This is a genomic window from Streptomyces sp. NPDC017448 (assembly GCF_044330565.1).
Lineage (GTDB): Bacteria > Actinomycetota > Actinomycetes > Streptomycetales > Streptomycetaceae > Streptomyces.
This window is the reverse complement of sequence record NZ_JBIRLM010000011.1, coordinates 167,251-222,999: the sequence shown is the minus strand read 5'-3', so window position 1 is coordinate 222,999 and position 55,749 is coordinate 167,251. Positions and strand designations below refer to the sequence as shown.

Sequence of the window (55,749 nt, the reverse complement as noted above, 5' to 3'; positions counted from 1 at the left end):
GTCGCGAGGTGCCGGAGCGCCCTCGCCGCGGAGCGGTTCGGGCGTTCCGGCCACGCCGCGGGACGCCGTGCCCGATGTCGCGGACCCGGTGGAGATCGGTCGGGCGCCCCCGGGCCCCGGGCCCCCGGGGCGGAGCCGTCAGTCGCAGCGCGGTGCGATGTAGCCGTCGCGCCCGGTGTAGACGTAGGCGTCCGCGACGAACTGGCCGTTGGCGATGTTGTCCCAGAGGTTCGACGTGCCGTACGGGCCGGTGACCCACTCCCCCGGCTTCTGGCAGTAGATCGGGATCTTCTGGTCGTACGGCAGGGTCCTGACGATGCGGTAGCCGGTGCCCGGACCGGTGCGGACGTTGACCCGGTAGCCCGGGGCGATCGGATAGCGGGTGCCGGTCGCGGCCTCCGCCGCGACCGCGGCCGTCCCGGCGGGCCCGTCCACGGCCTCGGCCGCCGCCGGTTCCCGCGTGCTCTCTTCAACGCTCATGTGGTTCTCCCCCGTTGAGAATCGTGTACGCCGACGCGTACGACGCGCAGGCTAGCAAGCCCCGTGCTTCTCGAACGCACCATCCATTAGGCTCCGTGCGTCGCATGCGCACGAACACACGGGGGTGGGCGGATGCCGCCGCTGCGCGAGCCCGGAACGCATCCGGAAGCGGAGTTTCCGCAGTACGCCGGCGCCTACCGTCTCGAAGCCCGTCTCGGCTCGGGCGGCATGGGGGTCGTGCATCTGGCGCGCTCGGCCTCGGGGATGCAGCTCGCGGTGAAGGTGGTGCACGCGCCGTACGCGGCGGACCCCGAGTTCAGGGCGCGGTTCCGGCAGGAGGTCGCGGCGGCGCGGCGGGTCAGCGGGGCGTTCACCGCGCCCGTCGTGGACGCCGATCCGGAGGCCGGCCGGCCCTGGATGGCCACCCTCTACGTCCCCGGCCCCACGCTCGCCGAGCAGGTGAAGCGGAACGGCCCGATGTCCCCCGCCGCGCTGCGCAGGCTGACCGCCGGGCTGGCCGAGGCGCTGCGGGACATCCACCGGGCGGGGGTGATCCACCGGGACCTGAAACCGAGCAACGTGCTGCTGACCGACGGGGGCCCGAAGGTCATCGACTTCGGGATCTCTCGGCCGTACGACAGTGATCTGCGCACCGAGACCGGCAAGCTGATCGGCTCGCCGCCCTACATGGCCCCCGAGCAGTTCCAGCGACCGCGCGAGGTCGGACCGCCGGTCGACGTGTTCGCGCTGGGGGCCGTGATCGTCCACGCGGCGACGGGCCGGGGTCCGTTCGACTCGGACAGCCCGTACATCGTGGCGTACCAGGTGGTGCACGACCAGCCCGATCTGAGCGGGGTGCCCGAGGAGCTGGCGCCGCTGGTAGCCCGCTGCCTGGCGAAGGACCCGGCGGACCGGCCGACGCCGGACGAGGTGATGGAGGCGCTGCTGCCCCCGTCGTACGCGGCCGAGGCGTTCGTACCGGCGCAGCGGCGGCGGCCGGCGGTCGTGGCGGCGGTGACGGTGGCGGACGGGGAGCGGGACGGTGCGGAGGAGGACACGCATGTGCGCGGCGCGGCTCCGGCCCGCCGCCGGTTGCCGCGTGTCCGGCTGATCGTGGCGGCGGCGCTCCTGCTGCTGGTGGCGAGTGCGGGCGCGGGGGCGTACGCGGTGTGGGGCGGCGGTACGGGCCCGGGCCGGGCCGGTGCGGAGGGCCGGGCGGGGGCGGCGGGCGAGGGCGCGGCCACCCCGTGGCGTACCGCGCTGCGGGCCGGGGGCGGTACGCCTGTCTGCTCGGCCGGCGGTTCGCCGGAGGCGCTGTACTGCTCGGCGGCCGGAGCCGGCACGGTCAGGATCGACCCGGCGGACGGGCGCGTGCTGTGGTCGGCCCCCTCCTCCCCCTCGGCCCCGGAGGTCCGGGCCCCGATCGTGGCGGGCGCGGTCGTGCTGTCCGCCGGGCCGGAGGGAAGGCTGCGCGCCCTCGACCCGGTGGCGGGGGCCGCCGTACGGGGCGCCGCGCTGCCCGCGCGGCTCGGGGAGGTGTTCCCGGCGGGCGGCGCCCTGCTGACCGTCGCGGACGACGGCACGGTGACCGCGCTGGACGGGGCGAGCGGGGCGACCCGCTGGGAGAAGCCGCTGGTGGGGCACGTGCGGCCCGATTTCTCGCTCTACGACGGGGGCTCCGGGCTCGCCTACGCCTTCGAGCACACGCCGTCCGGCGCCTCGACCCTGGTCACGGCGGTGGACGCCGCGAGCGGCCGGGCCGCGTGGCAGCGGCGCCTGGACGGGGTGCTGACCCCGGTCTCCACGGCCGGGTCCGGGGACCTGGTGCTGACGGCGATGGACGAGAACTCCGACACCGCGGAGCTGGTCCGGTACGCCCCCGCGACCGGCGCGTCCACCCGTGTCGCGCTGCCCTTCGCCCTGGACGGGCCGCAGGTGGCGATGGCCGGGGACGCGGCGTACCTGCTGGGGCGGGGCGGTTCGCTGCTCGCCGTCGACACCGGGGCCGGAGGGGCGGGCGGTGGGAAGGCCGAGCTGTGGCGGCTGGAGACGGGGGTGGGGCGGGCGTCCGCCCCGGTGCTCGGGGAGGGCGGCCTGCTGTACTTCTCCGCCGCCGACGGGCGGCTGCTGGCGGTCGATACGGAACGGGGCGCGCTGGTGGGGCAGAGCCGGGCCCGGCTGAGCGGCGGGAGGCTCGCCCACGCCTCGGACCTGCCCGCGCCGGTGACGGTGGGGCGGCTGGTCGTGGGCAGCGCTCCCGACGGTTCGGTCTTCGCCCTGGACGGGGCGGACCCGGGGGCCTGGTGAGGAGGCCGTCCGGGTCCGCGTGCCGTCGCCCCGGGGGTCCGGTGAGCGCTCCGGGGCCGCGCATGCCGTTCGGAGGGGCGGGCCCGGCGGCTCCGGGAGAGCTCCGGGGCCGGGTCCGTCCTCCGGGAGGGAGCGCCGGGCTCAGCCCAGCTTGGTGACGTCGCGGACCGCGCCCCGGTCGGCGCTCGTCGCCATCGCCGCGTAGGCGCGCAGCGCGGCCGAGACCTTGCGGTCGCGGTTCTTCGGCGCGTACACGCCGTTCAACGCCTCGCGGCGGGCGGCCAGTTCGGCGTCGTCGACGAGCAGCTCGATGGAGCGGTTCGGGATGTCGATGCGGATCCGGTCGCCGTCCTCGACGAGCGCGATGGTGCCGCCGGACGCCGCCTCGGGCGAGGCGTGGCCGATGGAGAGGCCCGACGTGCCGCCGGAGAAGCGGCCGTCGGTGACCAGCGCGCAGACCTTGCCCAGCCCCCGGCCCTTGAGGAAGGAGGTGGGGTAGAGCATCTCCTGCATGCCGGGGCCGCCGCGCGGGCCCTCGTAGCGGATGACGACGACGTCGCCCGGCTGGATCTCCTTGCGGAGGATCTTGTCGACGGCCTCGTCCTGCGATTCGCAGACGACGGCCGGCCCCTCGAAGGTCCAGATCGACTCGTCGACGCCGGCCGTCTTCACGACGCAGCCGTCCTCGGCCAGGTTGCCCTTGAGGACGGCGAGGCCGCCGTCCTTCGAGTAGGCGTGCTCGACGTCGCGGATGCAGCCGCCCGCCGCGTCCAGGTCGAGGGTGTCCCACCGCTCGGACTGGGAGAAGGCGGTCGCGGAGCGGACGCAGCCGGGGGCGGCGTGCCACAGCTCGACGGCCTCGGGGGACGGGGAGCCGCCGCGGACGTCCCAGTTCTTCAGCCACTCGGCGAGGGTGTCGGAGTGGACGGAGTGGACGTCCTCGTTGAGCAGGCCGCCGCGGTGCAGTTCGCCGAGGAGGGCGGGGATGCCGCCGGCGCGGTGGACGTCCTCCATGTAGTACGTGCCGCCGGGGGCCACGTTGGGGGCGACCTTGGAGAGGCAGGGGACGCGGCGCGAGACCTCGTTGATGTCGTCCAGGTCGTACGCCAGCTCCGCCTCCTGGGCGGCGGCCAGCAGGTGCAGGATCGTGTTGGTCGAGCCGCCCATGGCGATGTCCAGCGCCATCGCGTTGTCGAACGCGGCGCGGGTGCCGATGGAGCGCGGCAGGACCGTCGCGTCGTCCTGCTCGTAGTAGCGCTTGGTGATCTCGACGACCGTGCGGCCGGCGTCCTCGTACAGCGCCTTGCGGGCGGTGTGGGTGGCGAGGACCGAGCCGTTGCCGGGGAGGGAGAGGCCGAGGACCTCGGTCAGGCAGTTCATCGAGTTGGCGGTGAACATGCCGGAACAGCTGCCGCAGGTGGGACAGGCGTTCTCCTCGATGCGGAGGATGTCCTCGTCGGAGACGCTCTCGTCGACCGCGTCGCTGATCGCGTTGACCAGGTCGAGCTTGCGGACCGTGCCGTCGACGAGCGTGGCCTTGCCGGCCTCCATCGGGCCGCCCGAGACGAAGACGGTCGGGATGTTGAGGCGCATGGCGGCCATCAGCATGCCCGGGGTGATCTTGTCGCAGTTGGAGATGCAGACCAGGGCGTCCGCGCAGTGCGCCTCGACCATGTACTCCACGGAGTCGGCGATCAGGTCGCGGGAGGGCAGGCTGTAGAGCATGCCGCCGTGGCCCATGGCGATGCCGTCGTCCACGGCGATCGTGTTGAACTCGCGCGGGACCGCGCCCGCCGCCGAGATCGCCTCGGAGACGATCCGGCCGACCGGGGCGAGGTGGGTGTGGCCGGGGACGAACTCGGTGAACGAGTTGGCGACGGCGATGATCGGCTTGCCGATGTCCGCGCTCGCTACGCCCGACGCGCGCATAAGGGCGCGCGCGCCCGCCATGTTGCGTCCGTGGGTGACCGTGCGGGACCTCAGCTGCGGCATCGTCGCTCGCTCCTTCGGCAGGGGGCCTGCCTACGACAGGGAAGAAAAGGCTGCCTTCGACCCTACGCCCCGAATCCAAGATCTGGACAGACTGTCCGGAATGCGGGACGTGGTGGCCGAGGGGCGGGCGCCGGGCCGAGCCGGGACGGCCCGTTCGGGTCGCTGGGCGGCCCGCTCGGTCACTGGGCGGCCGGGCGCCCGGGCGGCGCCTTCCGGCCTCCCGGCCCTTCCCTCAGCGCTCCCCCAAGTATCGCTGGAGCGTGGGCGCCACCATCGCGACGATCTCCGCCGGGTCCGCCGAGGCGAGCGGTTCGGCCCGGAGCACGTACCGCAGCATCACGATGCCGAGCATGTGCGAGGCGGCCAGTTCGGCGCGGAGGGTCGGGTCCGGTACGTCCAGTTCGGCCGCGATCCGCTCCAGCAGCCGCCGCAGCACGAAGTCGCGCAGGACGTCCGCCGCCGCCTCGTGGGTGACCGCGGACCGCAGGACCGCGAGCAGGGGCGTACGGGTCGCGGGGTCCTCCCACACGGAGAGGAAGAAGGCCGCCAGCCGCTCCCCCATGCCTTCCGGCGGCCCGCCCAGCACGGCCGGAAGGACCAGGGCGGGTTCGAAGGTGACCTCGACGGCGGCGGCGAAGACCCCGTCCTTCGTACCGAAGTAGTGGTGGACGAGGGCCGCGTCGACCCCGGCGGCCTTGGCGATGCCCCGGACCGACGTCTTGTCGTAGCCGCGCTCGGCGAACTCCGTGCGGGCCGCCTCCAGGATGCGCGTACGGGCGCCGGGGCCCTCGGTGGCGGCCTTGCGGGAGGGGCGGCCCCGGCGGCGCGGGGCGGCCTCCCCGGTCCCGGCCTTCCCCGTCCCGGCCTTCCCCGTCCCGGCCTCCCCGGTCCCGGCCTTCCCCGTCCCGTTCGGCGGTCCGGTCTCCCCGTCCGCGTCGGCGGGCCGCGCGCCGGCGTCCCCGGTCACGGGCGGTGGATCCCGGAGGCCGGGTCGGCGGAGGCGGAGGCGGCCAGGTGGAGGCGGGTGAAGGCCAGCGCCTCGGCGAGGTCGGCCTCGCGTTCGGCGGAGGACATCGCGCGGCGGGTGTTGACCTCGATGACGACGTGCCCGTCGAAGCCCGTACGGGCCAGCCGCTCCAGCAGCTCCGCGCACGGCTGGTCGCCCCGGCCGGGCACCAGGTGCTCGTCCTTGGCGGAGCCCTTGCCGTCGGCGAGGTGGACGTGGGCGAGCCGGTCGCCCATCCGGTCCACCATGGCGAGCGCCTCGGTGCGGGCGGTCGCGGTGTGCGAGAGGTCGACCGTGAAGTGCCGGTAGTCGTCCTGGGTGACGTCCCAGGCGGGGGCGTACGCGAGCATCTCGCGGTCCCGGTAGCGCCAGGGGTACATGTTCTCGACGGCGAACCGGACGTCGGTCTCGTCGGCCATCCGCCAGATCCCGTTCACGAAGTCGCGGGCGTAGGAGCGCTGCCACCGGAACGGCGGGTGCACCACGACGGTGGAGGCGCCGAGCCTCTCGGCCGCCGCCTTCGCCCGCTGGAGCTTGACCCAGGGGTCGGTGGACCAGACGCGCTGGGTGATCAGGAGGCAGGGGGCGTGCACCGCGAGGATCGGCACCCGGTGGTAGTCGGAGAGCCTGCGCAGGGCCTCGACGTCCTGGCTGACGGGGTCGGTCCAGACCATGACCTCGACGCCGTCGTAGCCGAGGCGCGCGGCGATCTCGAAGGCCGTCGCGGTGGACTCGGGGTAGACCGAGGCCGTAGACAGGGCGACCTTCGCATCGGGGACGCGCACCACTGGTTCTGCCACCTGGACAGGGTACGGGCAGCGGTGCGCCGGGCCGAGGGCTCCCGGCGGAAAGTGATCAGGGCCATGGGGCGTTCCCCTACGTCACGCGGGCGGCACGTTCCGGCGGTACGTCGTCCGGACCGGGGCGGCACGGCTCGTTCCGGCGGTGCGCCCTCCGCCGCGGGCCGTCACCCCGGCAGCGCGGCCCGTTCGGCGGGGAGGTGGTCCAGGCGGCGCAGGATGACGCCCTCGCGCAGGGCCCAGGGGCAGATCTCCAGCTCCTCGACGCCGAAGAGGTCCATCGCCCCCTCGGCCACCAGGGCCCCGGCGAGCAGCTGGGCGGCCCGGCCCTCGGAGACGCCGGGGAGCCGGCCGCGCTCCTCGACGGTCATCGCCGCGAGCTTCGGCACCCACTCCTCCAGCGCCTTGCGGCTCAGCAAGCGCTGGACGTACAGGCCCTCGGCGGAGCGGGCGGCCCCGGCTATGCGGGCCAGCTGCTTGAAGGTCTTGGAGGTGGCGACGACGTGGTCGGGGCGGCCGGAGCGGCTGAACTCCCCCACCGTCCGCGCGATGCCGGCCCGCACGTGCCGGCGCAACGCCCGCACCTGCTCGGGCTGCGCCGGGTCGTCCGGCAGCCAGGCCCCGGTGAGGCGGCCGGCGCCCAGCGGCAGGGAGACGGCGGTGTCGGGCTCCTCGTCGATGCCGACGGCGATCTCCAGGGAGCCGCCGCCGATGTCCAGGACCAGCAGCTTCCCCGCCGACCAGCCGAACCAGCGGCGGGCGGCGAGGAAGGTCAGCCGGGCCTCCTCCTCGCCGCTGAGGACGGCGAGGTCGACGCCGGTCTCGATCCGTACGCGCTCCAGCACCCGGTCCGCGTTGGTCGCCTCGCGCACGGCGGAGGTGGCGAAGGGCAGGACGTCCTCGCACCCCTTGTCCTCGGCCGCCTGGACCGCTTCGGTGACCGTCGCCACCAGCCGGTCCACGCCGAGCGGGCCTATCGCGCCGTCCCCGTCGAGGAGTTCGGCGAGCCGGAGCTCGGCCTTGTGCGAGTGCGCGGGCAGCGGGCGGGCGCCGGGGTGGGCGTCGACCACCAGCAGGTGGACCGTGTTCGATCCGACGTCGAGGACTCCGAGTCTCATACGGGAACGCTACTGCGCCGCCGGGCACCGTCCGTGCGCCGGTCGGACTTACGCTGGGCGCGTGCCAAAGACGAAAAAGGCTAAGCCGGACAAAGCCACGAAGAAGCAGAAGGCGCCCCAGCCGGCGTCACGGGCGGAGGCGGGCGGACCGGACCCGGCCGACGAGAAGGGCGTCGACTTCGCGCGCGCCTGGGTGGAGTTCCCCGACCCCGCCGACGACGAACAGGTCTTCCGCTGCGACCTGACCTGGCTGACCTCGCGATGGACCTGCGTTTTCGGCAGCGGCTGCCAGGGCATCCAGGCGGGCCGCGCGGACGACGGCTGCTGCACGCTGGGGGCGCACTTCTCCGACGAGGACGACGAGAAGCGGGTCGCGGGGCACGTGGCCCGGCTCACCCCCGAGCTGTGGCAGTTCCACGACGTCGGCACGGAGACGGGCTGGGTCGGCGTCGACGACGACGGCGAACGCCAGACACGCCGCTGGGAGGGCTCCTGCATCTTCCAGAACCGGCCGGGGTTCCCCGCCGGGGCGGGCTGCTCGCTGCACATCCTGGCGCTGCGGGAGGGCAAGGAGCCGCTGGAGACCAAGCCGGACGTGTGCTGGCAGCTGCCGGTGCGGCGGACCTACGACTGGATCGACCGGCCCGACGACACCCGGGTCCTCCAGGTGACGATCGGGGAGTACGACCGCCGGGGCTGGGGCCCGGGCGGCCACGACCTGCACTGGTGGTGCACCTCCGCCACCTCGGCGCACGGGGCGGGCGAGCCGGTGTACGTCTCCTACCGCCCGGAGCTGATCGAGCTGATGGGCAAGGAGGGGTACGACCGGCTGGTCGGGCTGTGCGAGGAGCGGCTGTCCGCGCTGCTGCCGATGGCCCCGCACCCGGCGGACCCGCCGCTCCCGGCCCCGGTGAAGAAGAAGCGCTGAGAGGTCCCGGGGCGTGCGCCCGGGGCGCCCGGCGGGCGTGCGCCGAGGCGTGCGCCCGGCGTGGGGCCCCGGCGGGGGCCGCCGGGGCGCGCCCGCCGGGCTCGCGCAGTTCCCGCGTCGAGGGCGTCGCCCGGGCCGCCCGCCCGCGGGCCTCGCGCCGGCCTCACTCCGTCGCCGGGTCCGGGGCGGTCGGCGCCGGGTCCGTGGGGGCCGGGTCCGTCGGGCCGGTCGGGCCCGGGGTCGGTTCCGGGGGGTCTGTGGGGCCCGGCGGATCGGTCGGTTCGGGCGGGCCCGTGGGATCGGTCGGGCCGGGGCCCGGGTCCGTGGGCCCGGGGTCGGTCGGGCCGGGACCGGTGGGGCCCGGATCGGTCGGGCCGGGGGCCGTGGGGTCCGGGTCCGCGGGGCGCGGCGGGCGGGTGGCGGGGCGGGTGGGGGGTGGTGCGCCCGTCGTCGGGGCGACGCCCCCGTAACCGTCGATGAGCACGGCGGAGTCCGAGGGCGTCAGCGAGATCCGGGCCCGCCACGGCCCGACCGGCTGGGCGTGCCGGACCACCGAGACCGCGACCGTCGTGGACCGCCCCGCCGCCAGCGTGCCCGACGTACGGCTCAGCCGCAGCCAGTGCGCGTCCGCCGCCGCCGACCAGGTCACCGGCTGCCCGCCCGCGGCGGTCAGCGTGAGCGTCGTGACGGTCCCCGACGTACGGGCCGTCACCGTCAGCCGGGCACCGCCGTGGCGTGCGCCGCCGACGCTGACGACCTCGGCGGAGACGTCCGGGGTCCGGGCGCCGAAGCGGTCGCCGGGAGGGCTGCCGCCGGTCTCGGAGGGGTCGCCGTCCATCCCGCCCGCGCCGTCCACCTCGGTGGCGGTGACGGTCCTGCCGTCGTGGCCCTCGCCGGTCAGCGGCGCTCCCCGGTACGCGGCCCACAGGGCGATCACGGGGGCGGCGACCACCGTCGCGACGACCGTCGTCGTCACGACCCGGGCCCGCAGCCGGTCGCGGCGGGCGGCCTGGTCCTTGGGGTCGAGCGGGAACCCGGCCCGGTCGAAGCGCGGCCCGGCGGCCCGGGCGCGCTGGGCCTGCGCCATCGCGACGTACACGGACGGGCGGGGGGCCTCGACCAGGGGCAGGGCGGCGGCCGGGGCCGGGACCGCCCCGGGCCAGGGTCCGGCGGCGTCCGCCCGTTCGGCGGCGCGGCGGCAGCGGGGGCAGTCGTCGACGTGCCGGACCAGTTCGCGGCGCAGGGCGGCGGAGAGCAGCACCCGGCGGTCGCCGGTGAGCCGGGCGACGGTGGGGCAGCCGCCGGTCCCGACGACGGCGAGGGCCGCGCGGGTGCGCTCCACCTCGCAGGCCGCCCCGGCCAGCAGCTCCCGGGCGGCGGCCGGCTCCAGCCCGAGGACGGCGGCGACGGCGCGCGGGGCGAGCCGGTGGCGGACGGCCAGTTCGAGGGCTTCGCGCTGTTCCGGGGTGGTGCCCGCGGCTTCGGGCCAGGCGAGGGTGGCCAGCTCCCGTCGGCGGGCCTCGGCGGCGGGCGTCTCCGCGGGGGCGGGGACGGCGGCGTCCTCGGGGGTGGCGGGCGCCGGGTGCTCGGGCGACCCGGGCCCGGGCCCCGTGGCGGGCGGGGTGTGCTCCGGCGTGCGCCGCGCGGTGCGCGCCCCGTGGGGGGTGGGATCGGGCGCCTGGGCCGGGCGGGGCGGCCCGGCCGGACCGGAGGGGCGGCGGTGGGCCCGGCGGCCCCGCGCGCGCTCGGCGAGGGTGCGCAGACAGGCCCAGCGGGCCAGGGCGTACAGCCAGGACCGGCGCTCCTCCTCGGGGGTGGGCCCCCGGGCGTCCTGCCGGTCCGCGATCGCCAGGGCGGCGCCGAGCGCGTCGGTGGCCGCGTCGTGGTGGCAGAGCACGGAGAGGCAGTAGGTGAAGAGGCCGTCGAGATACGGCTCGTAGCGTGCGGGCGGGCGCTGGGCCGTGGTGCGGGCTGCTCGGCGATGCGCCCGGTGTGCGCCGGCGGTGTGCGTCGGGGTCTCCAGCCTGCTGCTCATCACCCGGCGACCGTAGGCAGAGGAGCGCACACCCCAAGCGCCCCTTGAGCACATTTAATCCTTACGGGTGAACGTATCCCTCGAAAGAGGACAGAGGCCGGGGAAACGGGCGTGCGCGCCCGGCGTGCCTCCGTGCGCCCTGCGTGCGAGGGGACGGCGCGCGCAGGGCGGGGGCGGAGGGGGGCCGGGCCGACCGCGCGGGCGGCGTTGTCATACCCCACCGATACGGTGACGCCATGGCTGCCCGTACGAAATCCGCGAAGGACCGCCCGTCCTACCGCTGCACCGAATGCGGCTGGACCACCGCCAAGTGGCTCGGCCGGTGCCCCGAGTGCCAGGCGTGGGGGACGGTCGAGGAGTTCGGCGGCGCACCCGCCGTGCGCACCACCGCCGCCGGCCGGGTCTCCACGGCCGCGCTGCCGATCGGCCAGGTCGACAGCCGGACGGCCACCGCCCGCTCGACCGGCGTCGGCGAGCTGGACCGGGTGCTCGGCGGGGGGCTCGTGCCCGGCGCGGTCGTGCTGCTGGCGGGCGAGCCGGGCGTCGGCAAGTCGACGCTGCTGCTGGACGTGGCGGCGAAGGCGGCGAGCGAGGACCACCGCACGCTGTACGTGACCGCCGAGGAGTCCGCGAGCCAGGTCCGGCTGCGGGCCGACCGGATCAAGGCGATCAACGACCACCTCTACCTCGCGGCGGAGACCGACCTGTCGACGGTGCTCGCCCATCTGGACGAGGTCAAGCCGTCGCTGCTGGTCCTGGACTCGGTGCAGACGGTCGCCTCGCCCGAGATCGACGGCGCGCCCGGGGGGATGGCCCAGGTCCGGGAGGTCGCGGGGGCGCTGATCCGGGCGTCCAAGGAGCGCGGGATGGCCACACTGCTGGTCGGCCACGTCACCAAGGACGGGGCGATCGCCGGTCCCCGGCTGCTGGAGCACCTGGTGGACGTGGTGCTCTCCTTCGAGGGCGACCGGCACGCCCGGCTGCGGCTGGTGCGCGGCGTCAAGAACCGTTACGGGGCGACCGACGAGGTCGGCTGCTTCGAGCTGCACGACGAGGGCATCACCGGTCTCACCGACCCCTCGGGCCTCTTCCTGACCCGCCGCGACGTGGCGGTGCCCGGCACCTGCCTGACGGTGACGCTGGAGGGCAAGCGGCCCCTGGTCGCCGAGGTGCAGGCGCTGACCGTCGATTCGCAGATCCCCTCGCCCCGGCGCACCACCTCCGGTCTGGAGACCTCCCGGGTCTCGATGATGCTCGCCGTGCTGGAGCAGCGCGGCCGGATCAGCGCGCTCGGCAAGCGGGACATCTACAGCGCGACGGTGGGCGGCGTGAAGCTCACCGAGCCCGCCGCCGACCTGGCCATCGCGCTCGCGCTGGCCAGCGCGGCCAGCGACACCCCCCTCCCCAAGAACCTGGTCGCGATCGGCGAAGTGGGGCTGGCGGGCGAGGTCAGGCGGGTCACCGGGGTGCAGCGGAGGCTGGCCGAGGCGCACCGTCTGGGCTTCACCCACGCCCTCGTTCCGACGGATCCGGGGAGGGTCCCGGCCGGTATGAAGGTCACGGAAGTCGCCGACATGGGCGACGCTCTGCGGGTCCTGCCGCGCAGGGCTCGCCAGGAGGCACCACAGGAGGACGGCGCGCGCCGGTAGACTTTGCCCTGGTCTCGCCCGCCCGTGGACAGGGCACGGTGGACGCGAGAGCACCGCAGACCTGTGACCGGAGGAGTGCAGTGGCAGCCAACGACCGGGCGACGACGCCCGGAAAGTCCGGCCAAGGCACCGGCAACGAGGCGTTGATGCGCGCCTCGTTGAGCGCGGTCGCGCCCGGTATGGCCCTGCGGGACGGCCTGGAGCGCATTCTCCGCGGCAATACCGGCGGCCTGATCGTGCTGGGCATGGACAAGACCGTCGAGTCGATGTGCACCGGCGGATTCGTGCTGGACGTCGAGTTCACGGCGACGCGCCTGCGTGAGCTGTGCAAGCTCGACGGCGCGCTGATCCTCGACAAGGACATGACGAAGATCCTGCGGGCGGGCGTGCAGCTGGTCCCGGACGCCTCGATCCCCACGGAGGAGACGGGAACCCGGCACCGCACGGCGGACCGGGTCTCCAAGGCGTGCGGCTTCCCCGTCGTCTCGGTCTCGCAGTCGATGCGGCTGATCGCGCTGTACGTGGACGGGGAGCGGCGGGTCCTGGAGGAGTCCTCCGCGATCCTGTCCCGGGCCAACCAGGCGCTCGCCACGCTGGAGCGGTACAAGCTGCGCCTCGACGAGGTGGCGGGCACGCTGTCCGCCCTGGAGATCGAGGACCTGGTCACCGTCCGGGACGTGACGGCGGTGGCGCAGCGGCTGGAGATGGTGCGGCGGATCGCGACGGAGATCGCGGAGTACGTGGTCGAGCTGGGCACCGACGGGCGCCTCCTCTCGCTCCAGCTGGACGAGCTGATCGCGGGCGTGGAGCCGGAGCGGGAGCTGGTCGTCCGCGACTACGTCCCCGAGCCGACGGCGAAGCGGTCGCGCACGGTGGCCGAGGCGCTGACGGAGCTGGACGCCCTGAGCCACACCGAGCTGCTGGAGCTGCCGGTGGTGGCGCGGGCGCTGGGCTACAGCGGCTCGCCCGAGACGCTGGACTCGGCGGTGTCCCCGCGGGGCTTCCGGCTGCTGGCGAAGGTGCCGCGGCTGCCGGGGGCGATCATCGAGCGGCTGGTGGAGCACTTCGGCGGCCTGCAGAAGCTGCTGGCGGCGAGCGTGGACGACCTCCAGGCGGTGGACGGCGTCGGCGAGGCGCGGGCGCGCAGCGTGCGGGAGGGGCTGTCGCGGCTGGCGGAGTCGTCGATCCTGGAGCGGTACGTCTGAGCTCACGCGGCGCGTACGGCGCCGCGCCGAGCCTCCCGGTGCTCCCGGGGCTTCCGGTGGGGCCCGCGCGCTCACCGGCCTGTCCGGGTGCCCCGGATCTCCGGGCCCGCCCGTGCCCGGAGATCCCCGAGCCCGCCCGCACCGCGAGTCCCCCGCCCGTCCGCGTGAACGGTTCCCGTCCTCGAACGCCGGACGGGCTGAAGAGAGTCGCCGGACGGGCCGGAGAGGGCGGACCGGGCGGCGGGGTTCAGTCCTTCGCGAGAACGAAGGACGCCCGCTGGACCGGGATGCCCGGGGCCTTCGCCTCCAGGAGGTACGTGCCCGGCCCCGCCTTCCCGGCCGGCGGCGTCGCACAGCGCGGGGCGGACGGCGTCCGGTTCCAGTCCACCGTGTGCACGACCGTCGCACCCGCCGGGACCTTCAGGAACAGCGGGCCCGCCGCCGCGGGGCAGTCCTTGGAGGACCAGATCGGGTCGTCGTCCTCGCCCCCGGCCTCGACCACCGTGAGCACCGCGTTCTTCGGCCCGAAGTCGGCCTTGCACGTGGTCGACGAGGTGTTCTTCGCGATCAGTTCGAACTTCGGCTTGTCGTCGGGGCCGTAGCTGACCTTCGTGCGCAGGCTCAACCGGAGCTGGGCGGGCTTGCATTCGGGGAGCGGGGAGCCGGCCGGCACCTGTCGGCCCGCGCCGCCGTCGCCGCCCGCGCCCGCCGTGCCCGCGCCGGACGCGTCCGCACCGCCCGTGCCCGTACCGCCTGTTGACGCGCCGTCGGACGCGCCGCCCCCGCTCGCGCCGCCGGAGGAACCGCCCGCGCCCCCCGAGCCGCCGGAACCGCCCTCGTCGTCCGACTCGTCGCGCCCGCCCGGCTGTTGGCTGATCGCGGGGCCGGAGCCGCCCGGGCCGGGGGTGATCGACTCGACCGGGTCGGAGCCGCCCGACTTGCCGTCGTCCCGGCTGCCCCCGCCTCCCGCGGACGTCACGGCCCAGGCGATCAACGCGGCGAGGAGCGCAACCAGAAGCCCCGCTACCGCCCTTCGTCGCCAGTAGATGCTGGAGGGAAGCGGACCGACCGGATTGCGCATAGATCCCACGCTCCGAACTCTACGAGAGATCCGGGCCTTCTCCGGCCCCACCCGCCGCTCCGCTCACAAGTTTTGCCGATCATCATCATGGAAACGGTGGAGCGAGCCGGTCACAGGGGACAGAACGGGTGGCGTTGTCACCCCGTGGGCCGCCGCGCGGGCCGACACCCCCGCGTCCGTGACACCCGCACCGCCTTCCGTGCCAGGATCGTCAGTGCCATGACTGCCATGACTTCGCCCTCAGCCCAGACGCCCCCCGTCGCCGCCCACTCCCTCCACACCCCCGTCATCGGGTGGTTCGAACAGCACGCCCGCGATCTGCCCTGGCGCCGCCCCGAAGCGGGTGCCTGGGGTGTGATGGTCAGCGAGTTCATGCTGCAGCAGACCCCGGTGAACCGGGTCCTGCCGGTGTACGAGCAGTGGCTCGCCCGCTGGCCCCGCCCCGCCGACCTGGCCGCCGAGGCGCCCGGCGAGGCGGTCCGCGCCTGGGGCCGGCTCGGCTACCCGCGCCGCGCGCTGCGCCTGCACGGGGCCGCGCAGGCGATAACGGAACGGCACGGCGGCGATGTGCCGAGCGAGCACGCCCAGCTGCTGGCGCTGCCCGGGATCGGCGAGTACACGGCGGCGGCCGTGGCCTCGTTCGCGTACGGGCAGCGGCACGCGGTGCTCGACACGAACGTCCGCCGGGTGTTCGCCCGCGCCGCGACCGGCGTCCAGTACCCGCCGAACGCGACCACGGCCGCCGAGCGCAAGCTCGCGCGGGCGCTGCTGCCCGAGGAGGACGAGCGGGCGGCGAAGTGGGCGGCGGCCACGATGGAGCTGGGGGCCCTCGTGTGCACCGCGCGCAACGAGGACTGCGACCGGTGCCCCATCGCCTCGCGGTGTTCCTGGCGGCTGGCGGGGAAGCCCGCGCACCAGGGGCCGCCGCGCAAGGGCCAGACGTACGCCGGGACCGACCGCCAGGTGCGCGGGCGGCTGCTGGCGGTGTTGCGGGAGGCGGTGGCCCCGGTCCCGCAGGCCGCGCTGGACGCGGTGTGGGAGGAGCCGGTGCAGCGGGCCAGGGCGCTGGACGGGCTGGTCTCCGACGGGCTCGTCGAACCGCTGGCGGACGGCCGGTACCGCCTGCCGATGTCCTGACCCCCGCGCCGCCGCCGGGGCCCGCCCCGCCCTCGCTGTTACACAACCGATGGACAGCCGTGCACCGGCCTACGGCTGCTCCGCACATCGTCGTGACAACGCCTCCGTAGCGTCTGCGACAGCAGAACGGCAGGACGGCCGGGCCGCGGAGACCACCGCGGCCCGGGAGTACACGGGGATGTCCGGGGACGGAGGCGGTTGTGATGGCGCAGGGCGAGGTGCTCGCGTTCGAGGAGTACGTACGCACACGGCAGGACGCGCTGCTGCGCAGCGCACGCCGTCTGGTCCCCGACCCCGTGGACGCCCAGGACCTGCTCCAGACCGCCCTGGTGCGCACGTACGGCCGCTGGGACGGCATCGCCGACAAGTCGCTGGCCGACGCCTATCTGCGCCGCGTCATGATCAACACCCGTACGGAGTGGTGGCGGGCGCGCAAGCTCGAAGAGGTCCCGACCGAGCAGCTGCCCGACGCGAGCGTCGACGACGGCAGCGAGCAGCGCGCCGACCGCGCCCTGCTGATGGACATCCTGGGCATTCTGGCTCCCAAGCAGCGCAGCGTCGTCGTGCTGCGACACTGGGAGCAGATGAGCACGGAGGAGACGGCCGCGGCGCTCGGCATGTCGGCCGGTACGGTCAAGAGCACGCTGCACCGGGCCCTGGCGCGACTGCGCCAGGAGCTGGAGAGCCGCGAGCTGGACAGCCGCGAGGCGGTGGCCCGGGAACACGCCGGCCGCCGGAGCGCGGCGCCGGCCGCCCCCTCCCGTGTCCCCTCCCAGCGGTCGCCGCTCACGACGGTGCCGGGGGCGGGGGCGCGTACACCGGCGCAGCGGAACAGGCGTCACGACGAGCGGGGGATGGAGCGGTGCGCGGCCTGAGCGGCAGCAGCGTCGGCGGAGGCGGTCGCCGGGACGGTTTCCCGGACGTCCCCCCCGGGAACGGCGCGTCCCCCACCCCGTCCTCCCCGGGCGGCCCCGGGCGACCGGACGGCGGCTCCGCCCGGAGCGGGCCGGGGCGGGGACGGGCCCGCCGCCGGGGCTTCCGGGCGGGTACGGCGGCGAGCGGCACGGCCCTGGCCGGGCTCGCCGCCTTCGGGCTGTTCACCGTCGGCTGCTCCACCGGAGGCGCCGGAACCCGGGACGAGGGCCCCGCGGGCAGTCAGCCGGTCGCCCAGGTCACCCCGCGCACCGGCCCCTCCGGGACGGCCACGCCCGTCCGGCGGGTCGACGCCGTGGAGCTGCTCAAGAACGACCCCGAGGTGGGCGAGCGGGTCAGGGAGGGGCTCAAGCCCTGTGCGGGCCGGGGCTACCCGGTCGACACCTCCTACGGGTCGATGACCGGCGGCCGCTCCGCCGACGTGGTGGTCAACGTGATGAGCTGCGCCGACTCGGTGAGCGTCGGGACGTATGTGTACCGGGCGGACGAGAAGGGCTCCTACGAGAACGTCTTCGCGGTCGAGGTCCCCGCCGTCTACGGCACGATCGACCGCGGCGACCTGGTGGTGACGACCCAGGTCTACGGATCGAAGGACCCGCTGGCCTACCCGTCCGGCTCCGAGGTGGTCACCTACCGTTGGACGGACGACCGCTTCACCGAGCACGACCGGGTGCACAACGAGTTCAGCCGTGCTGTCGAGGGCACGGACGGCGACCTGCCCGTGCAGTCGGAGCCGGTGGAACCGGTTCCGACGGAGGACCCGGCGGAGCCGGACGCGAACTGAGAACGCGCCCGGGCCGGGCGGGGGCGGCGTACGCGTACCGGGGCCCGGCGGGAACGAAGTGACCACGCGCCGGTGCGACCGGGCGGGAACGGAAAGCGAGAAGCAGCCCCATGGCCGAGACCCACGTCCTCTTCGTCGAGGACGACGACGTCATCCGGGAGGCCACCCAGCTCGCCCTGGAGCGGGTGGGCTTCACGGTCACCGCGATGCCCGACGGGCTCTTGGGCCTGGAGGCGTTCCGCGCCGACCGGCCGGACATCGCGCTGCTCGACGTGATGGTGCCCGGGCTGGACGGGGTCAGCCTCTGCCGCCGCATCCGGGACGAGTCGACCGTGCCGGTGATCATGCTCTCCGCGCGGGCCGACGCCATCGACGTGGTGCTGGGCCTGGAGGCCGGGGCCGACGACTACGTCACCAAGCCCTTCGACGGCGCGGTCCTGGTCGCCCGCATCCGGGCGGTGCTGCGCCGCTTCGGCCACGCGGCCGGGCCGGACGGGCCGGGCCAGGGCGGCGGGGAGGAGGACTCCGAGGCGCTGGGCGGGGTGCTGGTCTTCGGCGACCTGGAGGTCGACACGGACGGCATGGAGGTGCGTCGCGCCGGTGAGCAGGTGGCGCTGACGCCCACCGAGATGCGGCTGCTGCTGGAGTTCTCCTCCGCGCCGGGGACCGTCCTGTCCCGCGACCGACTCCTGGAGCGGGTCTGGGACTACGGGTGGGGCGGCGACACCCGGGTCGTGGACGTCCACGTCCAGCGGCTGCGCACCAAGATCGGCCAGGACCGGATCGACACGGTCCGCGGCTTCGGCTACAAGCTGCGCGGCTGACGCGCCGTGGAGCAGTTGGTGAGGCGCGGATGAGGCGGCCGGCCCTGCGGACGGGCGTCCGGTGGAAGATCAGCATCGCCATCGCGGCGGTCGGCGCGCTCATCGCGGTGGCGCTGAGCCTCGTGGTGCACAACGCGGCCCGCGTCTCGATGATCGAGAACGCCCGCGAGGTGCAGCTGGAGCGGTTGCTCGGCGCCCAGCGCTTCTACGAGGCGACGAGCATGCAGAAGGGCGGCCCGAAGTTCGGGGCCCAGCTCAACGACCCCACGCTCCCGCCGTCCCTGCGCGAGGAGGTCCGCAAGAACCGCCGGGCCACCCACGTCGAGGAGGGCGCGGACGGGGTTCCCGAGGTCTGGGCGGCCCTCCCGCTGGCCGACGGGGACGTGCTCTCGCTCCACACCCGGTTCGCCGACCGCTCCGCCGCGATCATGGACGATCTCGACCGGGCCCTGATCATCGGATCGGTTTCGGTGGTCTTCGGCGGCTGTGCGCTCGGGGTGCTCATCGGCGGCCGGCTCTCGCGCCGGCTGCGCAAGGCGGCGGCCGCGGCGGGTCTGGTCGCCCAGGGGCAGACGGACGTACGGGTCGGGGAGGCCGTCGGCGGGGTCGTCCGCGACGAGACGGACGAGCTGGCGCGGGCGGTCGACGCGCTGACCGACGCGCTGAACGAGCGGATCGAGGCGGAGCGCCGGGTCACCGCGGACATCGCCCATGAGCTGCGCACCCCGGTGACCGGGCTGCTCACGGCGGCCGAGCTGCTGCCGCCGGGACGCCCCACCGAGCTGGTGCGGGACCGGGCGCAGGCGATGCGGACGCTGGTCGAGGACGTGCTGGAGGTGGCCCGGCTGGACAGCGCTTCGGAGCGGGCTGAGCTCCAGATGCTGCAGCTCGGGGAGTTCGTCGGTCGGCGGATCGGGCGGTTGGACCCCGATGTGACCGTGCGGGTGGTGCACGAGTCGTGGGTCTCCACCGATCCGCGCCGGCTGGAGCGCATCCTCGGCAACCTGCTCGGGAACGCCGCCAAACACGGTTCGACCCCGGTGGAGGTCACGGTCGAGGGCCGGGTGGTACGGGTCCGCGACCACGGGCCGGGCTTCCCGGAGGAGCTGCTGCGGGACGGGCCGAGCCGGTTCCGTACGGGGAGCGTGGACCGGGCCGGCCACGGGCACGGGCTCGGCCTGACGATCGCGGCGGGCCAGGCGCGGGTGCTGGGGGCCCGGCTGACCTTCCGCAACGCGGCGCCCTCGGGCGCCGCGAAGGGGGCGGGCGGGGCGATCGCCGTGCTGTGGCTGCCGGAGCACGCGCCGACGGTGACCGGGAGCTTCCCGGTGCTGCGGACGGCGGACCGGCCGCGGTCCGCGGACTGAGCGGTCCGCGGACCGAGCGGCTCGCTCCGGCCGGGCTCCGGGGTACGGAAACGCCGACGGCGACCCCGAGGAGTGAGCCGTGAGGCTGTCCTCGACGTCGCCGTCGGTCGGGTGACCCGGGCGCACGCCCCGGGTACCGGGGTGTAACGGGTCCACTGAACGCTTCTTCGGTTGTGCTGCGCGGCCGGCCGGGCGCCGGGCGTGGATCGCCGGCGGGCGCCGTGGGGCCGCGCGGTCAGGCCGGTCGGATCAGATGGAGACGTGCACCGAGCGGAGGAACGCGGCCGGGTTCAGCGCCGAGCCGTAGTTCGGGGTGGTGCGGATCTCGAAGTGCAGGTGCGGGCCGCTGGAGTTGCCGGTGTTGCCGGACAGGGCGATCTTCTGGCCCGTCTTCACGTGCTGGCCGATCTTCACGTTGACCTGCGACAGGTGCGCGTACTGCGAGTACTTGCCGTTGGAGTGCTTGATCACGACGGCGTTGCCGTACGCGGGGCCGTCGCCGGCGCCGTTCGGGCCGGCCTTCACGACGGTGCCGGTGTGGGCGGCCGTGACGTCGGTGCCGACCGGCACCGCGAAGTCCTGGCCGGAGTGCTTGGCGGCCCAGCGGGCGCCACCGGTGCCGTAGCTGGCGGTCAGCGTGTACTTCTTGACCGGGGTCTTCCAGGAGGCGGCGTTCTTCTTCGCCGCCTTCTTCTTGTCCTCGGCCTTCTTCTTCGCGTCGGACGCCTTCTTCGCGGCCGCGTCGGCGGCCTTGCCCTGCGCGGCGGCCTGGGCGGCGACCCCGTCGGCGACGGTGCTCGCGGTGAGGGGGGCGGCGGCGGCCTCGGCGCCACCGGAGGCGAACGCCGTACCGGCACCCAGCGCCACGGACGCCCCCAGGCCGGCGGCCAGGACGGCGCCACGGACGCGGAAGGCGGACGGGCGGACGGTGTGCTGGTTCGTTGCGCGCTTCATACGGGGAAGTCCTCCGAAGGTGAGTGGACCCGGCGTGCTGTCCGGGCTTGCTCCACCTTGGTAACCCGCACCCCCGCCGGTGCTCAAACACCCCTTCTACGAAGAAAAGCCGTAGAAAGGGCCCCGGGAATGAGGTGGGGTTGTCCCGTTATGGGGTGTCCTGACGGACCACGGAATCCTTGGCGCGGAAGAGGTTTAACGCCTGTTCCGTGGCGCCTTTTCCAGACAAGGCACCGAGAAGCGTCCGTATCGGACGGAACCTCGGAAGGGCCCGCCGCCACCGGGCCGAAGGTCCCGCGCCCCCTCCCGGCCGCTCCTCCTAGCCCGGCTAGTAGGCGCGTTTCGCCCTGTGCGCCTTGTCACCGCCGGTGGGACCTTGGTCCTTCCGTTTCGGGACCTTCGGCGCGCTCCTTCACTACGCTGACGGGAAAGCGGCACCGCACCCCCGGGGGATCCCATGACAGCCGAGAACACCCATGCGCTGGACGGCATCGAGCTCGCCGACGCCGTCGCGTCCATCCGCAACCAGCTGGTCGACGCGGCGGCCCGGGCCACGGACCACCCGGTCTCCTTCGCGGTCGGCGACATTCAGATGGAGTTCACCCTCGAACTGCGGCGGGAGGCGAAGGCGGGCGGCAAGGTGAGGGCCTGGGTGGTCGAGGCGGGCGCGGACGCCGCCCTCGCCTCGGGCCGCACGCACAAGGTGGCCTTCACCCTGACCCCGCGCCACGCCACGACGGGTGAGGCGTGGGAGGTGGGGACCGACGACGACGGGTCCACGGCGGGGTTCGGCCGAAGCGCGGGGGAAGGCCACGGCACCACGGCGGGGTTCGGTGACGGGCCCGGCCGGCCGTGAAGGAGTCCACCGCGATCCCGCCCCACGCCGTCCCGACCCGCACCGTCCCGACCCACCCCGCCGACCGCACGGTGGTCGTCACCGGGGCCCGCCAGGGCAGCGGCGTCCTCCTCACCGACCTGCTGATCCTGACCTGCGCCCACGTGGTCAAGACCGGGACCGTCCACGTGGCCCACCCGGACAGCCCGGACCGCGTCCGCGCCACGGTCGCCTGGATCGACTACCGCTTGGACGTGGCGCTCCTCCAGGCCGTCGAACCGGTGCGGCCCGTCCCTCCCGTACGCCTCGGCGTGGTCGACACCCGCCAGGCGATACCCGGCTGCGAGATCACCGGCTTCCCGCGCGTCCAGCGCTACGGCCCCGACCGGCGGCTGGAGGCGGACCAGTACACGGCGACGGTCCTGCCCCTGGCGGGCCGGGTCCGCGAGCTGCTGGTCTGCGACCTGGACGGTTCGCCCGCCGCCCACCCGGACGACGAGTCGGCGGCCCTGGCCGGGATCTCCGGCGGCCCGGTCTTCATGGGGGACGTGCTGCTGGGCGTCGCCCGGCAGCTCCCGAGGCAGCGCGAGGGGCGCCGGGTCGAATGCGTCCCGCTCGGACCGGTCCTGGCCGCGAAGCCCTTCCGCCTGGTCTACCGGCGGACCGGGGTCGACCTGCGCGAGGAACGCGTGCACGGCAGCTTCCCGAGGGACCTGCGGTACGAGACGGAGTACGCGCAGGCGCTCGGCGTCGCGTACCGCCGCACCAAGGTCTTCGGCCTCGACGAGCTGAGCCGGCACGACTCCGAGTGGGACCTGGACACGGCCTACCTGAGCCTGGAGGCGCAGGCGTCGGAGCAGGCCCCCGGGCCCGCCCCGGCCCTCCCCCGGCGCATCGACGACCTCCTGGCCGACCGTCCCCGCGTGCTGCTGCGCGGCGAGGCGGGGGCGGGCAAGACGACGCTGCTGTGGTGGCTGGCCGCCCACGCCTCGGCCCGCACCCTGGGCGACGCGCTGGCCCCGCTGAACGGCCTGATCCCCTTCATGGTGCCGCTGCGCACCCTGCGGGCCCGCGGGGCGGCGTTCCCGGTCCCGGCCGAGCTGGCGGGGGCGGCGGGGCTGGTGGTCGACGCGGCCCCGGAGGGCTGGGCGGGCCGGGTTCTGGAGGCCGGGCGGGCGCTGTTGCTGGTGGACGGCTTGGACGAGGTGCCGCCGGAGGAGCGCGAGCAGGCGCACGTCTGGCTCTCGCAGCTCCTGGCCCGCTACCCGGACACCCGGTGCGTCGTGACCGTACGGCCGCTCGCCGTCGAGGCGGACTGGCTGCGCTCCGAGGACTTCGCGGAGTTGCGCCTCCTGCCGATGCGGAACGAGGACATCCAGGCGTTCGTCTCCTGCTGGCACCGGGCCGCCCGGTCCACCGAGCAGGACGACGCCGAACGGCTGGACGAACTGGAGCGGGACCTCTCGCGCCAGTTCGAGCAGAACCCCGCGCTCCGCGACCTGGCCCGTACGCCGCTGCTCTGCGCGGTGATCTGCGCCCTGCACCGCCGGCGCGACGGCTTCCTCCCCGAGACCCGCTGGAAGCTGTACCGCTCGGCGCTGGAGATGCTGCTCGGCCACCGTGACCGCCGGCGCGGGATCGGGGGCCCGGAAGGCATCGTCCTGGACGTCGAGGAGCACACCCAGCTCCTCCAGCGGATCGCCGTGTGGCTGGTCCGCGAGGGCCAGTCGGAGTTCACCCGGGACCAGGCGCTGCGCCAACTCGGCCGCGCGCTCGCGGGGATGGACCGGGCGAGCGCCCAGGGCCCGCCCGAACAGATCCTCACCCACCTGCTCAACCGCAGCGGCCTGCTCCAGGAACACGGCGACGACACCTACCAGTTCATCCACCGCACCTTCCAGGACTACCTGGCCGCCAAGGAGCTCGTCGAGGACGACCACCTGGGCGAACTGCTCCGGCACGCTGAGGAGGAGACCTGGCAGGACGTGATCCTGCTGGCGGCGGGGCACTGCGGACGCCGCCAACTGGCGCAGCTCGTCGAGGGTTTGCTGGACGCGGGAGAGAAGCACGGGGAGAAGTCACCCCTCCGCACCGACCTGCACGTCCTGGCCGCCCTGTGCGCCCAGTACGCCTCCTGGCTGGACGGCACGGTGCGGGAGCGGGTTCGCACGTCCCTCGCCGGTCTGCTTCCTCCCACGGGCAGCGTCCAGATGGGCTCACTGGCCCGACTGGGTGCGGCAGTGCTCGGCCTCCTGCCCGGACCGGACACCATGGCGACGGAGCACCCGTCCGCCGAACACATGGCAGACCTGATCACCGCGATCGGAGGGAGGGAGGCCATTCCTCACGCCCGAGCCTGGTTCCTCGCCCATCCCGGCCTGGCCAGTTCGTTCGTCTACAGCTGGCGGAATTTCCCCGCGGAGGAGTACGCCACCCAGGTCCTCGCCCACGGCGACCGCTCCTCGGTTCTGTGGGTAATCAGCGACCGCGACCGGCTCAGGGCACTGCGCCACATCCCCCTGGTCGAAGGCATCTCCCTGAGTACGGACCTGCCCGAGCGGGAGATCAGCGAGGCCCTGGAGAAGACGCCGCGACTCCAGAACCTCTTCCTCGGGGGCAACCGGCTCCTCACCGACCTCTCCTGCCTGCGCCCCGTGCGCGCCTCGCTGGAGTTGCTGTCCCTGGACGAGTGCCCGGGGGTGCGGGACCTGGGGCCGCTGAAGGAGTTCAGCGCCCTGGGGGCTCTGTTCCTGGACGCCGCGGGGATGTCTTCCACCCTGGGGACCGTCGCCGGACTGCCCGACGGGCTGGACGCCCTGTGGCTGGAGAATCTGACGCTGGAGCGGCTCGGTGACATCGCCCCTCATACCGGCCTCACCCAGCTGCGGCTGGGCGCCCGGTGCCCCCTCGCACTGGACGGGCTGGGCGCCTGGCGGTCCCTGAAGAGGCTGGAGGTCTTCGAGCTCGGCGACTTCGACGCCGCGCTCGGTGAGGTGCGCGCCCACGCGGGGATCACCGCTCTCGCGGTCACCGTGTTTCCCTGGCACGCCGACTTCAGCGGCACACCGGCGGTCCCGTCCGTCGAGGACCTGACGGTGCCCTCGCCCGGGAACGGCCGGAGTCCGGCCCTGCTGCGCGACCTCTTTCCGCGGCTGGAACGCCTGGTCATCAGGGTCGCCGCGGACCAGGGGGCGCTGGACCTCTCACCGCTCCACGACTGGTCCGGGATCACGGTGACCGTCCACACGGACGAGCGGTTCCTGCTCACCGGGGCGGAGGAACTGGGCGACCGGCTCACGGTCCTGCCCCTGACGTGAGCAGAGGAAAAGGGGCTGCCCCGGACCGGTACGGATACCGGTTCCGGGGCAGCCCCTTCACAGCGCTCGGGCTCACGCCCTACGGGCGCGTCACACGTCCTTCGTGAGGTTCGGGCCGGCGCCGCCTGCCGCCTGCTCGATCGGGGGGACGTCGGGCAGAGCCGACTTCTCCTCGCCGCGGAAGGTGAACGCCTTCTCGTCGCCCTCGCCCTCGGTGCCCACGACCACGATGTGACCGGGACGCAGCTCGCCGAAGAGGATCTTCTCGGAGAGGATGTCCTCGATCTGCCGCTGGATCGTCCGGCGCAGCGGCCGGGCGCCCATCACGGGGTCGTAGCCCTTCTTGGCGAGCAGCGTCTTGGCCTCGCCGCTGAGCTCGATGCCCATGTCGCGGTCCTTGAGACGCTCGTCGACCTTGGCGATCATGAGGTCGACGATCTGGATGATGTCTTCCTCGGTCAGCTGGTGGAAGACCACCGTGTCGTCGACACGGTTGAGGAATTCCGGCCGGAAGTGCTGCTTGAGCTCTTCGTTGACCTTGATCTTCATCCGCTCGTAGTTCGTCTTGACGTCGCCCTGGGCGGCGAAGCCCAGGTTGAAGCCCTTCGAGATGTCCCGGGTCCCGAGGTTGGTCGTCATGATGATGACCGTGTTCTTGAAGTCCACGACCCGGCCCTGGGAGTCGGTCAGGCGACCGTCCTCCAGGATCTGAAGCAGGGAATTGAAGATATCGGGGTGGGCCTTCTCGACCTCGTCGAAGAGGACGACGGAGAACGGCTTGCGGCGCACCTTCTCGGTGAGCTGGCCGCCCTCCTCGTAGCCCACGTAGCCGGGGGGCGAACCGAAGAGGCGGGAAACCGTGTGCTTCTCGCTGAACTCCGACATGTCGAGGGAGATCAGCGCGTCCTCGTCGCCGAAGAGGAATTCGGCGAGCGTCTTGGAGAGCTCGGTCTTACCGACACCGGACGGGCCGGCGAAGATGAACGAGCCGCCGGGGCGCTTCGGGTCCTTCAGGCCGGCCCGCGTACGGCGGATCGCCTGCGAAAGGGCCTTGATGGCGTCCTTCTGCCCGATGACGCGCTTGTGGAGCTCGTCCTCCATGCGCAGCAGACGGGAGGACTCCTCCTCCGTCAGCTTGAAGACCGGAATGCCGGTGGCCGTGGCCAGGACTTCGGCGATCAGCTCGCCGTCGACCTCGGCGACGACGTCCATGTCGCCGGCCTTCCACTCCTTCTCGCGCTTGGCCTTCGCCGCCAGCAGCTGCTTCTCCTTGTCGCGGAGGGAAGCCGCCTTCTCGAAGTCCTGGGAGTCGATGGCCGACTCCTTGTCGCGGCGGACGCCCGCGATCTTCTCGTCGAACTCGCGGAGGTCCGGCGGCGCGGTCATCCGGCGGATGCGCATCCTGGATCCGGCCTCGTCGATCAGGTCGATCGCCTTGTCCGGCAGGAAGCGGTCCGAGATGTACCGGTCGGCCAGGGTCGCGGCCTGGACGAGGGCCTCGTCCGTGATGGAGACCCGGTGGTGGGCCTCGTAACGGTCGCGCAGACCCTTGAGGATCTCGATGGTGTGCGGCAGCGACGGCTCCGCGACCTGGATGGGCTGGAAACGGCGCTCCAGGGCCGCGTCCTTCTCCAGGTGCTTGCGGTACTCGTCGAGCGTGGTGGCGCCGATGGTCTGGAGCTCGCCTCGCGCCAGCATGGGCTTGAGGATGCTCGCCGCGTCGATCGCGCCCTCGGCGGCGCCCGCACCGACCAGCGTGTGGAGCTCGTCGATGAACAGGATGATGTCGCCGCGGGTGCGGATCTCCTTGAGGACCTTCTTCAGGCGCTCCTCGAAGTCACCGCGGTACCGCGAACCGGCGACCAGGGCGCCGAGGTCCAGGGTGTAGAGGTGCTTGTCCTTGAGGGTCTCGGGCACCTCGCCCTTGACGATCGCCTGGGCCAGGCCCTCGACGACCGCCGTCTTGCCGACGCCGGGCTCGCCGATGAGCACCGGGTTGTTCTTGGTCCGGCGGGACAGCACCTGCATGACCCGCTCGATCTCCTTCTCGCGCCCGATGACCGGGTCGAGCTTGGACTCACGAGCGGCCTGGGTGAGGTTCCGGCCGAACTGGTCGAGCACCAGGGACGTGGAGGGCGTGCCTTCGGCGGGACCGCCGGCGGTGGCCGCCTCCTTGCTGCCCGAGTACCCGGAAAGAAGCTGGATGACCTGCTGCCGGACCCGGTTCAGGTCGGCGCCCAGCTTCACGAGGACCTGGGCGGCGACGCCCTCGCCCTCGCGGATCAGGCCGAGCAGGATGTGCTCGGTGCCGATGTAGTTGTGGCCCAGCTGAAGGGCCTCGCGGAGCGACAGCTCCAGGACCTTCTTGGCTCGCGGGGTGAAGGGGATGTGCCCGGAAGGAGCCTGCTGCCCCTGCCCGATGATCTCCTCCACCTGCTGGCGGACCGCCTCGAGCGAAATCCCGAGGCTCTCCAGGGCCTTAGCGGCGACACCCTCACCCTCGTGGATCAGGCCCAGGAGGATGTGCTCGGTGCCGATGTAGTTGTGGTTGAGCATCCGGGCTTCTTCCTGAGCCAGGACGACAACCCGCCGCGCGCGGTCGGTGAACCTCTCGAACATCGTTAATCGCTCCTCAGAGCGGTCGGTCAGTGAGGGGTCGGTCCCCTCCCAGTCCTTCCGCATGCTAGTCCCGCAGGACGGGACAGCTCATTCCAACTGCCGACATCCGTCCGGATCACCCCGCACCGGCGGGGATTCTTACTGCCGAACAGCTGACAACTGCTCCAACCCGATGGTGCGAGACGATGTTCCCGCAGGCCAGGCAGATACCCCTTTCGCCAGTACGCCGATGGCGAACGTGGGGCGTCCCGGCCGGCGTGTCGCCCCTTCCCACTAGGAAAGTCTTACCCGCAACCACCGACAGTCCATGCGGCGCGCCCCGGTTCCCTCCGCTACGGGCGAACACCCTTGCGCTGCCGGACGCTCCCGAGCGCTCCCGCGAACAGCACGGAAAGCGACGGAGCGAAAACGCTCCGCGACAGCCGGGACGGGGCGCGTAACTCCGCGAGCGGTTCGGCGGTTCATCGGACATGAGTCCCGCCGTCCCGTCCCCCCGCTCGTCGCCCGACGCCGCTCCGGCCTCCGCGGACGCCGCCCTCGCCCTGCGGTACGCGAGGGAGCTGGGCTGGACCGCCGCCGGGCGCGCTCCGCTGTGTCTGCTCGCCGGAGTGGACTTCGACGTGCTGGAGCTGCCCGCCGAAGCGGGTCGCGCCGTACTGCGGCGCGGGGTGCGCACCGGACCCGTCCTGCTGTCCGGGGCGCGAATGGGGCTGCTGGTCGCCGCGGGCGGCGCCGATGAGCTGCCGGGGCTGCTCGACTGGCTGGAGTGGGGCCCTCTCGTACCGGACCTGACCGCCGTGGGGGTGGGCGGCCGGGTCGCGGCCCCGCCTCTGCCGGGCGCTCCCGGGGACTCGCCGGGGGCCGCCGCGTGGCTGCGGCCCCCAGAGCCGAGGCGTGCGCCCGGGCCGGCGCTGCCGGCCCTCGCGGGCTTCGGGAGCGGTGGGGGCGAGGCCCCCGATCTCGTGCGCCTGGTGGACGCGGCGGCCACCGAATGCCATCGGGCCCGGCTGTCACGCGCCCGTTCCGGGGCGCCGACAAGGGATTCGGCGGATCAGCCGTTGGCCTTCTCGTAAGCCTCGCGGATCTCGGCGGGGACGCGGCCCCGGTCATTCACGTTGTGGCCGTTCTCGCGGGCCCACCGGCGGATTTCCGCGGTGTCCTTGTTACCGCCGGACACGGCACGGCCCTTGCCGCGACCCGTGGCCGCGCGGCCGCCGGTGCGACGCCCGCCCTTGGTGTAGGGCTCGAGAAGGCTGCGCAGCTTGTCCGCGTTGGCCGTGGTGAGGTCGATCTCGTACGTCTTGCCGTCAAGGGCGAACGTGACCGTCTCATCGGCCTCGACACCGTCGAGGTCATCGACAAGAAGGACCTGAACCTTCTGTGCCACGGGATTTCCTTTCATCGGAAATGGAGTACGCGGAAAGGAAACCGCTTTTCTCTCGAAAACACAAACCCTCGGGAGAGGTTCCGCAGCCCGGGAAGACGGGAAACGTGCGCGATTCGGACATAGGGTTGCAGGTCCTTCCGCATCACAGGTGCAGAAGCATCCGGCTGTTGCCCAAGGTGTTCGGCTTCACTCGTTCGAGACCGAGGAACTCCGCGACGCCCTCGTCGTAGGAACGCAGCAGCTCGCTGTGGACATCGGTGTCGACGGGCGTCTCTCCGATCTCCACGAAGCCGTGCTTCGCGAAGAAGTCGACTTCGAAGGTGAGGCAGAAGACCTTGCGGACACCGAGCCAACGGGCGGTCTGCAAGAGCTTGTCCAGTACCCGGTGCCCGACTCCGGCGCCCTTGATCCGGGGGTCCACGGCGAGGGTCCGGACTTCCGCCAGGTCTTCCCACATGACGTGGAGCGCGCCGCAGCCGACGACCCGCGCGTCCTCGTCGCGTTCCGCGACCCAGAACTCCTGGATGTCCTCGTAAAGGGTGACGGTCGCTTTGTCGAGCAGGATGCCTCCGGACACGTACCCGTCGAGGAGCGCGCGCACGGACGCGACATCACTCGTCCTGGCCCGCCTCACGGTGATGGCGGGCTTATTTACCGACGGGTCGGTATGGAGTTCGGTATCCGGGTCGCTTTGCGGCTGCTCTGAGGACATGCCCCGACGCTATCGCCCGCTCTCCCGGGTCGTCCCATCGGCCGGGGCGCCGCTCCCGGCGGACCCGGCGGTCGGTTCCGCGGGGTCGCCGGGGGCGATTTCGGCGAGGTCGGGGGAAACCATGCGAACGGCGTCGCGGAGCGCTTCGCGCTGCTCCGGCGACATCATGCCGAAGAACGCGACAAGCGCTGCGGCGGGGTTGTCACTGCGTGACCAGGCTTCGTTCATCAGTGCGGCCGAGTAGGCGGCCCTGGTGGAGACGGCCGTATATCGATAGGCGCGGCCGTCGACTTCCCTGCGTACCCAGCCCTTCTGATGGAGATTGTCCATTACCGTCATCACGGTCGTGTAGGCGATGGAGCGTTCCTGCTGAAGGTCCTCAAGGACTTCCCGCACCGTGACCGGCCGGTTCCATTGCCAGACGCGTGTCATCACGGCGTCTTCGAGGTCTCCCAATTGACGGGGCACGGGATCACTTTAGTGCCTTATGTCCCGGATGTTCCGTTATTCGCGCAGCAAAAGAGCGCACGGCTCGGATGAGTCGTGCGCTCGGGGGGCGTTCCGGGGAGACGCCGGGAGGGGCTCCGGAGAGGCACCGGGAGGGGCGGGCCGCTCCCGCGATTCAGACGTTCTCCGGACGAGCGGTCTGCTTCGCGGATTCCGCGCGGGCCAGCGCCGCGTCGACGAAACCGTCCTCCTTGGTCTTGTTCGGACCGCCCTGGCTCTTGACGATGATCACGATCAGGGCGATGAAGAAGACGGCCATCACCACGGGGGGCACGAGCGCGGATACATAGTCCATGCCGTCCAGAGTAGCGAGCCCCGGGCGGCCGGACGCGGCGACCTCCCGGTGGAGGCCGCCGCGTCGGACGCCGGCGGGAGGGGCGGAGGTCAGCCGGCCGCCCGCTCCTCGGAGGGCGGCGGGGCGGGCCGGCGGCGCGGCGGGAAGACCTCCGACGGCTTGGGCGCCGGGCGGGCGCCGGGCTTCTGCGGGCGGCCCGGGGCGGCCGGGGTCGCGGGCCGGTCCGCCTCCTGTCCGGCGGCGGCACGGCCGCCGGGCAGGGCGAGCAGCCTGCCGCGGGGACCGGGGGCCGCCGCTCCGGCGGTACGGCCGGCGAGCCGGGCCCGTACCGAGCGCTCGGCGAGCAGTTGGCACCGCTCCAGGAGGACCGCGGCGAGCGGTCCACCGCGCAGGGCCCGCAGGGCGGCCAGGTCGTCCGGCCGGGGGTCGTACCCGGCGGCCAGGGCGTCCTGGAGCAGTTCCAGGTAGCCGACGGCGGAGCCGGGGAGGGCGTGGCGGTAGCGGGCGAGGTCGGCGAGGAGGAACGCTCGCAGCCGACCCGCCTCGCCGACCGCCTCGTCCACGGAGCCCGCGAGCCGCAGGCAGTCCTGGACGTCCTCGTCGGACAGGGACATGGGGTGGAGGGCGTTGGCGAGGGCACGTCGGAGCACCCGCAGCTCGTCCGCGCTGAACGCCATGCCGCCTCGTGAACCGTAGGGCGTGGGCATAACGCGACAATACGTGCTAAATGGACAAAATCCGTTTAGCTGGCCACCGGTGTCGCGGTGTCCCGGGCGGAGCCCGGGGGTCGGAGCCCGGCCGTTCCCGCAGGTACGCCGGGCCCCGGGGGCGCTCCCGCTAGGGCCGGGACCTGTTCCGCTCGTACACCAGGCGCAGCCCGATGAGGGTCAGCCAGGGCTCGTGCTCGTCGATGACGGAGGACTCCCCCAACACCATCGGAGCAAGGCCGCCCGTCGCGATCACGGTGACGTCGTCCGGGTCGGCGGCCAGCTCCCTCTTCATCCGGGCCACCACCCCGTCGACCTGGCCCGCGAAGCCGTAGATGATGCCGGACTGCATCGCCTCGACGGTGTTCTTGCCGATCACGCTGCGCGGCCGGGCCAGCTCGATCTTGCGGAGCTGGGCGCCCCGGACGCCGAGCGCCTCGACGGAGATCTCGATGCCGGGGGCGATCACCCCGCCCGTGTACTCCCCGCGCGGGGAGACCGCGTCGAAGGTGGTGGCGGTGCCGAAGTCGACGACGATCGCCGGACCCCCGTACAGCTCGACGGCGGCGACCGCGTTGATGATGCGGTCGGCGCCGACCTCCTTGGGGTTGTCCATCAGGATCGGCACGCCCGTCTTCACGCCGGGCTCCACCAGGACGGCGGGGACGTCGCCGTAGTAGCGGCGGGTGACCTCGCGCAGCTCGTGCAGGACCGAGGGGACCGTGGCGCAGATCGCGATGCCCTCGATGCCGTCGCCCAGCTCCATGCCGAGCAGCGGGTGCATGCCCATCAGCCCCTGGAGCAGGACGGCCAGCTCGTCGGCGGTGCGGCGGGGGTCGGTGGAGATCCGCCAGTGCTCGACGATCTCCTCGCCGTCGAAGAGGCCGAGGACCGTGTGCGTGTTGCCGACGTCGATGGTGAGCAGCATCAGGCGTCGGCCCCGTCCCCGGCCGAGGGGGACGCGTCCGCGTCGCGGAAGTCCAGGCCGATGTCGAGGATCGGCGCGGAGTGGGTGAGCGCCCCGACCGCGAGGTAGTCGACGCCCGCGTCGGCGTAGGCGCGGGCCGAGTCGAGGGTGAGGCGGCCGGAGGACTCCAGGATCGCCCGGCCGTCGACCAGGGCGACCGCCTCGGCGGTCTCGGCCGGGGTGAAGTTGTCCAGCAGGATCAGGTCGACGCCCGCGTCCAGCACCTCCCGGACCTGCTCCACCGTGTCGACCTCGACCTCGATGGGCAGGTCCGGGAAGGTGGCGCGGACCCGCTTGAACGCCTCCGCGACGCCGCCCGCGGCGATCACGTGGTTGTCCTTGACCAGGGCCGCGTCGGAGAGCGACATCCGGTGGTTGACGCCGCCGCCGCAGCGCACCGCGTACTTCTCCAGCGCGCGCAGGCCCGCCGTCGTCTTGCGGGTGTCGCGGACCTTCGCCTTCGAGCCCTCCAGCACGTCCGCCCAGGCGCGGGTGGCCGTGGCGATGCCGGAGAGGCGGCAGAGCAGGTTGAGCGCGCTGCGCTCGCCGGTCAGCAGGTCGCGCGTGCGGGTGGTGACGGTCAGCAGCTTCTGGCCGGGGGCGACCCGGTCGCCGTCCTCGACGTGCCGCTCGACCTCGAACTCCTCGGTGCAGACGATCGACAGGACCGCCTCCGCGACCCGGAGCCCGGCGACCACGCCCGCCTCGCGAGCGGTGAAGTCACCGGTGGTCACGGCATCCTCGGGAACGGTCGCCACGGTCGTGACGTCCACCCCGCCGTCGAGGTCCTCCTCGATCGCCACATGCGCGACGTCCTCGACCTGGACCGGGTCGAGCCCCGCCTCGGCCAGCAGCAGGGCGAGCGCGGGGTCGAGCCCGCACTCCAGGGCCTCGGGGCCGGCCCCGTCTTCGCCGCCGCAGCCGCAGCCGTCGCCGCAGCCGCCTCCCGCCGGTGCGGACGCTGCGGGCGCGCCGACCCGGATCAGCGGTACGTCCACGGGTGTGGGGCGCGGATTCTCTTCGGGCGTGCTCACGGTGACGGCTCCTCGGGGGTGTGACGGGTGGTGCGGGTGGAACGTGCGGTGCGCGGGCCGCCCCGCACGGTGCGGCGGAGCGGGTGCTGCCGGCAGTCTGCTCAACCGGACGGGCGTACGGGCGGGAACGCGGCGGTCTCCGTGCGGTGGACCACCGGGGTGCGGTCCGGCGCGAGGCGGACGACCAGGTGGCGGCGGCCGTGGGCGTCGTCGCGGTCGGGCCGGTCCTCGCGCCAGTGGCAGCCCCGGGTCTCCTCGCGGTCCCGGGCGGCGGCGACCAGGACCCGCGAGACCAGGAGGAGGTTGGCGACCTCCCACGCCTCCACCCCGGGGACGACCGCCTTGGGGCCGCCCGTCCCGTCCGCGCCGGCGGCGGCCTCGCGGTGCAGGGCCTCCAGCTCCTCGGCGGCGGCGGCCAGGCTGGCGGCGGAGCGCAGCACCCCGGCGCCCCGGCTCATGGTGCGCTGGATCGCCGTACGGGCCTCGGGGGCCGGCAGCGCTACCGGGCCGCCACCCTCCGGGGCCGCGCCCTCCGGGGCCGCGACCGGTTCGGTGCGGGACGGGCGGGTCTCCGCGATGTCGGCGGCGATGCGCTCGGCAAAGACCAGGCCCTCCAGGAGGGAGTTGGACGCGAGGCGGTTGGCGCCGTGCACCCCGGTGCAGGCGACCTCGCCGCAGGCGTACAGGCCGGGGACGGTGGTGCGGCCCCGCAGGTCGGTGCGGACGCCGCCGGAGGCGTAGTGCGCGGCCGGGGCGACCGGGACCGGCTCGGTCACCGGGTCGATGCCGTGGGCCCGGCAGGCGGCCAGGATCGTCGGGAAGCGCTGCTCCCACATGGCCGCCCCGAAGTGCCGGGCGTCCAGGTACATGTGCTCGGCGCCCTTCTCGTGCATCCGGCGCGTGATGCCCTTGGCGACGATGTCGCGGGGGGCCAGCTCGGCCAGCTCGTGCTGCCCGGCCATGAAGCGCACGCCGTCGCCGTCGACGAGGTGGGCGCCCTCGCCCCGTACGGCTTCGGAGACCAGCGGCTGCTGGCCCTCGGAGTCCGCGCCGAGGAACAGGACGGTGGGGTGGAACTGGACGAACTCCAGGTCGGAGACCTCCGCCCCGGCCCGCAGCGCGAGCGCCACCCCGTCGCCGGTGGAGACGGAGGGGTTGGTGGTGGCGGAGAAGACCTGGCCCATGCCGCCGGTGGCGAGGACCACCGAGGGGGCCCGGACCGCGCCCACGCCGTCGTGCTGGCCCTCGCCCATGACGTGCAGCGAGACGCCCGCCGTACGGCCTTCGGCGTCGGTGAGCAGGTCCAGGACGAGGGCGTTCTCGATGGTGTGCAGGGCGGCGGCGCGGACCGCTTCGACCAGGGCGCGGGAGATCTCCGCGCCGGTCGCGTCGCCGCCGGCGTGGGCGATGCGGCGGCGGTGGTGGCCGCCCTCGCGGGTCAGCGCGATGGCGCCGCCGTCGGTGGTGTCGAAGTGCGCGCCGGTCTCGATCAGCCGGCGTACGGCGTCGGGGCCCTCGGTGACCAGGGTGCGCACGGCCTCCTCGTCGCAGAGGCCCGCACCCGCGACGAGGGTGTCGTCGAGGTGCTGCTCGGGGGTGTCGCCCTCGCCGAGCGCGGCGGCGATGCCGCCCTGGGCCCAACGGGTCGAGCCGTCGTCCAGGCGGGCCTTGGTGACGACGACGGTGTCCAGGCCGGCGGCGGCGCAGCGCAGCGCGGCGGTGAGCCCGGCCACGCCAGAGCCGACCACCACGACGTCCGCGTCGATGGCCCAGCCGGGGGCGGGGGCGGTCAGCCGTATACCGGTCACGTCAGGGCTCCGAAGGTGAGGGGGATGTTGTCGATGAGGCGGGTGTCCCCGACCCGCGCCGCGACGGCGAGGATCGCCTCCCCGCTCTCCCGGTCGTCCGGGATCTCGGTGAAGTCCGCCGGATCGACCAGGGCCAGGTAGTCCACGCGCAGCGGCGGCCGCCCCCGGTCGGCGGCCTCGTCCAGGACCAGCCGGGCGGCGGCGCGGACGGCGGCGGGCGCCCCGTTGGGCCTGGCCAGCGCCACGGCCTGGGCGTCGGCGGCGGCGCGGACCTCGCCGAGCCGGTTGAGCCCGGCGGCCCGGTCGCCGCCGGGTGCGGTGGCGCGGGCCCGCTCGTGCAGGGCCTGCTGGGCGGCGAGCCGGTCGCGGGCCGCGAACAGGGCGCGGGGCAGGGCGAGCGCGGTGCGCCGCTCCTGGGCGGAGAGGAAGCGGTTGCGGCTGGAGAGGGCGAGGCCGTCCGGGTCTCGGACGGTGGGCACGCCGGTGATCCGGACGCCGAAGTTCAGGTCGCGGACCATGCGGCGGATCAGGGCGAGCTGCTGGGCGTCCTTCTGGCCGTAGAACGCCTCGTCGGGGCGGGTGAGGTGGAGGAGCTTGGCGACGACGGTGAGCATCCCGTCGAAGTGCCCGGGGCGGGCCGCGCCTTCGAGCCGCTCGCCCATGGGGCCCGCGGCGATCCGGACCTGGGGCTCGCCGCCGGGGTACACCTCGTCGACGCCGGGGGCGAAGACCGCGTCGGCCCCGGCCGCGGCGGCGATCTCCAGGTCGGCGTCCAGGGTGCGCGGGTAGCGGTCCAGATCGGCGGCCTCGCCGAACTGCAACGGGTTCACGAAGACGGTGACCACGACCTGGCCGTCCGCGCCGGCCGCCGCGCGGGCGGCCCGGATCAGGGAGGCGTGCCCCTCGTGGAGCGCGCCCATCGTCATGACGACGGCCCGTTCGGCCCCGGTCGGCCGCTCCAGCGCGTCCAACTCGGCGGCGGTGTGCAGGAGGGCGGGGGGAACCGTGCGGGTCATGGCGTCTCTCCCGGTCCCGTGAGGCAGGCGGTCATCGGGGCTCCCCCGCTCCGGGGCCGCCGGGGCGGCCTTCCTGGTCGGCCAGGACCACGAGCAGGTCCTCGGCCAGCTCCGCCTTGAGCAGGCCGTGGGCGAGCGCCCGGTCGGCCGTGGTGCGGGCCATCGCGACGTAACCGGCCACCGCCTGCGGGGCGTGGGCGCGCAGTTCGTCGATGTGGGCGGCGACCGTGCCCGCGTCCCCCCGTGCGACCGGGCCCGTCAGCGCGGCGTCGCCGGAGCGCAGGGCGTTGTCCAGGGCCGCGCCGAGGAGCGGGCCGAGCATCCGGTCGGGCGCCGAGACTCCGGCCCCGGCCAGCAGCTCCATCGACTGGGCGACCAGGGTGACCAGGTGGTTCGCCCCGAGGGCGAGGGCCGCGTGGTAGAGCGGGCGGGACTCCTCGGCGATCCACTCGGGCTCGCCGCCCATCTCGATGACCAGGGCCTCGGCGGCGAGCCGCAGCTCCTCGGGGGCGGTGACCCCGAAGGAGCAGCCCGCCAGCCGCTGGACGTCCACGGCGGTCCCGGTGAACGTCATCGCGGGGTGCAGCGCGAGCGGCAGCGCCCCGGCCCGCCGCGCGGGGTCCAGCACCCGTGTCCCGTACCGCCCGGAGGTGTGGACGAGCAGGTGGCCCGGGCGTACGGCCCCGGTCCCGGCGAGGCCCTCGACCAGCGTGGGCAGGACGTCGTCGGGGACGGTCAGCAGCACCAGGTCGGCGCGGGCCAGCACCTCGGCGGGCTCCACCAGGGGCACCCCGGGGAGCAGGGCCGCGGCACGGCGGCGGGAGGCGTCGGAGACCCCGGACACGGCGACCGGGCGGTGCCCGGCGAGCTGGAGGGAGGCGGCGAGGGCGGGCCCGACCCGGCCCGCGCCGACGACGCCGACCGTGAGCCGGGCGGGGCGGTCCCTCGCGTCGAGGGGTTCCTTCGAGACTGATGCGTTCACGCGGCGATGGCCTTCCGTTCCAGTCCGCAGGGGGTACCGGACGATTTCTCTGCATGCTACGCCAGCGTTTCGGCGGAGCTCATCCGCTGCCCACAGCCTGTGGATAACTTTCGGAACCCGCCGCCGGGCGTCCGGATACCGGTGGGCGCGCCGCCCCGGCCCCGGGCGATGATCGTCCCATGGCGACGACGGACGAGCAGGAACGGCGGCGGCGCGCGCTGACCGCGTGGCGGGGGTCGAAGGTGCTGGCCCGGACGGGTGCGGACGGCACGGTGGGCGAGCGGCTGGCGGCGCTGGCGGCCGACGCCTCCTCCGTACACGATCCGGACGACTGGACCGATGTGTACGGGGGCGGGGTCGTCGCCGGTCTGGAGCGGCGGGTGGCGGGGCTGCTGGGCATGGAGGCGGCGGCGTTCTTCCCGACCGGGACGATGGCCCAGCAGGTCGCGCTGCGGTGCTGGGCGGGGCGGACGGGGAACGCGACCGTGGCGCTCCACCCCCTCTCCCATCCGGAGCTGCACGAGGGCGGTGCGCTGGGAGCGGTGAGCGGGTTGCGGACGGTGCGTCCGACGTCGGAGCCGAGGCTGCCGGACGCGGACGAGGTACGGGAGTTCCCCGAGCCGTTCGGGACGCTGATGCTGGAGCTGCCGTTGCGGGACGCCGGGTTCGTGCTGCCGTCCTGGGAGGAGCTGACGGCGGTGGTGGAGGCGGCCCGGGAGCGGGACGCGGTGGTCCATCTCGACGGGGCGCGGCTGTGGGAGTGCGGGCCGCACTTCGGGCGGGAGCTCTCGGAGATCGCCGCGCTGGCGGACAGCGTGTACGTGTCGTTCTACAAGTCCCTGGGCGGGCTGTCGGGGGCGGTGCTGGCGGGTCCGGAGACGCTGGTGGAGGAGGCCCGGGTGTGGCGCCACCGCTACGGGGGCCAGGTGTTCCAGCAGTTCCCGGCCGCGCTCTCCGCCCTGCTCGGCCTGGAGCGGGAGCTGCCGAGGCTGCCGTCGTACGTGGCGCACGCCAAGGTGGTGGCCGGGGCGCTGGCGGAGGGGTTCGCGGCGTCGGCGGCGCCGTGGTTCCGGGTGTGGCCGGAGCCGCCGCACACGCACCAGTTCCAGGTCTGGCTGCCGTACGCGCCCGAGGTGCTGGACGAGGCGTCGGTGCGGCAGGCCGAGGAGACGGGCGTGGCGCTCTTCCGGCGCTGGTCCGCGGGGGCGGCCGGAACGGGGCTGCCGCCCGGGGTCTCGTTCACCGAGGTGACGGTGGCGGCGGACGGGCTGGAGTGGACGGCGCGGGACGTGCGGGAGGCGGTGGCGGGGTTCGTGCGGTACGCGGGGTAGACCCGGGGCGCCCCGGGGTCCGGGGCGCCCCCCTCACCCGCCGGGCGGGGCGGACGGGTCGGAGGCGTCGGGCGGGGCGGTCCGCCCGGCGGGGCGGACGCGGCGGTACAGCGCGCGCAGGACCGGGCCGTCGTGGCGGCCCGGGGGCGGAGGCGCGGGCCGGGACAGCCGGGCCGCGCGGTGGACGTCGAGCAGATGCTGCTGGAGGGCGGTCATACGGCACAGCCTGCGAAGGCCGCGCCGCCCGCCGCCCGTCGGTTGACGGGCCCCGTCAATCCGTCGGCCGCTGATTGACGGGGGCCGTCAAACGGGGCGACGGCCCGGGCGCGTTCCCCCACCATGGAGGCGTGAGCGTGCACATAGACATCGCGGGACTCCCCGCCGACCAGGTCGTTTTCGCGACCTCTCCGCTGGCCGAGCTGGGCCTGGCCCTGCACGCGCTCTCCGAGCCCGGCCACCACCCGGGGCTGCACGGCTGGGCCACCGCGACCGCGGCGGCGCTGGAGCCCGACCTCGCGGACCGGATGCTGGAGGCGGAGTTCCTGTGGCGGAACACCTTCTCCGACGTGTTCATGCCGTTCTCCGGCATCCGGGGCGGCGACGGCAGGACCGGGGCCACGCTCGCGGAGGACCTGGACCTGCTGGACAAGCTGGACGACGAACGGTTCGTCGCCGCCGCGCTGGAGTTCACCTGCGCCAGCCATTACGGGGCCGGGTCGCCGTCACCGCTGCACGACGAGGCGATGCGGGTGCGCGCCCTGGACCTGGCGGCGGCGCGCGGCCCGCAGCAGGTGGACTTCACCCGGCGGCTGCTGGCCGACCCCGCCTCCGTACGCGGCTGGGTGCGGCGGCTGTTCGAGGACTGCGACCAGGCGTTCTTCGCGGACACCTGGCGGCGGGTCTCCGTCCAGCTGGTCGCGGACGCCCGGCACAAGACGGAGCTGCTGCGGCGCAAGGGGCTGGCCGACGCGGTCGGGGCGGTCTCCGCCGCCGTGACGCTGGACGAGGGGGCGGGCCGGATCACCGTCGACAAGCTGTCCGAGGGCCGGACCACCGCCCTGGACCCGGCCGTGGGGCGGGGCCTCACACTCATCCCGACCAGCTTCGGCCGGCCGCACCTGATGGTGCTGCACGCCCCGGGCTGGCGGCCGGTCATCCACTACCCCGTCCACCTGCCCGACCTGCCGGCGCCCGCCTCCGTGGAGCTGCTCCGGCTCCGCCTGGAGGCGCTGGCCCACCCGATGCGGATGCGCCTCTGCCGCAACCTGGCCCGCTCCCCGTACACCACGGGCGAGCTGGCCGACTCCCACGGCATCACCTCCCCCGAGGTCTCCCGGCACCTCTCCGTGCTCAAGAGGGCGGGGCTGGTCACGACGCGCCGCCGCGGCCGCTACGTCCTGCACCAACTGGACCTGACGGTCGTCGCCCGGCTCGGCAGCGACTTCCTGGAGGGCGTCCTGCGCTGAGCGGCGGCGCCTCCTCAGCCCGCGCCGCCTCCGGCCCTGACCAGGCCGGTCTCGTAGGCGAGGACGACGACCTGGACCCGGTCGCGGAGGTTCAGCTTGGTGAGGATGCGGCCGACGTGCGTCTTGACCGTGGCCTCGGAGAGGACGAGGCGGGAGGCGATCTCCCCGTTGGAGAGGCCCTGGGCGACCAGGAGCATGACTTCCCGTTCGCGTTCGGTGAGCTTGCCGACGTGCTTGTTCCTGGGCTCCTTCTCACCGCTGGGCAGCATCGGCGAGAAGCGGTCGAGCAGCCGGCGGGTGGTGGACGGGGCGACGACCGCGTCCCCGCTGTGCACGGAGCGGATCGCGGCGAGCAGCTCCGCGGGCGGCACGTCCTTGAGCATGAAGCCGCTGGCCCCCGCCTTCAGCCCGGAGAAGGCGTACTCGTCGAGGTCGAAGGTGGTCAGGATGAGCACCTTCGGCGGGTCCTGCTGCGCGCAGATGCGGCGGGTCGCCTCGACGCCGTCCAGCCGGGGCATGCGGACGTCCATCAGCACCACGTCGACGGCGGTGGACCGCAGCAGCTCGATCGCCTCCGCCCCGTCCCCGGCCTCGGCCACCACCTCCATGTCGGGCTGGGCCGCGAGCACCATCCGGAACCCGGTCCGCAGCAGCACCTGGTCGTCGACGAGCATCACGCGGATGGCGGGGGTCATGGGGATCGTGTCCTGTCCTGGGTCGTGGCGGGGTCGGGGTCGGGGTCGAGGGGGCGGGGCCGGGGGCCGGGGGCGAGGGGGCGGGGCGGTCAGCTCGGAGGCTTGAGCGGCAGCAGGGCGCTGATCCGGAAGCCTCCGCCGGGCCGGGGCCCCGCGTCCAGCGTGCCGCCGACCATGCCGACCCGCTCCCGCATCCCGATCATCCCGTGCCCGGCGCCGTCCGCGCCGCCGTCCTCGTACAGCTCGTGCGCGGCCCCCCGGCCGTCGTCCTCGATCAGCAGGCCGAGGCCGTCGTCGAAGTAGACCAGCCGGACGCTCGCCCCGGCGTCGGGGCCGCCGTGCTTGCGGGTGTTCGTCAGGGCCTCCTGGACGACCCGGTACGCGGTCAGCTCCACACCGCTGGGCAGCGGGCGGGGCGTGCCCTCGACCTTGAAGTCGACCTCCAGGCCGGTCTGCCGGACCTGGGCGACCAGATCCTCGATCTGCTCCACATCGGGCTGGGGGACGTACTCCCCGCTCTCCGGGCCGTCGCCGGTCCGCAGCACCCCGAGCAGCCGCCGCATCTCGGCGAGCGCCTGGCGGCCGGTGGTGGAGATGGTCTCCAGGGCCTGGCGGGCCTGGTCGGGGGCGGCGTCCATGACGTAGGCGGCGCCGTCGGCCTGGACCACCATCACGGACACGTTGTGCGCGACGACGTCGTGCAGCTCGCGGGCGATCCGGGCCCGCTCGGCGGCGACCGCGACCTTGGACTGCGCCTCGCGTTCCCGCTCCAGCCGGGCCGCACGCTCCTCCAGCTGGTCGAAGTAGGCGCGCCGGGTCCGCAGCGAGTCCCCCAGCACCCAGGCCAGCACGAACGGCACCGTCATGATGATCGTCACGAAGACCACCTGCGGCCAGGACCCGCCGGGCTCGGGCTCCCACCGCAGCTGGGACAGGGCCGCCGCGCTCAGGCTGCAGGCCAGGGCGAGCCGGGACGCCCACCGCTCCCCGATCGTGGCCACGGTGTACGTGATCACCAGCATCGCGAAGTCCCCGATGCCGGGCCGGACGTCGAACACCAGCTGCACGAGGCCCACCAGGATGGCGAGCAGCAGCATCTTCTCCGGGGCCCTGCGGCGCAGCGCCACGACCGTGGAGAGACCGAGCGCGACCGGGACGGCGACGATCTCCTCGCGCCCCGCGTCGTACATGCCCGACACCATCGACATCCCGGAGAGCCCGAGGAGGAAGACGGCCCAGAAGACGTCGACGCCCGTCGGGTGTCTGCGGATGAAGTCGTAGAGGCGCTGCACGTGACCAAGCGTAAGGACCGCCGATCGGTGCCCGGGTCAACCGGAGGGTCGATCCGGGTGCGGGGCCGTACTCCCCAAGGTGGAGGCCCGCCCGGCTCCCCGAGGGGAGGCCCGCCCGGCCCGGAGGGGACCGGCGGTGGAGACCCGCCCGCCCCGGAGGCTGGAGACTTGGCCGGGTGACGGACGTGACGGACGAGTGGCGCGGTTGGCGGGAGGCGGCTCGGGCCGCCCTGTACGGGGACGAGGGCTTCTACCGCAACCCCCTGCGCACCCCGGAGGGGCCCGCGGGCCATTTCCGTACGTCGGTGCACGCCTCGCCCCTCTTCGCGGCGGCGGTGGCCCGGCTGCTGACCGGAATCGCCCACGAGCTGGACACCGGCACGGTCGCGCTGGTCGACGTGGGCGCGGGGCGGGGCGAGCTGCTCACCGGCGTGCTGGCCGCGCTGGCCGCGCTGCCGGAGGGACCGGAGGTGATCCCGTACGCCGTCGAGGTCGCCGCCCGGCCCGCGGGCCTGGACCCCCGGATCGAGTGGTGCGCGGAACCGCCCGCCGGGATCACCGGGCTGCTGTTCGCCAACGAGTGGCTGGACAACGTTCCGGCGGAGGTGGCGGAGGCGGACGCGGACGGCGTCCCCCGGTACGTCCAGGTGCGGACCTCGGACGGTGCGGAGCGGCTGGGCCCCCCGGTGACCGGGGCGGACGCGGCGTGGCTGGAGCGCTGGTGGCCCCTGTCCGCGCCGGGCGAGCGGGCGGAGATCGGCCGCCCCCGGGACGCGGCCTGGGCGCGGGCGGTGGGATGCGTGGCCGCCGGCCTCGCGGTGGCGGTGGACTACGCCCATGTACGGGGCGCCCGGCCGCCCTTCGGAACGCTGACCGGATTCCGGGGCGGCCGCGAGGTGCGCCCGGTGCCGGACGGCTCCCGCGACCTGACCGCGCACGTGGCGCTGGACGCCTGCGCGGCGGCGGTCCCGTACGCGAGCGCCGAACTGACCGACCAGCGGACGGTGCTGCGCCGGCTGGGCGTCGACGGCGGCCGGCCGCCGCTGACCCTGGCCGCCACCGACCCGGCGGGGTACGTCTCCGCGCTGGCGGCGGCGGGCGAGGCGGCGGAGCTGACCGCGCGCGGCGGCCTCGGCGACTTCGGCTGGCTGCTGCACCGGGTGGGCCTGCCGGAACGCGGGTGACCACCGGGGCCCCGGCCCGGCGGGATCGGGGGGCCGGGGGCCCCGGGGCGACGGAATCGGGGGAGTCAGGGGGAATACTGTCCCGCATGACGGAGACGACCACGATCGGCATCGGCGGAGCGGCGGAGAGCACCGACATGGTGCTGAACATCGGTCCCCAGCACCCCTCGACGCACGGCGTCCTCCGGTTGCGGATCGTGCTGGACGGCGAGCGCGTCCAGCACGCGGAGCCGGTCGTCGGCTACATGCACCGGGGTGCGGAGAAGCTGTTCGAGGCGCGGGACTACCGGCAGATCGTCATGCTCGCCAACCGCCACGACTGGCTCTCGGCGTTCTCGAACGAGCTGGGCGTCGTGATGGCCGTCGAGCGGATGCTCGGCATGGAGGTCCCCGAGCGCGCGGTGTGGACGCGGACGCTGCTCGCCGAGCTGAACCGGGTCCTCAACCACCTGATGTTCCTCGGCTCCTACCCCCTCGAACTCGGCGGCATCACCCCGGTCTTCCACGCCTTCCGGGAGCGCGAGGAGCTCCAGGCGGTGATGGAGGAGGTGTCGGGCGGCCGGATGCACTACATGTTCAACCGGGTCGGCGGCCTCAAGGAGGACGTCCCGGCGGGCTGGGCCGGCCGGGTCCGCGACGCGGTCGCCTCGGTCCGCTCCCGGATGGACGTGTACGAGGACCTCGTCCTCGGCAACGAGATCTTCCGGGGCCGTACGCGCGACGTCGGCGTCCTGTCCGCCGAAGCGGTGCACGGGTACGGGGTGTCGGGGCCGATCGCCCGCGCCTCGGGCGTCGACTTCGACCTGCGGCGCGACGAGCCCTACCTCGCGTACGGGGAGCTGCTGGACACCCTGAAGGTCGTCACCCGGACCGAGGGCGACTGCCTGGCCCGCTTCGAGTGCCTGCTGGAGCAGACCCTCAACTCACTGGACCTGGCCGACGCCTGCCTGGACCGGATGGCCGGCCTGGCGCCCGGTCCCATCAACCAGCGGCTGCCCAAGGTGCTCAAGGCCCCGGAGGGCCACACCTACGCCTGGACGGAGAACCCGCTCGGCGTCAACGGCTACTACCTGGTCTCCAAGGGAGAGAAGACGCCCTACCGGCTGAAGCTGCGCTCGGCCTCGTTCAACAACATCCAGGCGCTCACCGAGCTGCTGCCGGGGACGCTGGTCGCCGACATGGTGGCGATCCTGGGCTCGCTGTTCTTCGTCGTCGGGGACATCGACAAGTAGCCCCCGCGCCGGCGCCGCCGGGCCGGGGCCCGGTCGGAACGCCGTGCGTGCGGCGCCCGTTCAGGAGACGGCGCCGCGCAGGCGTGCCACGTCGATCTGCTCGGTCTCGTCGTGCGCGGTGAGGTCGATGACCTTGCCGACCGCGCGGTGGTCGACGGCCCCCGTGCGGTGGGCGGCGAGCGCCTCCTCGCCGACGACGTCCGCGAGGTCCTCGTTCTGCACGGATTCGATCGCGGCCTTCGCCTGCTGGGCCCCCCGGAGGGCCGGAGCGGCCCGAGGACCCGGGACTTCCTGGGCGCCCGCGCCGTCCTGAGGACCCGCACCGTCCTGGGCGCCCGCGCCGTCCTGGGGGCGTGTGCCGTCCTGAGGGCCGCGGACGCTCCGGGCGGTGCGGGCGCCCTGGGTGCCGAAGTAGTCGAAGTTGCCCTGGGGCGCGAGGTGGCGGCGCGCCGCGTACGGGACGACGGCCGAGGCGGCCGGGGTCGCGCGCGGGACCGTCGCGGGGGCGAGTGCGGAGGCTGCCGAAGCCTGCGGTCCGGCCGCCTGCGGGGCCGCCGGTTCCGGGGCCGCCGGGGTCGCAGGGACCGCCGGGGCCGGGACCGCCGGGGTCGCAGGGACCGCCGGGGAGCGCCCGGCGAGGGCCCGCTGCCGGACCAACTCCGCCGTACGGCGGGCCTCCTGGATCTTCGCGTTGCGCGTGAGGTTCATCAGGGCCTCGTCCGCCCGCCGGTACGCGTCGGGCGTCGGCGTGGACCGCGCGGGCAGCAGCTCCTTGGGGGCGGACGCCTCGACGGCGAGCTGCCGGCGGTCCTCCAGCGCGCTGGCCCGCTCGGTCTCGGCGTTGGCGTAACGGCGCAGCAGTCCGGCGTGCTCCCCGCGCAGCCCCGCCAGCTCCACCCGCTTGCGACGGAGCTTGGTCTCCAGACGGGTGCGCAGCTCGCGCGACTCCTCCAGGTCCTGCTCCAGCTCGGCGATCCGCTCCTCGGCCCGCCATTCGTCGCTCGCCCGGGCGCGCGTCAGCTCGGCGACCCGCAGCCCCGCCGCCCGGTCCCAGCTCCGCATCAGATACGCGCCGGTGACGGCGGCGGCCGCCACGACGGCCACCAGGCCCCGCAGGACCAGGGGTTCGGACAGCAGCCAGGCGCCGGCGGCGCCGACGACCGAAACGCCCGCCACCACGGAGGGGGGCAGGATTCTGTGGAGGGGCGGCGAATGGCGGTGGCGTCCACGGGGCATGGCCTGAAATTTACCGTGTGCACGGACCACGTGGGGGGCCGCCCGGAAATCTGTTCCCCGCCGGTTACCTCGCGGCCCCCCGAAGGCGCTCGCCCGGCTCTTTTCTCCGGGCCCGAACGCTACTTCCCGATCAGCCCCTTCGCCTCCAGGTACTCCTTGGCGACATCGGCGGGCTTGGCCCGCTCGGCGTCCACCTTCCGGTTCAACTCGGCGAGATCTTCCGTCGTGAGCGTGGCGGTGATCTTGCCGAGGGCGTCGGCGATCTCCGGCGCGCCCGCGTCCTTCGTATGCAGAACCGGAAGGACGTTGTCCGCATTCTGGAGCTTCTTGTCGTCCTCCAGGAACACCAGTCCGTCCAGCACGGCGTCCGTCGTGGTCGTCAGGACCAGTTGGGCCTTGCCGTCGCGGACCGCCTGCTTGGACTGCGGCGTGCCGACGCCCTTGGGGTCGATACCGGTGACGTCGATGCCGTACGTCTCCTTGAGCCCCGGTGCGCAGAACGGCCGCACCTCGCACTCGTCGCCCGCCGCGATCCTCACCTTGATCTTCGCCTTCCCCAGATCGGAAAGGGAGGTGAGGCCGTTCTTCTCGGCGAATTCCTCCGATACCGCGAAGGCGTTCTGGTCCACGGCCTTTCCGGCCGGGAGGACCGTGAGGCCCAGCGGTTCGGCGAGCCGCTTCAGCGCGGAGACGGTGGCCTCGACGTCCCCGGAGGCCACGGGCTTCTCCTGCGCCTTGTCGGCGCCGTTGACCTTGGCGTTGAGGAACTCGGCGATCGTGGCCGCGTACTCCGGTACGACGTCGATCTCGCCCTTCTCCAGCGACGGCTCGTACAGCTCACGGTTCTTCACCGTGGTGACGGAGGTGCTGTATCCGGCGTCGCCCAGGATCTGCGCGTACAGCTCGGCGAGCACCTTGGACTCGGTGAACGCGGCCGAACCGACGACCAGGGAGCCCTTCTTGCCGTCGCCGCCCGAGGAACCCGAACCGCCCTTCTCCTGCTCCAGGCTGTCGCCGCCGCAGGCCGCCAGCGACCCGGCCAGCGCCACCATGCCGACGACCGCACCGGCTATCCGCGAGGTCCTGCTCATATGTGTTGTTCTCCGTCCGAACAGAGGAAAGTGATCAGAAGAAAGCGCCCGGAGGGGCGTGTCCGAGCGGAACAGCCCCAGGAGGCGTCAGCGGGGTGCGTGACCGCGGAAAGCGCGTCCGCGGTGCGGCGTCCACCCGTGCGCGTCATACGGGCCGTGCGCTTCGGGCGGGGGGCCCGGACCCGCGGCGGCGGAGCGGGGAGAGCAGCCGGTCCAGGCCCACCAGCACGCCCTCCACCACCAGGGCGAGCCCGGCGACCAGGACGGCCCCGGCGAAGACCTGGGCGGTGTCGTAGGTGTTGAACCCGGCGGTGATGATCCGGCCGAGGCCGCCGAGGCCGACCATCGCGGCGATCGACGCGGTGGCCACGACCTGGACGGCGGCGGACCGCAGCCCCGTCATGATCATCGGGTGGGCGAGCGGCAGCTCGACCCGGACGAAGAGCTGGAGACCCGACATCCCCATGCCGCGCGCCGCCTCCACCACCGCCCGGTCCACCTCCCGCATGCCGACGTAGGCGTTGGTCAGCAGCGGCGGGACCGCGAACAGGACCAGCGCGATGATGGTGGGCCAGTACCCCGCGTTGCGCAGGGGCGTGACCATGAAGAGGGCCAGCACCGCGAAGACGGGGACGGCCCGCCCCACGTTGGAGACGTTCACCGCCAGCGGCCCGCCCCTGCCGATGTGCCCCAGGTAGAGGGCGAGCGGCAGGGCTGTCGCGCAGGCCGCCGCCAGGGCGACCCCGCTCACGTACAGGTGCTCGCCGAGCCGGTGCGCGGCCCCGCCGTCCCCCGACCAGTTGGCCCCGGTGGTCAGCCAGGTCCAGGCGTCGCCGATGACTCCCACGGGTCAGCCCACCTCCGCCTTCGCCGGGGCGGGAGGCCCCGGGTCCGTCACAGCCGGGGCCCGCGGCCCGGCGTCCGTCGTCGCCGCGCCCGGCCGGCCCGCCCCGGAGAGACGCGTCCAGGGCGTCAGCAGCCGCTGGAGGCCGAGCAGCAGCAGGTCCGCCGCCACCGCGAGCAGCACGCACAGCACCGAGGCGGTGAGCACCTGGGCCTTGAAGAAGCTGGGCAGCGCGTCCTCGATGAGGTTGCCGAGGCCGCCCTTGCCGACGAGCGAACCGACCGTGGTCAGCGCGACCGTCGACACGGTGGCTATCCGCACCCCCGCCATCACCGCGGGCAGCGCCAGCGGCAGCTCCACCTCCCACAGCAGCCTCGCAGGCCCGTACCCCATGCCGCGGGCGGCCTCCTTGGCCTCCTGCGGCACCGCTTCGAGCCCGGCCAGGATGTTGCGCACGAGGATGGTCAGCGAGTAGAGCACCAGGCCGGTCACGACGAGCGAGGCCGACAGCCCGAACAGGGGCAGCAGCAGCGAGAACATCGCCAGCGAGGGCACGGTGTAGAGCACGGTCGTCAGCCCGAGCACCGGCCCGGCGAACCCCCGGCCCCGGCGGGCGAGCAGGGCCAGCGGAAAGGCCACCGCGAGCCCGATCAGCACCGAGGCGGCCGTGATCCCCACGTGTTGCACGGTCGCGTCCGCCAACTCCTGGCTCCGGGAGCGCAGATACTCCCCGCAGATCCAGTCGTTCGTCACCAGGCAGCTCTGTCCGGCCATCCGCCCTCCACCTCCTGCCCGTCCTCATCGCCCGGGAGCGCTCCGGGAAACCGCCCCGGCGCCCTCTCCCGGAACCTCCGGCCCCTCGGATCGCCCGGATCGAACTGATGACTGGCGAGCCTATCCTCGACCACCGACAATCGCGGAGGGCTGTCGCATTCCGGCAACACGCCCTTCACGAAACGCCCTCCACAATGGGGAACCATGATCCGTTTCGAGCATGTCACCAAGCGGTACGCCGACGGCACCACCGCCGTCGACGACCTTTCCTTCGAGGTCGCCGAGGGTGAACTGGTCACGCTCGTCGGACCATCCGGTTGCGGCAAGACGACCACCATGAAGATGGTGAACCGGCTGATCGAACCGACCGAGGGCCGGATATTCCTCGACGGGGACGACATATCCACCATCGATCCCGTCCGGCTCCGCCGCAGAATCGGCTATGTGATCCAGCAGGTCGGCCTCTTCCCCCACCGGACGGTCCTGGAGAACACCGCGACCGTTCCCCATCTGCTGGGCTGGAAGCGCGGAAAGGGACGCGAACGCGCCGCCGAACTCCTCGACCTCGTCGGACTCGATCCTTCCGTTTATGGCGACCGCTATCCGGAGCAGCTTTCCGGCGGGCAGCGCCAACGCGTGGGCGTGGCTCGGGCATTGGCCGCCGATCCGCCCGTCCTCCTGATGGACGAGCCTTTCGGAGCGGTCGATCCGGTCGTCCGCGAACGCCTTCAGAACGAATTCCTGAAACTCCAGGCCCAGGTCCGCAAGACCGTGCTGTTCGTCACGCACGACATCGAGGAGGCCGTCCGCCTGGGCGACCGGATCGCCGTCTACGGGCAGGGCCGTATCGAGCAGTTCGACTCCCCCGCCACCGTGCTGGGGGCCCCCGCCACCCCGTACGTGGCCGATTTCGTCGGCGCGGACCGGGGCCTCAAGCGGCTCTCGGTGACGCCCGTGGAGGAGAGCGACCTCGACCAGCCGCCGGTCGTCCACCTCGACGACCCGCTGGCCGCGGCCACCGAACGGCTCAGGTCCCGAGGCGCGCGCTGGGCGGTCGTCCTGGACGGCCGCGACAACCTCCACGGCTGGATCCCCGCCGACGCCGACGCGGGAGCGGCCGCCGGAGGCGCCGTCCGCGACCACGCCCGCCGGATGGAGGCGTGGCTCCCGCTCGGCGCGCCCCTCAAGCAGGCGTTCGCCACCATGCTCCAGCACGACGCGGGCTGGATCGCGGTCGTCGACGAGGCGGGCGGGGGCCGCTTCCTCGGCGTGCTGACCCCCGCCCGTCTGCACGAGGCCCTGCGCCGCTCGATCGACGCGGACGCCCAGGACGTACCGCGCGCGGAGGTCGCCGTGGAGACGGTCGCGGCGGTCACCCGGGCCTCCTAAGGGCTGTCCGTCCGGACCATGCCGGGGCGCAACCCACCGGAGGCGGACGCTCACCTCTCCCCGAGGCGGGCGCTCAGCCACTCCAGGGCCGGCGGGATCTCCCGCCGCCAGGTCGTGAAGTTGTGCCCGCCGCTGTCGAGCACGATGGAGGAGACCCGCGCGGGCGCCTTCACCTTCTCGATGAACCTCATCGTGCTCCCGAGGTTGTCCTCGCCCTCCCGGGACGTCGTCACCAGGAAGGACCCGCCCCTCGGCGGCCGGTTCTCCAGGTTCCCCATCAGGTCGGCGCGGTCGCGCAGCTCCCGCCGCCCGTGGAACAGGTCGCCCGTCGTCGGGTCCTCGGCCGCCCTGTAGTACGCGGAGAGCCCGGCGCTCGCCGCGTACCGGTCCGGGTGGAGCATCCCCATCTTCAGCGCGCAGTAGCCGCCCGTGGAGTTGCCGATGATCCCCCAGTCACGGGCCTCTTTCCCGACCCGGTAGGAGTCCGCCACCGCCTCCGGAAGGTCCTTCGCGAAGAACGTCTCCGTCTGCGGGCCCCCCGGGACGTCCACGCACTCGGTGTCCCGGGGCGGCGCGACCGTCGGACGCAGCATCACCAGGATCATCGGCCGGGCCTTCCCCGCCCTCACCAGCTCATGCGCCGTCTGCGGGTAGCGCAGCCCCTTCAGGAGGTTCTCGGCCGTGCCCGGGTAGCCGGTGAGGACCACCGCCGCCGGGAACGTCCGCCCGGCGTACGCCGCCCGGAAGTACTCCGGCGGCAGATAGACGTACGCGGGCGCCTCGATGCCCGACCTGCGCCCCGAGACCACCACCTGGTCGATCCGCCCGCCGGCCGACGGCACACGCCCGCCCGGCACGTCCGGGCGCCGGGTGGCGATCCGCGCCAGGCGCGGGGAGCCGGCCGCGCCCTCCACGTGGTCGGTGACGACCCCCAACTCCTGCTCCCTCCCGAAGAGATCGGCCCAGGAGCCGTAGAAGAGAAAGGCGTTGTTGGCCGCCAGCCCCACCGCGGCGAACAGCGTCAGCTGGGTCGCCAGCAGCAGTCCGATCCGGCCCGAGACCGCGGCCGCGCCGGGCCGGGCCAGCCGCGGCCAGAACCGGACCGTGGCGGCGAACAGCGCGACGGCCACCGCCGCCACGACCGCGAGGACCGCGGTGCTGGTGAGACCCATGAGCGTGCTTTCTCCGTCTTCTCCGTACCGGGGCGGACGAGGTCCGGCGCAGGGCCGGGCCGGGGCCGGATGCGGGAAATTTCCGGAATGTGGGTGAACCCCCGCTCCCCGCCCCCCGTCCTAGAGGGCGCACATCGTCCGAGCGGCTCCGGCCGGCGGACTCAGGAAATCTCACGCGAAGCCACGGGAAGCGATGTCTGTCACGCTAGATGGGGATAAGTCGGTATCGGTTCCGCAGCGCGTCCGCCGGTCGCTCCACGGGCCGCGCCCCGCATCCGTACCGGCGATCGTCGGCACCGCCTGCACCGTCGTCGGGCTGATCGACGTCGCCGCCGGGGTCTTCCCCCGCTTCCGGCACAGCCGTATGCACTCCATCGCCGAAGTGCTCCCCGGGGCGCTCGGCCCGTTCGCCGCCGCGCTCTCCCTCAGCGCGGGCATCCTCCTGCTCCTGCTCGCGCACGGGCTGAAGCGGAACAAACGGCGGGCCTGGCGGGCGGCGGTGGTCCTCCTGCCCGCGGGGGCCGCGGCCCAGTTCGCGTACCGCCACTCGGTCGTCGGGGTGCTCGTCCCGCTGGCGCTCTGCTGGCTGCTGGTGCGCCACCGGGACCAGTTCCGGGCGCTGCCCGACCCGCGCAGCCGCTGGCTCGCGCTCGTCAACTTCGTGCTGCTCGGCGCCGGTTCGCTGGTGCTCGGACTGGTCATCGTCAGCGCCCACCCCGGCCGCGTCATCGGGGACCCGTCCATCGCCGACCGCCTCCACCACGTGCTGTACGGCCTGTTCGGCGTCGAGGGGCCCGTCGACTACGCCGGGCGGACCGGCTGGACGGTGGCCTGCTCGCTGGGCGCCCTCGGCCTGCTGACCGCCGTCACCACCGTCTACTTCGCCTTCCGCCCCGAGCACCCGGCCGCCCGCCTCACCGAGGACGACGAGGCCCGGCTGCGGGCCCTGCTGGAGCGGCACGGCGGCCGGGACTCGCTCGGCCACTTCGCGCTCCGCCGCGACAAGGCCGTCGTCTTCTCCCCCAGCGGCAAGGCCGCCGTCTGCTACCGGGTCGTCTCGGGGGTGATGCTGGCCGGCGGCGACCCGATCGGGGACGTGGAGGCGTGGCCGGGCGCGATCGAGCGCTTCATGGACGAGGCGCGGGCGCACTCCTGGACCCCCGCCGTGATGGGCTGCAGCGAGACCGGCGGCCAGGTCTGGACCCGGGAGACCGGGCTCACCGCCCTGGAGCTGGGGGACGAGGCGGTGGTGGACGTCGCGGATTTCTCCCTCGCCGGACGGGCCATGCGGAACGTGCGCCAGATGGTCAAGCGCATCGAGCGGGCCGGCTACGAGACCCGGGTCCGGCGGGCACGTGACATCGGCGACGCCGAACTGGACCGCATCCGGCACGCCGCCGCCGACTGGCGCTCCACCGACACCGAGCGCGGCTTCTCCATGGCGCTGGGCCGGATCGGCGACCCGGCCGACGGCGACTGCGTGATCGCCACCGCCCACCTGCCCGGCTCCGGTACGGAGGACGCCCCGCACGGCGACCTGAAGGCCGTCCTCCACTTCGTCCCCTGGGGGCGCGACGGGATGTCGCTGGAGCTGATGCGCCGCGACCGCTCGGCCGACCCCGGCATGAACGAACTGCTGATCGTCGCCTCCCTCCGGGCCGCCCGGAAGCTCGGCGTCGACCGGGTCTCCCTGAACTTCGCCATGTTCCGCTCCGCGCTCGCCCGCGGCGAGCGGCTCGGCGCGGGACCGGTGCTGCGGTGCTGGCGCGGGCTGCTGATCTTCCTGTCGCGCTGGTTCCAGATCGAGTCGCTGTACAAGTTCAACGCCAAGTTCCAGCCGCGCTGGGAGCCCCGCTTCGTGGTCTTCCGCACCAGCCGCGAGCTGCCCCGCATCGGGGTCGCGGCGATGCGGGCGGAGGGGTTCGTGAACCTCTCGCCGCCCCGCCCGTTCCGCGCCCGCGACCCCCGCCCCTGCGGCCACGCCGCGCGGCCGGCCGCCGAGCACGAGGTGAGCGCGGCATGACGGCGCCGCCGCCGGGTGCGGCAGGTCCTAGTCTGGTCGTATGAGTACGTCACGCACGCGGGGCACGGTCCGAGGACTGCCGGAGTGGGACCGCTGTGCGGTCATGGGGGTCGTCAACGTCACCCCCGACTCCTTCTCCGACGGCGGCCGCTGGTTCGACACCACGGCCGCCGTCAAACGCGGACTGCACCTGGTGTCCGAGGGGGCGGACCTGGTCGACGTGGGCGGCGAGTCCACCCGGCCGGGCGCCAGCCGGGTCGACGAGGCCGAGGAGCTGCGCCGGGTCGTCCCGGTCGTACGGGGCCTGGCCTCCGAAGGCGTCACCGTCTCCGTGGACACCATGCGCGCCCGCGTCGCCGAACAGGCCGTCGCCGCCGGAGCCGCCCTGGTCAACGACGTCAGCGGCGGCCTCGCCGACCCGGACATGGTCCCGGCGGTCGCCGACGCCGACGTCCCGTTCGTGGTGATGCACTGGCGCGGCTTCAGCGAGACGATGAACAGCCGCGCGGTCTACGGCGACGTCGTCGCCGAGGTCCTCGACGAGCTGCGGCAGCGGATGGACGCGGTGGTCGCCGGCGGGATCGCCCCGGACCGCGTCGTGATCGACCCCGGCCTCGGCTTCGCGAAGGACGCCGCCCACGACCTGGCGCTGGTCGCCCGCCTGGACGGGCTGCACACGCTGGGCCGCCCGCTGCTGGTGGCCGCCTCCCGCAAGCGGTTCCTCGGGCACGTGCTGGCGGGCCCCGGCGCGGCCCCGCCCCCCGCCCGCGAACGCGACGCGGCGACGGCGGCCGTCTCCGCGCTCTCCGCGGCGGCCGGCGCCTGGGCGGTCCGGGTCCACGAGGTGCGGGCCACCGCCGACGCGGTCCGCGTGGCCCGCGCGGTCGAGGGAGCCGCGTGAACGAGGAGCACGCACGGGCGGCCGCCGACATCGCGGAGGTCGAGGCGGCCAACGCCGCCTTCTACGAGGCGCTGGAACGCGGCGACCTCGACGCCCTCTCCGCCTGCTGGCTGCCGGGCGAGGAGCTGACCGTCTCCTGCGTCCACCCGGGGTGGCCGGTGCTCACGGGCCGCCGCGACGTCCTGCGCAGCTACGCCCTGATCATGGCGAACACCGACTACATCCAGTTCTTCCTCACCGATGTCAACGTCGCGATGACCGGTGCCACCGCCCTGGTCACCTGCACCGAGAACATCCTCAGCGGCGGCCCGGCCGAGGAGGGCGACGCGCTGGGCCCGCTGGTGGGCCGGCTCGTCGTCGCCACCAACGTGTTCCGGCAGACGGCGGACGGCTGGAAGCTCTGGTCCCACCACGGATCGCCCGTCCTGGCCGACTCCGACGAGGACGACGAGGAGACCTCCTCCTGAGCGGAGGCACGCCCGGAGCCCCCAGGAGGAGGAAACACCCGTACGAGTGGGTACGGGACCGGTAGGGATGGAAACCCGGGCCGCCGGGTAGGGGCGGCTTCCAACCCTATGAGGCGCGGTCCACGGCCCCCACGGGCGAGCGCCCCCGGTACTCGCAGGTAGATTCGCACGACGGCACCTCGCCGCCCGCACGCGGCCGGGGCGCCTCTCGACCAACGACAGCAGGAGTGATTCGCGTGGATCGTGTCGCGCTGCGCGGCCTCAAGGCCCGCGGGCACCACGGTGTCTTCCCCCGGGAGCGGGAGGAGGGCCAGACCTTCATCGTCGACCTGGTGCTCGGCCTCGACACCCGTCCCGCGGCGGCCACCGACGACCTGACCCGCACCGTGCACTACGGCGTGGTGGCGGAGGAGGTCGTCGCCGTGGTGTCCGGCGAGCCGGTGGACCTGATCGAGACGCTCGCCGAGCGCATCGCCCAGCAGTGCCTGAAGCACGACGGCGTCGAAGAGGTCGAGGTCGTGGTCCACAAGCCGGACGCACCGATCACCGTCCCCTTCGACGACGTCACCGTCACCATCATCCGGAGCCGATCATGACCGCGTTCTCGACCGAGGGACAGGGCGACCCGACCGTGCAGCCGGTCCCCACCGCCGTCGTCCAGCAGGTCGACGCCGCCGACACCACCCTCTCCAACCCCAAGACGGCCGTCCTCGCCCTCGGCTCCAACCTGGGCAACCGGCTGGAGACCCTCCAGGGGGCCGTCGACGCCCTGGAGGACACGCCGGGCCTGCGGGTCAAGGCCGTCTCCCCGGTGTACGAGACGGAGCCCTGGGGCGTGGACGCCGGCTCCCAGCCCGCGTACTTCAACGCCGTCATCCTCGTGAGGACGACGCTGCCCCCGGCCTCCCTGCTGGAGCGCGGCCAGGCGGTGGAGGAGGCGTTCGACCGGGTCCGCGAGGAGCGGTGGGGCCCGCGCACCATCGACGTGGACATCGTGGCGTACGCCGACGTCGTCTCCGACGACCCGGTGCTCACCCTCCCCCACCCGCGCGCCCACGAGCGGGCCTTCGTCCTCGCCCCCTGGCACGACGTGGACCCCGAGGCGCAGCTGCCCGGCGCCGGGCCGGTGGCCGACCTGCTGGCCGCGGTCGGCCGCGACGGCGTACTGCCCCGGGCCGACCTGGAACTGCGCCTGCCGGAGTAGTCGTTAGGCTCGACGGACGGCGGTCCGGCACACGGCCGGGCCGGGCACAGGCGGCGCGAAGGGCGGCTCACGCGGTGAAGCAACTACGGCTCGGGGTACTGGCGGGCCTCTTCGCCGCCGCCGGCGTCCTCTCCTGGGGCGGGGCCCGCCTCTGGGACTCCTTCGGCACGCTGCCGAGCGTCCCGCTGGCCGCGTCGATCGTGCTCGCGGTGATCGCGGTCATCCTTCTCGCAACCGCGCTCTCCACCCGCGCCCGCCTCCGCGCCCAGCGGGAGCGCCGCCCCGGCGCCAAGGGCGTCGAGCCGCTGTTCGCGGCCCGCGCGGTCGTCTTCGGCCAGGCGAGCGCCCTGGTCGCCGCCCTGGTCGCCGGTATGTACGGCGGCATGGGCGTCTTCCTGCTCGGCTTCCTCGACATCCCGCCCCGCCGCGACCAGGCCATCTACGCGGGCGCGGCGGTGGTCGCCGGCATCGGCGTCATCGCCGCCGCCCTCTTCCTGGAACGCGTCTGCCGCCTCCCGGAGGACGGCGGCGACCACGACGGCACGGGCACGGCGGCGGCCTGACACCCTAGGGGCCCGGGCCCCCCCCCCCCCCCCGGGGGGCCCGGCCCCCCCCCCCCCCCCCCCCCCCCCCCCCCCCCCCCCCCCCGGGCCCCCCCCCCC

At 74.0% G+C, this 55,749-nt stretch carries 50 protein-coding genes; 23 read left to right on the top strand and 27 right to left on the bottom strand.

All coding sequences use genetic code 11. From position 1 onward, the window contains the following. Positions 1–138: 138 nt before the first annotated feature. Entirely contained in the window at positions 139–480 is a 342-nt protein-coding gene (locus ACH4K1_RS20335; RefSeq protein ID WP_398090672.1) for an SH3 domain-containing protein, read from the bottom strand. 132 nt (positions 481–612) lie between these two features. On the opposite strand from ACH4K1_RS20335, the gene ACH4K1_RS20330 reads away from it, so the two are divergent. Further along, positions 613–2,787 (top strand): protein kinase, encoded by a 2,175-nt coding sequence (locus tag ACH4K1_RS20330; protein ID WP_398090671.1) that lies wholly within the window; start codon positions 613–615, stop codon positions 2,785–2,787. Between the two features lie 141 nt (positions 2,788–2,928). Here the strand turns inward: ACH4K1_RS20330 and ilvD are convergent, their stop codons facing one another. The 4 genes from ilvD to ACH4K1_RS20310 all read right to left on the bottom strand — a co-directional run bounded on the left by ilvD (position 2,929) and on the right by ACH4K1_RS20310 (position 7,703). Further along, positions 2,929–4,779: a dihydroxy-acid dehydratase gene (gene ilvD / locus ACH4K1_RS20325; protein ID WP_398090670.1), complete on the bottom strand. Its 1,851-nt coding sequence runs from the start codon at positions 4,777–4,779 to the stop codon at positions 2,929–2,931. A 232-nt stretch (positions 4,780–5,011) separates the two neighbouring features. Continuing rightward, a complete protein-coding gene (locus ACH4K1_RS20320; RefSeq protein ID WP_398090669.1) occupies positions 5,012–5,746 on the bottom strand; it encodes a TetR family transcriptional regulator in 735 nt (244 codons plus the stop codon). Beyond that, positions 5,743–6,573 carry a sugar phosphate isomerase/epimerase family protein gene (locus tag ACH4K1_RS20315; RefSeq protein WP_398090685.1) on the bottom strand — a complete coding sequence of 277 codons (831 nt, stop codon included), beginning with the start codon at positions 6,571–6,573 and terminating at the stop codon, positions 5,743–5,745. Before ACH4K1_RS20315 ends, ACH4K1_RS20320 begins: the two co-directional genes overlap by 4 nt. A gap of 179 nt (positions 6,574–6,752) precedes the next feature. Beyond that, positions 6,753–7,703 (bottom strand): Ppx/GppA family phosphatase, encoded by a 951-nt coding sequence (locus ACH4K1_RS20310; RefSeq protein WP_398090668.1) that lies wholly within the window; start codon positions 7,701–7,703, stop codon positions 6,753–6,755. Positions 7,704–7,764: 61 nt separating this feature from the next. On the opposite strand from ACH4K1_RS20310, the gene ACH4K1_RS20305 reads away from it, so the two are divergent. Beyond that, positions 7,765–8,631, top strand: coding sequence for a hypothetical protein (locus tag ACH4K1_RS20305; RefSeq protein ID WP_398090667.1), 867 nt, complete (start codon positions 7,765–7,767; stop codon positions 8,629–8,631). A 163-nt stretch (positions 8,632–8,794) separates the two neighbouring features. Here ACH4K1_RS20305 and ACH4K1_RS20300 read toward each other — a convergent pair whose 3' ends face one another. Further along, positions 8,795–10,666 (bottom strand): hypothetical protein, encoded by a 1,872-nt coding sequence (locus ACH4K1_RS20300; protein WP_398090666.1) that lies wholly within the window; start codon positions 10,664–10,666, stop codon positions 8,795–8,797. A 236-nt stretch (positions 10,667–10,902) separates the two neighbouring features. Here ACH4K1_RS20300 and radA point away from each other — a divergent pair, with 236 nt between their 5' ends. Beyond that, a complete protein-coding gene (gene radA, locus ACH4K1_RS20295) occupies positions 10,903–12,315 on the top strand; it encodes a DNA repair protein RadA (protein WP_398090665.1) in 1,413 nt (470 codons plus the stop codon). An 80-nt stretch (positions 12,316–12,395) separates the two neighbouring features. After that, positions 12,396–13,520, top strand: coding sequence for a DNA integrity scanning diadenylate cyclase DisA (gene disA / locus ACH4K1_RS20290; RefSeq protein ID WP_073771926.1), 1,125 nt, complete (start codon positions 12,396–12,398; stop codon positions 13,518–13,520). A gap of 247 nt (positions 13,521–13,767) precedes the next feature. On the opposite strand, the gene ACH4K1_RS20285 is transcribed toward disA, so the two are convergent. Further along, positions 13,768–14,601, bottom strand: a complete 834-nt coding sequence (locus tag ACH4K1_RS20285; protein ID WP_398090684.1) for a hypothetical protein — start codon at positions 14,599–14,601, stop codon at positions 13,768–13,770. 219 nt (positions 14,602–14,820) lie between these two features. Here ACH4K1_RS20285 and ACH4K1_RS20280 point away from each other — a divergent pair, with 219 nt between their 5' ends. The 5 genes from ACH4K1_RS20280 to cseC all read left to right on the top strand — a co-directional run bounded on the left by ACH4K1_RS20280 (position 14,821) and on the right by cseC (position 19,646). Further along, entirely contained in the window at positions 14,821–15,738 is a 918-nt protein-coding gene (locus tag ACH4K1_RS20280; RefSeq protein WP_398090664.1) for an A/G-specific adenine glycosylase, read from the top strand. Positions 15,739–15,941: 203 nt separating this feature from the next. Beyond that, positions 15,942–16,613 (top strand): SigE family RNA polymerase sigma factor, encoded by a 672-nt coding sequence (locus ACH4K1_RS20275; RefSeq protein ID WP_398090663.1) that lies wholly within the window; start codon positions 15,942–15,944, stop codon positions 16,611–16,613. Positions 16,614–16,807: 194 nt separating this feature from the next. After that, positions 16,808–17,455 (top strand): hypothetical protein, encoded by a 648-nt coding sequence (locus ACH4K1_RS20270; protein ID WP_398090683.1) that lies wholly within the window; start codon positions 16,808–16,810, stop codon positions 17,453–17,455. 110 nt (positions 17,456–17,565) lie between these two features. Then, a complete protein-coding gene (gene cseB / locus ACH4K1_RS20265) occupies positions 17,566–18,279 on the top strand; it encodes a two-component system response regulator CseB (RefSeq protein WP_228993004.1) in 714 nt (237 codons plus the stop codon). A 29-nt stretch (positions 18,280–18,308) separates the two neighbouring features. Continuing rightward, positions 18,309–19,646 carry a two-component system sensor histidine kinase CseC gene (gene cseC, locus ACH4K1_RS20260; RefSeq protein WP_398090662.1) on the top strand — a complete coding sequence of 446 codons (1,338 nt, stop codon included), beginning with the start codon at positions 18,309–18,311 and terminating at the stop codon, positions 19,644–19,646. 249 nt (positions 19,647–19,895) lie between these two features. Here the strand turns inward: cseC and ACH4K1_RS20255 are convergent, their stop codons facing one another. After that, positions 19,896–20,600: a M23 family metallopeptidase gene (locus tag ACH4K1_RS20255; RefSeq protein WP_398090661.1), complete on the bottom strand. Its 705-nt coding sequence runs from the start codon at positions 20,598–20,600 to the stop codon at positions 19,896–19,898. Between the two features lie 457 nt (positions 20,601–21,057). Here ACH4K1_RS20255 and ACH4K1_RS20250 point away from each other — a divergent pair, with 457 nt between their 5' ends. Together ACH4K1_RS20250 and ACH4K1_RS20245 are read left to right on the top strand one after the other, a co-directional pair. Continuing rightward, a complete protein-coding gene (locus ACH4K1_RS20250) occupies positions 21,058–21,456 on the top strand; it encodes a trypco2 family protein (RefSeq protein WP_398090660.1) in 399 nt (132 codons plus the stop codon). After that, entirely contained in the window at positions 21,453–24,752 is a 3,300-nt protein-coding gene (locus ACH4K1_RS20245; protein WP_398090659.1) for an NACHT domain-containing protein, read from the top strand. The genes ACH4K1_RS20250 and ACH4K1_RS20245 overlap by 4 nt, the downstream gene beginning before the upstream one ends. 90 nt (positions 24,753–24,842) lie before the next feature. Here the strand turns inward: ACH4K1_RS20245 and ACH4K1_RS20240 are convergent, their stop codons facing one another. Further along, positions 24,843–27,371, bottom strand: a complete 2,529-nt coding sequence (locus ACH4K1_RS20240) for an ATP-dependent Clp protease ATP-binding subunit (protein ID WP_398090658.1) — start codon at positions 27,369–27,371, stop codon at positions 24,843–24,845. Positions 27,372–27,841: 470 nt separating this feature from the next. On the opposite strand from ACH4K1_RS20240, the gene ACH4K1_RS20235 reads away from it, so the two are divergent. Next, complete coding sequence (locus ACH4K1_RS20235; RefSeq protein WP_398090657.1) at positions 27,842–28,444, top strand: SCO3374 family protein; 603 nt, start codon at positions 27,842–27,844, stop codon at positions 28,442–28,444. Here the strand turns inward: ACH4K1_RS20235 and ACH4K1_RS20230 are convergent. The 10 genes from ACH4K1_RS20230 to ACH4K1_RS20185 all read right to left on the bottom strand — a co-directional run bounded on the left by ACH4K1_RS20230 (position 28,423) and on the right by ACH4K1_RS20185 (position 36,786). Further along, positions 28,423–28,758 (bottom strand): Lsr2 family protein, encoded by a 336-nt coding sequence (locus ACH4K1_RS20230; protein ID WP_073771916.1) that lies wholly within the window; start codon positions 28,756–28,758, stop codon positions 28,423–28,425. The two genes, ACH4K1_RS20235 and ACH4K1_RS20230, sit on opposite strands and share 22 nt — an antisense overlap. 142 nt (positions 28,759–28,900) lie before the next feature. Further along, positions 28,901–29,470: an amino-acid N-acetyltransferase gene (locus ACH4K1_RS20225; RefSeq protein WP_228993010.1), complete on the bottom strand. Its 570-nt coding sequence runs from the start codon at positions 29,468–29,470 to the stop codon at positions 28,901–28,903. A gap of 9 nt (positions 29,471–29,479) precedes the next feature. After that, a complete protein-coding gene (locus tag ACH4K1_RS20220; protein WP_398090656.1) occupies positions 29,480–29,938 on the bottom strand; it encodes a BlaI/MecI/CopY family transcriptional regulator in 459 nt (152 codons plus the stop codon). 154 nt (positions 29,939–30,092) lie between these two features. Continuing rightward, on the bottom strand, positions 30,093–30,272 hold the full coding sequence (locus ACH4K1_RS20215) for a hypothetical protein (RefSeq protein WP_398090655.1): 180 nt from the start codon (positions 30,270–30,272) through the stop codon (positions 30,093–30,095). 89 nt (positions 30,273–30,361) lie between these two features. Then, positions 30,362–30,949 (bottom strand): hypothetical protein, encoded by a 588-nt coding sequence (locus ACH4K1_RS20210; protein ID WP_398090682.1) that lies wholly within the window; start codon positions 30,947–30,949, stop codon positions 30,362–30,364. Positions 30,950–31,109: 160 nt separating this feature from the next. Beyond that, a complete protein-coding gene (locus ACH4K1_RS20205; protein WP_398090654.1) occupies positions 31,110–31,907 on the bottom strand; it encodes a type III pantothenate kinase in 798 nt (265 codons plus the stop codon). Then, entirely contained in the window at positions 31,907–32,980 is a 1,074-nt protein-coding gene (nadC, locus tag ACH4K1_RS20200; protein ID WP_398090653.1) for a carboxylating nicotinate-nucleotide diphosphorylase, read from the bottom strand. Before nadC ends, ACH4K1_RS20205 begins: the two co-directional genes overlap by 1 nt. 101 nt (positions 32,981–33,081) lie before the next feature. Continuing rightward, a complete protein-coding gene (locus tag ACH4K1_RS20195; protein WP_398090652.1) occupies positions 33,082–34,788 on the bottom strand; it encodes an L-aspartate oxidase in 1,707 nt (568 codons plus the stop codon). Continuing rightward, positions 34,785–35,804: a pantoate--beta-alanine ligase gene (gene panC, locus ACH4K1_RS20190; protein ID WP_398090651.1), complete on the bottom strand. Its 1,020-nt coding sequence runs from the start codon at positions 35,802–35,804 to the stop codon at positions 34,785–34,787. The genes ACH4K1_RS20195 and panC overlap by 4 nt, the downstream gene beginning before the upstream one ends. Positions 35,805–35,835: 31 nt before the next feature. Beyond that, complete coding sequence (locus ACH4K1_RS20185) at positions 35,836–36,786, bottom strand: Rossmann-like and DUF2520 domain-containing protein (RefSeq protein WP_398090650.1); 951 nt, start codon at positions 36,784–36,786, stop codon at positions 35,836–35,838. A gap of 179 nt (positions 36,787–36,965) precedes the next feature. On the opposite strand from ACH4K1_RS20185, the gene ACH4K1_RS20180 reads away from it, so the two are divergent. Next, a complete protein-coding gene (locus ACH4K1_RS20180; protein WP_398090649.1) occupies positions 36,966–38,117 on the top strand; it encodes a threonine aldolase family protein in 1,152 nt (383 codons plus the stop codon). Positions 38,118–38,150: 33 nt separating this feature from the next. On the opposite strand, the gene ACH4K1_RS20175 is transcribed toward ACH4K1_RS20180, so the two are convergent. Continuing rightward, on the bottom strand, positions 38,151–38,333 hold the full coding sequence (locus tag ACH4K1_RS20175; RefSeq protein WP_398090648.1) for a hypothetical protein: 183 nt from the start codon (positions 38,331–38,333) through the stop codon (positions 38,151–38,153). A gap of 137 nt (positions 38,334–38,470) precedes the next feature. Here ACH4K1_RS20175 and ACH4K1_RS20170 point away from each other — a divergent pair, with 137 nt between their 5' ends. Further along, positions 38,471–39,583, top strand: coding sequence for a DUF5937 family protein (locus tag ACH4K1_RS20170; protein WP_398090681.1), 1,113 nt, complete (start codon positions 38,471–38,473; stop codon positions 39,581–39,583). A gap of 14 nt (positions 39,584–39,597) precedes the next feature. On the opposite strand, the gene ACH4K1_RS20165 is transcribed toward ACH4K1_RS20170, so the two are convergent. Both ACH4K1_RS20165 and ACH4K1_RS20160 read right to left on the bottom strand, forming a co-directional pair. After that, positions 39,598–40,278 carry a response regulator transcription factor gene (locus tag ACH4K1_RS20165; RefSeq protein ID WP_228993020.1) on the bottom strand — a complete coding sequence of 227 codons (681 nt, stop codon included), beginning with the start codon at positions 40,276–40,278 and terminating at the stop codon, positions 39,598–39,600. Positions 40,279–40,367: 89 nt separating this feature from the next. Further along, positions 40,368–41,570, bottom strand: coding sequence for a sensor histidine kinase (locus tag ACH4K1_RS20160; RefSeq protein WP_398090647.1), 1,203 nt, complete (start codon positions 41,568–41,570; stop codon positions 40,368–40,370). Between the two features lie 185 nt (positions 41,571–41,755). Between ACH4K1_RS20160 and ACH4K1_RS20155 the strand changes: the two genes are divergently transcribed. Both ACH4K1_RS20155 and ACH4K1_RS20150 read left to right on the top strand, forming a co-directional pair. Then, a complete protein-coding gene (locus tag ACH4K1_RS20155; protein WP_398090680.1) occupies positions 41,756–42,754 on the top strand; it encodes an SAM-dependent methyltransferase in 999 nt (332 codons plus the stop codon). Positions 42,755–42,840: 86 nt separating this feature from the next. Further along, the gene (locus tag ACH4K1_RS20150) at positions 42,841–43,986 is read left to right on the top strand and encodes an NADH-quinone oxidoreductase subunit D (protein WP_398090646.1); all 1,146 of its coding nucleotides are present in this window, start codon (positions 42,841–42,843) and stop codon (positions 43,984–43,986) included. 60 nt (positions 43,987–44,046) lie between these two features. Here the strand turns inward: ACH4K1_RS20150 and ACH4K1_RS20145 are convergent, their stop codons facing one another. The 4 genes from ACH4K1_RS20145 to ACH4K1_RS20130 all read right to left on the bottom strand — a co-directional run bounded on the left by ACH4K1_RS20145 (position 44,047) and on the right by ACH4K1_RS20130 (position 47,931). Beyond that, complete coding sequence (locus tag ACH4K1_RS20145) at positions 44,047–45,222, bottom strand: hypothetical protein (RefSeq protein ID WP_398090645.1); 1,176 nt, start codon at positions 45,220–45,222, stop codon at positions 44,047–44,049. A 119-nt stretch (positions 45,223–45,341) separates the two neighbouring features. Next, complete coding sequence (locus ACH4K1_RS20140; RefSeq protein WP_398090644.1) at positions 45,342–46,313, bottom strand: ABC transporter substrate-binding protein; 972 nt, start codon at positions 46,311–46,313, stop codon at positions 45,342–45,344. A 145-nt stretch (positions 46,314–46,458) separates the two neighbouring features. Next, the gene (locus ACH4K1_RS20135; RefSeq protein ID WP_398090643.1) at positions 46,459–47,160 is read right to left on the bottom strand and encodes an ABC transporter permease; all 702 of its coding nucleotides are present in this window, start codon (positions 47,158–47,160) and stop codon (positions 46,459–46,461) included. Between the two features lie 3 nt (positions 47,161–47,163). Beyond that, positions 47,164–47,931 (bottom strand): ABC transporter permease, encoded by a 768-nt coding sequence (locus ACH4K1_RS20130; protein ID WP_398090642.1) that lies wholly within the window; start codon positions 47,929–47,931, stop codon positions 47,164–47,166. A 204-nt stretch (positions 47,932–48,135) separates the two neighbouring features. On the opposite strand from ACH4K1_RS20130, the gene ACH4K1_RS20125 reads away from it, so the two are divergent. Then, the gene (locus tag ACH4K1_RS20125) at positions 48,136–49,320 is read left to right on the top strand and encodes an ABC transporter ATP-binding protein (RefSeq protein WP_398090641.1); all 1,185 of its coding nucleotides are present in this window, start codon (positions 48,136–48,138) and stop codon (positions 49,318–49,320) included. Between the two features lie 50 nt (positions 49,321–49,370). On the opposite strand, the gene ACH4K1_RS20120 is transcribed toward ACH4K1_RS20125, so the two are convergent. After that, positions 49,371–50,492 carry an alpha/beta hydrolase gene (locus ACH4K1_RS20120; RefSeq protein WP_398090640.1) on the bottom strand — a complete coding sequence of 374 codons (1,122 nt, stop codon included), beginning with the start codon at positions 50,490–50,492 and terminating at the stop codon, positions 49,371–49,373. 193 nt (positions 50,493–50,685) lie between these two features. Here ACH4K1_RS20120 and ACH4K1_RS20115 point away from each other — a divergent pair, with 193 nt between their 5' ends. The 6 genes from ACH4K1_RS20115 to ACH4K1_RS20090 all read left to right on the top strand — a co-directional run bounded on the left by ACH4K1_RS20115 (position 50,686) and on the right by ACH4K1_RS20090 (position 55,650). After that, a complete protein-coding gene (locus ACH4K1_RS20115; protein ID WP_398090639.1) occupies positions 50,686–52,515 on the top strand; it encodes a phosphatidylglycerol lysyltransferase domain-containing protein in 1,830 nt (609 codons plus the stop codon). A 103-nt stretch (positions 52,516–52,618) separates the two neighbouring features. Further along, positions 52,619–53,416 (top strand): dihydropteroate synthase, encoded by a 798-nt coding sequence (gene folP / locus ACH4K1_RS20110; protein WP_228993119.1) that lies wholly within the window; start codon positions 52,619–52,621, stop codon positions 53,414–53,416. Further along, on the top strand, positions 53,413–53,883 hold the full coding sequence (locus tag ACH4K1_RS20105; RefSeq protein ID WP_398090638.1) for a nuclear transport factor 2 family protein: 471 nt from the start codon (positions 53,413–53,415) through the stop codon (positions 53,881–53,883). The genes folP and ACH4K1_RS20105 overlap by 4 nt, the downstream gene beginning before the upstream one ends. A 236-nt stretch (positions 53,884–54,119) precedes the next feature. Next, a complete protein-coding gene (gene folB / locus ACH4K1_RS20100) occupies positions 54,120–54,479 on the top strand; it encodes a dihydroneopterin aldolase (protein WP_228993031.1) in 360 nt (119 codons plus the stop codon). Further along, on the top strand, positions 54,476–55,087 hold the full coding sequence (gene folK, locus ACH4K1_RS20095; RefSeq protein WP_398090637.1) for a 2-amino-4-hydroxy-6-hydroxymethyldihydropteridine diphosphokinase: 612 nt from the start codon (positions 54,476–54,478) through the stop codon (positions 55,085–55,087). The genes folB and folK overlap by 4 nt, the downstream gene beginning before the upstream one ends. Positions 55,088–55,161: 74 nt before the next feature. Next, positions 55,162–55,650 carry a DUF3180 domain-containing protein gene (locus ACH4K1_RS20090; RefSeq protein ID WP_398090636.1) on the top strand — a complete coding sequence of 163 codons (489 nt, stop codon included), beginning with the start codon at positions 55,162–55,164 and terminating at the stop codon, positions 55,648–55,650. Positions 55,651–55,749: the final 99 nt, after the last annotated feature.

What these genes read in the sequence shown, in the direction of transcription:
- ACH4K1_RS20335 (WP_398090672.1), bottom strand. Translation starts at nt 480, where the DNA reads ATGAGCGTTGAAGAGAGCACGCGGGAACCGGCGGCGGCCGAGGCCGTG.
- ACH4K1_RS20330 (WP_398090671.1), top strand. Translation starts at nt 613, where the DNA reads ATGCCGCCGCTGCGCGAGCCCGGAACGCATCCGGAAGCGGAGTTTCCG.
- ilvD (WP_398090670.1), bottom strand. Translation starts at nt 4,779, where the DNA reads ATGCCGCAGCTGAGGTCCCGCACGGTCACCCACGGACGCAACATGGCG.
- ACH4K1_RS20310 (WP_398090668.1), bottom strand. Translation starts at nt 7,703, where the DNA reads ATGAGACTCGGAGTCCTCGACGTCGGATCGAACACGGTCCACCTGCTG.
- ACH4K1_RS20300 (WP_398090666.1), bottom strand. Translation starts at nt 10,666, where the DNA reads ATGAGCAGCAGGCTGGAGACCCCGACGCACACCGCCGGCGCACACCGG.
- radA (WP_398090665.1), top strand. Translation starts at nt 10,903, where the DNA reads ATGGCTGCCCGTACGAAATCCGCGAAGGACCGCCCGTCCTACCGCTGC.
- ACH4K1_RS20285 (WP_398090684.1), bottom strand. Translation starts at nt 14,601, where the DNA reads ATGCGCAATCCGGTCGGTCCGCTTCCCTCCAGCATCTACTGGCGACGA.
- ACH4K1_RS20280 (WP_398090664.1), top strand. Translation starts at nt 14,821, where the DNA reads ATGACTGCCATGACTTCGCCCTCAGCCCAGACGCCCCCCGTCGCCGCC.
- ACH4K1_RS20275 (WP_398090663.1), top strand. Translation starts at nt 15,942, where the DNA reads ATGGCGCAGGGCGAGGTGCTCGCGTTCGAGGAGTACGTACGCACACGG.
- cseB (WP_228993004.1), top strand. Translation starts at nt 17,566, where the DNA reads ATGGCCGAGACCCACGTCCTCTTCGTCGAGGACGACGACGTCATCCGG.
- cseC (WP_398090662.1), top strand. Translation starts at nt 18,309, where the DNA reads ATGAGGCGGCCGGCCCTGCGGACGGGCGTCCGGTGGAAGATCAGCATC.
- ACH4K1_RS20255 (WP_398090661.1), bottom strand. Translation starts at nt 20,600, where the DNA reads ATGAAGCGCGCAACGAACCAGCACACCGTCCGCCCGTCCGCCTTCCGC.
- ACH4K1_RS20250 (WP_398090660.1), top strand. Translation starts at nt 21,058, where the DNA reads ATGACAGCCGAGAACACCCATGCGCTGGACGGCATCGAGCTCGCCGAC.
- ACH4K1_RS20240 (WP_398090658.1), bottom strand. Translation starts at nt 27,371, where the DNA reads ATGTTCGAGAGGTTCACCGACCGCGCGCGGCGGGTTGTCGTCCTGGCT.
- ACH4K1_RS20235 (WP_398090657.1), top strand. Translation starts at nt 27,842, where the DNA reads ATGAGTCCCGCCGTCCCGTCCCCCCGCTCGTCGCCCGACGCCGCTCCG.
- ACH4K1_RS20225 (WP_228993010.1), bottom strand. Translation starts at nt 29,470, where the DNA reads ATGTCCTCAGAGCAGCCGCAAAGCGACCCGGATACCGAACTCCATACC.
- ACH4K1_RS20215 (WP_398090655.1), bottom strand. Translation starts at nt 30,272, where the DNA reads ATGGACTATGTATCCGCGCTCGTGCCCCCCGTGGTGATGGCCGTCTTC.
- ACH4K1_RS20210 (WP_398090682.1), bottom strand. Translation starts at nt 30,949, where the DNA reads ATGGCGTTCAGCGCGGACGAGCTGCGGGTGCTCCGACGTGCCCTCGCC.
- ACH4K1_RS20205 (WP_398090654.1), bottom strand. Translation starts at nt 31,907, where the DNA reads ATGCTGCTCACCATCGACGTCGGCAACACGCACACGGTCCTCGGCCTC.
- panC (WP_398090651.1), bottom strand. Translation starts at nt 35,804, where the DNA reads ATGACCCGCACGGTTCCCCCCGCCCTCCTGCACACCGCCGCCGAGTTG.
- ACH4K1_RS20180 (WP_398090649.1), top strand. Translation starts at nt 36,966, where the DNA reads ATGGCGACGACGGACGAGCAGGAACGGCGGCGGCGCGCGCTGACCGCG.
- ACH4K1_RS20175 (WP_398090648.1), bottom strand. Translation starts at nt 38,333, where the DNA reads ATGACCGCCCTCCAGCAGCATCTGCTCGACGTCCACCGCGCGGCCCGG.
- ACH4K1_RS20165 (WP_228993020.1), bottom strand. Translation starts at nt 40,278, where the DNA reads ATGACCCCCGCCATCCGCGTGATGCTCGTCGACGACCAGGTGCTGCTG.
- ACH4K1_RS20150 (WP_398090646.1), top strand. Translation starts at nt 42,841, where the DNA reads ATGACGGAGACGACCACGATCGGCATCGGCGGAGCGGCGGAGAGCACC.
- ACH4K1_RS20145 (WP_398090645.1), bottom strand. Translation starts at nt 45,222, where the DNA reads ATGCCCCGTGGACGCCACCGCCATTCGCCGCCCCTCCACAGAATCCTG.
- ACH4K1_RS20140 (WP_398090644.1), bottom strand. Translation starts at nt 46,313, where the DNA reads ATGAGCAGGACCTCGCGGATAGCCGGTGCGGTCGTCGGCATGGTGGCG.
- ACH4K1_RS20130 (WP_398090642.1), bottom strand. Translation starts at nt 47,931, where the DNA reads ATGGCCGGACAGAGCTGCCTGGTGACGAACGACTGGATCTGCGGGGAG.
- ACH4K1_RS20125 (WP_398090641.1), top strand. Translation starts at nt 48,136, where the DNA reads ATGATCCGTTTCGAGCATGTCACCAAGCGGTACGCCGACGGCACCACC.
- ACH4K1_RS20120 (WP_398090640.1), bottom strand. Translation starts at nt 50,492, where the DNA reads ATGGGTCTCACCAGCACCGCGGTCCTCGCGGTCGTGGCGGCGGTGGCC.
- ACH4K1_RS20115 (WP_398090639.1), top strand. Translation starts at nt 50,686, where the DNA reads ATGTCTGTCACGCTAGATGGGGATAAGTCGGTATCGGTTCCGCAGCGC.
- folP (WP_228993119.1), top strand. Translation starts at nt 52,619, where the DNA reads ATGGGGGTCGTCAACGTCACCCCCGACTCCTTCTCCGACGGCGGCCGC.
- folK (WP_398090637.1), top strand. Translation starts at nt 54,476, where the DNA reads ATGACCGCGTTCTCGACCGAGGGACAGGGCGACCCGACCGTGCAGCCG.